This is a genomic window from Acidimicrobiales bacterium, assembly GCA_041394185.1.
GTDB lineage: Bacteria > Actinomycetota > Acidimicrobiia > Acidimicrobiales > Poriferisodalaceae > JAAETH01.
Genome location: JAWKIQ010000005.1, coordinates 57672 through 115342, shown reverse-complemented (window position 1 = coordinate 115342; position 57671 = coordinate 57672). Strand labels below are relative to the sequence as shown.

Genomic DNA, 57671 nt, shown 5'->3' with positions numbered 1-57671 from the left:
CCAGCACCCGGACGCCGACATCTACCTCTCCCTGCCAGGACTCGGTGTCATCCTCGGCGCCCGGGTACTCGCAGAATTCGGGGACGACCCCGAACGCTACGCCGATGCTAAAGCACGCCGGAACTACGCCGGCACCTCACCACTGACCATCGCCTCCGGCAAGAAACGGGCCGTGCTCGCCCGTCACGTCCGCAACCGACGGCTCTATGACGCCATCGACCAATGGGCCTTCTGCAGCATCACCGCCAGCCCAGCCTGCCGCACCTTCTATGACCAACGACGAACCGCCGGCGACCTCCACCACCAAGCCCTACGAGCCCTCGGCAACCGACTCGTCGCCTACCTCCACGGCTGCCTACGAACCCGCACCCACTACAACGAACACACCGCCTGGGCCCACCGCCAACCCATCGACCCACCCCTCGCCGCTTGACAAGCTACGCCCCTGGGGTGTCTAGGTGGGTTGGGTGAACACGATCAGCGACGGCAGATCGATGACGGCTTGGGGAACGGCGCCGAGGCCGGCGTTGTCGTGCAACGTGAGCCAGGTGGCGAGCGTCAGATTCGACAACGACACCGGGACCGCACCGGTGAAGGTGTTGTCGTGCAAGGCCAGGCCCTGCAGGTTGATCAGCAAGCCCAGCTCGGTCGGCAGCGCCCCGCTCAGCTGATTCGAGTGAAGGTCGAGCCAGGTGAGCGTTGTGGCCGAGCCGAGGTTGGTGGGGATCGGGCCGGTGAGGCCGTTGTTGGCCAGCAACAGCTTGTCGATCGCCGGCAGGTTGCCCAACTCGGTGGGTATCGATCCTGTCAGAGCGTTGTTCTGCAGGCCCAGGCGGGTGAGGGTCGGTATCGAACCCCAGGTCGTGGGGATCGAACCGGTGAACCCGTTGTTGGCCAGGTCCAGGATCTGCAGCGAGGTCGAAGACCCCATGTCGACCGGTAGCGAGCCGCTGAGGCGGTTGGTCTCTAGGTCGAAACGGACCAGACCCGCGAGCGAGCCGAAGCCGGCCGGAACGGTGCCGGTGAACTCGTTGTCGTTCAGGCGCAATGTCGTCAGCGGCGCTGCGCTGGCGGTCCAGGCTGGGAACGAGCCCGTGAGCGAGTTGGCAGACAGGTCGAGCACCTGAAGATTGGTCAGGTTCGACAGGGTCGCGGGCAGGGTGCCTGTCAGCGAGTTGCTGGGCAGCGACAGTTCGGTGACGGTGCCGCCCGAGACGGTCACTCCATGCCAGTTGTCCGCCGACGCGTCGGCGAGCCATCCCGTGGCGGTCGACCAGTTGGCGCCGTTGGTGTCGTTGAAGAGGTCTTCCAGTGCCTGGCACTCGGCCAGCGGGATGTCGGCCACGCTCGGGCCGTATGAGTTGCTGGTCGACAGCAACCAGACCGCACCACGATCTGTGCCTCCGTCGTCATCACGGTCGGCGGTGATGGCGAAGTCGAGCAGCCCGTCACCGGTGATGTCGCCCAGTGGGGCCAATGCCCGTCCGAAGTTGTCGCTCGCATCGATGGATGCGAACAGCGACGGTGTGCTGCTGAGAACGCCATTCGCCGCCTTGACCGTGCCGTCGCCGTTGAGGTTGAGGATGTAGACCTCGCCCGAGTCCGCGCCGGTTTCGTCGGTCCTGTACGCGGCCACCGCCAGATCGGGGACTGCGTCGCCGTCGACGTCGCCTATGGCCGCCACCTCTACGCCGAAGTTGTCTCCTGCGGCCAGGATCGCTCCCAGCCCTCCGGAAGTGTTGGAGATCTTCTGTTCTGCCTTGACGGTGCCGTCGGTGTTCATGAGCAGGACGTAGACAGCGCCGGCATCGGCGGCTCCGTCGTCATCGCGATATGCGCCGACAGCGACGTCGCCAACCCCGTCGCCATCGACGTCGCCGAGGCCCACGGCGTCGATACCGAAGTATCCGAGCCCGCTGATTGGCCCGACCAGCCCACCGGCGGTGTTGGAGATCTTCTGTTCTGCTTTGGCGGTGCCGTCGGGGTTGAGGAACAGCACGTAGACGGCACCGGCGTCTGGTGTGCCATCGTCGTCGTCGGTAGCCCCCACGACGATGTCGGGCACCCCATCGCCGTCGAGGTCACCGAGCGCTCCGACACCCAATCCGAAGTGGTCGTTGGCATCGAGCGGTCCTGTAAGGCCGCCGGCGGTAGCCGAGATCTTCTGTTCTGCTTTGACGGTGCCGTCGGTGTTGAGGAACAGCACGTAGACGGCCCCGGCGTCGGTCGCTCCATCGTCGTCGCGGAACGATCCGACAGCCAGATCGGTCACGCCGTCACCGTCGACGTCGCCGATTGCCGCCAGCGCAGTGCCAAACCGGTCGTCGGCGTCGAGCGGACCGGTGAACCCTCCGGAGGTAGCGCTGATCTTCTGCTCGGCCTTGACCGTGCCGTCGGTGTTCAAGAACGCGACGATCAACCCGCCGGCGTCAGCAGCGCCGTCGTCCCGGCGCTCGACACCGATCGCGATGTCGACCACTCCGTCGCCGTCGAGGTCGCCAATCGGCGAAACCGACGCGCCGAACCAGTCGTCGTCGGCGAGCGGCTCGGCCAGCCCACCAGACGTGTCACTGATCTTCTGGAGTACCTGGAACGACTGCAGGGGAGTGCTGAACGGCTGGTCGAGGTAGTCGGGTTGTGCATCGAAGTCGCTGTCGAGGGCGTCCCAGGGGAAGCCGTCGCCGTTGGGGTCGGCGTTTTCGGCGGCGGTCGGCGTGCCATCGCCATCGTCGTCGGTGTCCTGGAAGTCGGGCGTCAGGTCACCGTCGGTGTCGCCGATCTCGACGCTGTCCCAAAGGCCGTCGCCGTCTGTGTCGGTCAGCGCCAGCACGGCCAGCGACAGCTCGGATGTCTCGCCAAAGCTGCCGCCACCGAGGTCGGGTGTGGCGGTGGTGGCGATCCATTCGCCACCGGCTCCCGGAAACGCAGCCGAGTACGAAGCCGAACCGCCCGGGTGGGCGACGACCGCGTCGAACCCCACGTAGGTCTCGGCCTCGCCATAGCCCGACGAGTCTGGCGCGGTGTTGTAGAAGAACTCGATGCGATAGTCGCCGGCCGGCAAGTCGATGTCGTAGTCGATGGTCACGGTGCCGCCCAGATGAACGGCGTTGGTGATGCTGGGATGGTTGGGTACACCGTCGGCGTCTGGGCTGTCGTTCGCTGTGGCCCCATCCGGACCGACATCGATGCCGATACCGAAGTTGTTCCAGACCTCGTTGCCGAGAAGGACCGTGCCCGAGCCGACGCTCGGGTTCACCTCGATGCCGTGAGCCCAGACTCCGCCCTTGCCGTTGTCGGTGACGACGTTTCCGTCGCCGGGGCCGGTGCCTCCGATGACGGTGTTGGACGGCCCGTTCTCGACGAGGATGCCGTTCTGTTGGCCTCCTGCGGCGATCGTCTTGGTGGTATCGGTTCCGATGAAGTTGCCTCGCACCACGGTGCCATCGCTGGGCCCGTCGATCTCGATGCCGGCGACATCGAAGCCAACCACGACGTTGCCGGCGACCAATGTGTTGTCACCGCCAGAACTGATGAACACGCCGTCGCCCCCGTAGGTCAACACGGTCACTCCATCGGAAGCCAGGCCGATCCAGTTGTTCTGGACCGTGTTGCCATCGTCACCTTCGCTGCGCAGGTTCACGCCGTCGCCGCTGCCGCCGACGATGATGTTCCGATGAGCCGAGGTGGGCCCGCCGATCGTGTTCGATGCAGCGCCACCGCTCAGCACGACTGCGTCGAAGTTGGAGGTCAGGCCGGGATCGCCCGCGGTGTTGGTGCCTATGTAGTTGCCTGCGACCAGGTTGGCTGTAGCCGGCCCATCGAGGAAGATGCCGTTGTCGCCGCTGCCGATCACGTTGGCGTCCTCGGGCGTGGTCCCGCCGATCTCGGCGAAGGCGCCCCGCGTGTAGAACGTCGCTGCGATGAGGGCAAACGTGCTGGTGCCGGTCGCGTCGACGCCGATGTGGTTGGCTACCAGGCGATGCCCATCGGACCCTGACGCGATGTCGAGGGCGTTCGAAGCACCGCCGATCGACAGGCCTCTGATGGTGGATCGGTCTGCGTTGGCGCCCAGGTTGATGCCGTCGCCGGTGGTTGCGTCGATCTCGACGACCGGGGTGCCCGCGTAGCCAGGCTGGGTGGTGGCGTCGATGGCGACCGGGTTGACAATCGCTGCGAAACCGGGAGAACCGCCTATCGACCACACTCCACCCGAGTGGCCGGCTTCGGTTACCGGCATGGCGAAGTCGATTGTGTCCAGGTCGGTGTCTGCGTTGGCCTCGGCGACGGCGGCGCGGTAGGTGCACTCGGGGTCGCCGGCCGAGTTGAGCCCACCCGTGTCGCACACACCATCGCCCGGAACCGAATCTGTTGCGGTGCCGGTCGAGTTGACCACCAGGTGATGGCCGACCTCGACGACGGCGGTGAACTCCGATGTCGCTCCGTAGCCGACTCCTGGGTCTTCCGCGAATGTCATCGACACGAGGTCGCCCGCCGATCCGGCGAACGTAATGGGGTGATATTGCACCCCCGCACCGGCGTCGGTGATGGTCTGCGTCGAGTGCCAGACCTCACCCTCGCCGAAGCCCGTCGGGTCGGCACCGCTGGGGTTGGTGTAGATGTCGATGCGCTGGTCGCCGTCGGCGACATCGAGCGCCAGCACGGCCGTCACGGTCGCGTCGCCGTTGTCGTGGATCGACTGGATGAACGCCTGGTTGGGTGCGGTGTCGGTGTCTGGGTGGTCTGGCCTGGTCACGCCGTCGTCGTTGCGGTCGATCCCGAGACCGCCGTTGGAATGGATCGAGTTGATCAGCACGGCGGTTTCGCGTGCCGCTCCGGCTGCGAACGACACCCCGTCGCCGCCGTTGTTGGCGATGATGTTCGCTTCGGCGGGCGATTCGGTGCCGATGATCGTCGTCGCTGCTGCACCCTCGACCGAGATGCCGTGCCCGCCGTTGGGAACCGCGGTCAGTCCGTCGGTACCGACGCCGAAGCGGTTCTCGTAGACGAGGTTGAAGTCACTGCCCGCGTCGGCAACGACCAGTCCCTCGGCGGTGTTACCCGAGATCGTGTTCTGGAGGATGGTGCTGAGGGCGCTGGCGTTCTCGATTCGCACACCCGTGTCGTTCGCGACGCCGTCAATCCTGTCGAGTCGACACCGATGAGGTTGTTGCGAACCGTGTTTGCGTTGCCGGACGAGTTCAGACGAATGCCGGCGCCGGCGTTGCCCGAGATGATGTTGGTCAAGTCGGCCGAAGCACCGCCTATGGTCGTGCCCTGGGCGCCAGAAGCGATGGACACGCCGTCGTCGCCGTTGCCCAGCGCCGCCAGACCATCGACCGCCAGCCCGATCATCGACCCCTCGATTACGACCCCGGCTGCGGTGGCTCCGACTAGCTCGACGCCGTTTCCGCTGTTGGCGCTGAATACCGAGCGATCGCCAGGGGTGGCGCCGCCGACCTGAACGCCGGCGCCTTCGATGCGCAGCCCGGTGCCGTTGGCGTTGACGCCGGTCCCGTCGATGGTGGTTCCGGACCAGACGTCGGCGATCACAGCTCCGGTGGCCGTGGGCGAGGCCAGCACTGCAGCGCCTGCGAAGCCGCCGATGGTCAGGCCGCGAACCGTTGTGTTGGTTCCCGTCAGCGTCAAGCCGGCGACCGGCCCTGCGGCCGATCCGTCGATCTCGATCGTGTGGGTGCCGTTCAGGGCCGCGGGAGCGGTCGCTGTGTTGGGCGTGTGGCCAGCCTGGGTCGCCGCGTCGACGATGACGTCTCCGGCCACAGCGGGCAGCGCGGAGGTGGGCGAGATGGTCCAATAGCCGGGAACCGGTGTGTAGCCCGGGTCCGACGTCGGGATTCCGAATGTGACGGCCTGGGTCCCGGCCAAAGCGTTGGCTTCCTCGACCGCCGCCCTGAGCGTGCACTCGGGGTCGCCCTCGCTGTTGAGTGCGCCGGTGTCGCAGGCCCCGTCGCCGGCCGCGAGGTCGGTCGCGTCACCAGAGGAGTTGACCGGCAAAGCCAGCGTCAGGTCGACGGTGTAGATGGCGCCGCGGTTCGAGCCGCTGCCCTCGTCATACCGTGCACCGGCGACGAAGCCAATGGTGCCGTCGCCGTCGAGATCACCGGTGCTTGCCAGCGCAACACCGAACTGGGCTCCGTCGTCTATCGGTGTGGCCAACCCTCCCTCAGAGGCGCTGATCTTGGTGCGGTGCTTCACCGTTCCGTCGGGGTTGAGGCTCAGAACGTAAACAGCGCCGCGATCAGCACCTCCGTCGTCGTCGCCCATCGCTCCGACGGCGAGGTCTGGAACGCCGTCACCGTCCAGGTCGCCTAGGCCCGCAGCGCCAATGCCGAAGTAATCGGCGCCCTCCAGGGCTGTGGCCAGGCCACCCGCAACCGAGCTGATCTTCTGCTCCGACTTGACCGTGCCGTCGCCGTTCAGCATCAGCACATACAAGCCACCTGCGGCGCTCGCTCCGTCGTCGGCGCCATAGGAACCGACCGCGATGTCGGTGATCCCGTCGAGATCGACATCGCCCAGCGCCGTGACCGCCGAACCGAAGTAGTCGCTGGAGCTCAGCGGTCCTGTGAAGCCGCCCGAGGTTGCCGAGATCTTCTGCTCGTCCTTTACGGTGCCGTCGGGGTTGAGGAACAAGATGTAGACGGCGCCGGCGAAGCCCGCTCCGTCGCTGTCGAACACGGCGCCTACTGCAAGGTCGTTCACGCCGTCGCCATCGTGGTCGCCGATGCCTGCGGCCGAGAAACCGAACCTGTCGGCGGGGTCGAGGGGCCCTGCGATGCCACCGGAGGTTGCCGAGATCTTCTGCTCGTCCTTTACGGTGCCGTCGGGGTTGAGGAACAAGACATAGACGGCGCCCACTCCAGATCCACCATCGTCGTCGGCCAGCGCGCCGACCGCGATGTCGTTGACGCCATCGCCGTCGATGTCGCCCACACCCGCGACGCTGGAGCCGAAGTCGTCGTTGTCGTCGAGCGGGCCAACAAATCCACCCGTGGTCGAGCTGATCTTCTGTTCGGCCTTGACGGTGCCGTCGGGGTTCATGAACAGGATGTAGACCGCTCCACGGTTGGGTCCGCCATCGTCGTCACTGTTGGCGCCGACCACATAGTCGTCTGTGCCGTCGCCGTCGATGTCGCCGATGACAGCGACGCTGTTGCCGAACGCGTCGCCGTTGTCGAACGTCGCCGCCAACCCGCCTTCTGCGTCGGCGACGATCTGGTCAGCGCTAACCAGCCCATAGGTCGGCATCGAAGGCGCGTCCAGGTAATCGGGGGTGCCGTTCCAGTCGCTGTCGAGGGCGTCGCGTGGGTCGCCGTCTGCGTTGGGGTCGGCGCTCTCGGACGCAGTCGGTAGGCCGTCGCCATCGTCGTCTGGGTCCATATAGTCGGGAACGGTGTCGCCGTCGGTGTCAGGCCCCGGGTTGGTCGACGCATCGTTGTCCAGGTCGGTGTTGGCGTCCTCTTCGTTGTCACAGAGCCCGTCAGCATCGCTGTCGGTGCAGGCGGCCGCCGTTGCGGTGAACGTCGCCGAAAACTCAGAGGTCGATCTGTAGGTGGGGCCCGCAGACTCCTCGGTGGCTGTGAGCGAGACCAGGTCACCGACCAGGCCCGGATATACGAGCTGGAACGACTCGGAACCCGATCCGGTGTGGGTAACGGTCGTGGCCGTCTCGAACTGTTCACCTTCGCCGTAGCCACTCGAGTCCGCGCCCGACGGGTTGGTGAACAGTTCTATGCGATAGTCGCCCGCCGGCACGTCAAGGTCGAAGTCGACTGTTACGTTGCCGCCCGATTCGGCCGCCGCGGTGATGACAGGGCGGTTGAGCAGGTCGTTGGGGCCGCTGTCGACGTCGTTGGCGTCGTTGGCCGTGACCCCGTTGCCGTCCTCGATGCCGCCGCCGATGTCGATGGCCAGGCCGCCGTTGCCGAAGATGGTGTTGCCCACGATCGAGTGCGAGCCGCCGGTCACGTACACCGCGTCCAGCACGTTTGCGGTGATGGTGTTGCCCTGGCCGGCCGCTGTGCCTCCCAGGATCGTCTCGGTTGCGGTGGCCAGGATGACCCCGTTGAAGCCGTTGCCCAGGCCCGTCTTGCCGAGCTGGTTGCCCTGGACGACGGTGCCCGTCGCTCCGCCATCGACCGACACAGCCGTCAGTGTGTTGGCGGCGATCGTGTTGCCTGAACCCGAGCCGCCGATCACAACACCGGTCGCGCCCGAGACCAGAACACCGGTGTCGTTGCCCATCGCGACTGTGCCGGTGGGGTCTGTGCCGATGAAGCTGTTCGTCACCGTGCCGGTGGCCCCAGCGTCGAAGTGGACGCCAACGGTCGCGTTGTTGGACGACACGACGTTGTCGACGCTTGCACTTCCGCTGGTGATCGTGATGCCCGCAGCGCCGTTGCCCGCCGCACTGCCGTCGGGCAGGACACCCACCCACGTGGCTTCGATCGTGTGACTGCCGCCCGAGTACATCGCCACGCCGTTCAGAGCGTTGACGATGCTGAGGCCTGCTATCCGCGAATCGGTCGCGTCGATGCCGATACCGCCACCTCCGCCGGTCGCTGTGCCATCGACCACCACCACCGGGTCGACATAGCCGGGCTGGGTCGTCGCGTCGATGTCGACCCCAACGATGTCGGGGTAGTTGGACGCCTGACCGATGACCCAATAGGCCGGCGACCCGCCGACGTAGCCCGCTTCGCTCGTCGGGATGTCGAAGTGGATGGTGTCGATGCCGGCCGACGCGTTGGCCTCCTCGATGGCGGCTCGCAGGGTGCATTGGGGGTCGCCCTGGGTGTTCAGCGCGCCGGTGTCGCACACGCCGTTGCCGGCCGACAGGTCGGACGTCGCCCGTCGAGTTGACTACGACGACACCGGTCGCCGTCAGGTCGAACACATAGAACGCACCCGCGTCGAGCGACCCGTCGTCGTCGTTGACCGCCGAGATGACGACGTTCAACGTGCCGTCGCCATCGAGGTCACCCAGCGATGCGACGTTCGAACCGAAATAGTCGAAGTTCTCGAGCGGCCCGGCGACACCGTTGGATCCCGACCCGAACGCCGCCTCTCCAATGACCGAACCCGAAGCGTCGAGGTTCAGCAGCAGCACCAGCCCGCGGTCGTTGCCGCCCAGATCGGCCTGAGGGGCTCCGACCATGATGTCGGGATTGCCGTCCTGGTCGGCGTCGCCCACACCGGCGATGCTGTATCCGAACCGGTCGCCGTCCAGCAGGCCATATGTGAGGCCGCCGGTGCCGCTGGCAATCATCGACTCGGCTTTCACCGTGCCGTTGGTGTTCAACATCAGCACATAGGCCGCACCCCTGTCGGAGCCGCCCGTGTCGTCGCCGGTGGCGCCGACAAGCACGTCGTACGCCCCGTCGCCGTCGACGTCGCCCACGGGGCCTACCGAATCGCCGAAGAAGTCGGTGTTGGCCAGCGGAGCAACCAAACCGCCTGTGGTGTCGCTGATCTTGGTCTGCGACGCGACCGTTCCGCTGGAGGTCAGGTACAGCACGTAGACGGCGCCGGCGTCCAGGAAGCCGTCGTCGTCGCCCTTGGCTCCCACGGCTATCTCGCTGCGGCCGTCACCATCTAGGTCGCCAATGGCCGCCACCGCGTTGCCGAACTGATCGAAGTCGTCGATCGGCCCGGTCAACCCACCGGTGGTCGAGCTGATCTTCTGTTCGGCCTTGACCGTGCCGTCGGTGTTCATGAACAGCACCCACACGGCGCCTCGTTGCGAACCACCGTCTGTGTCGTACTGCGAACCGACCACCAGGTCTGCGATGCCGTCGCCGTCGATGTCGCCCGGTGCCGCGAGATCGCGACCGAATCCCACGTCGTTGGGCGTCGGCCCGACGAACCCGCCCACGCCCTGGCTGATCTGTTGCTCGGTCTTCACCGTGCCGTCGGCGTTGAGGAACAGGATGTACACCGCACCGCGGTTGAAGCCCGCGCCGTCGTCGTAGTAGGCGCCAACGGCGACATCGACCACACCGTCGCGGTCGAGGTCGCCAATCGGCTGCACGCTGGAGCCGAAGTAGTCCTGAGATGCCAGTGGGCCGGTGAACCCACCAACCGTGGCAGACACCTTCTGCTCGGACACCACCGGCGCCCCCGATGCCAACCCGATGGGTGAGTCCAGGTAATCGGGTTGGGCGTCCAGGTCGCTGTCGACCGCGTCGCTGGGGTTTCCGTCAGCGTTGGGGTCGGCGCTCTCGGACGCAGTCGGTAGGCCGTCGCCATCGTCGTCTGGGTCCAGATAGTCGGGAACGGTGTCGCCGTCGGTGTCTGGCCCCGGGTTGGTGGCGGCGTCATCGTCCAGGTCCAGGTTGGCGTCTTCGTACCGGTTTTCGATGCCGTCGCCGTCGTCGTCGCCAGTGGGCGAGGCCAGCGCCACGATGGGTGGATCCTCGGCCTGCGCCATCGCGGGGGCGGGGAATCCGAGGCTCATCAGAACTGTGGCAAGTGCTGCTGCGAGGGCGCGTCGAACTAGACGCCCCGGGGGCGCCGTGACCCCACGCGGGGGATCGAGGCGAGTGTTTTCAGCCATGTTTCTGTCTGAAAGAGTCGACAGGCCCGTATGGAGGGAAAGCCTGGGTGGCTGAACGGGTAACTTCTTGGCCGATGACCGAAGACGACTTCGAGCCTCATACCGATCAGCTGGTCGAGGCCAACAAGGCCTACGCCGAGCATTTCCACGACAGCGAGTTGCAGGTGCGGCCCACCATGCACATGGCTGTGGTGGCCTGCATGGACTCGCGGATGGACATCTTCCAGATCCTGGGGCTCCACAACGGTCAGGCCCACGTCATCCGCAACGCCGGAGGCATCATCACCGACGATGTGCTGAGGTCGGTGTATCTGTCGCAAAAGGCGATGGGTACCCGCGAGATCGTGCTGCTGCACCACACCAACTGCGGCCTGCAGAACCTCGATGAGGTCAGTCTGCGCCGCGAACTCGAGGAGACCACCGGTGTGCGCCCCGCGTGGACCTTCGACTCGTTCGACAGCCCCTACGACGACGTCAAACAGTCGATTCGGCGCTTGCAGATGAGCCCGTTCATCCTTCACAAGGACCACATCCGCGGTTTTGTGTACGAGGTCGAAACAGGGTTGTTGCACGAGGTCACCGTCGACGGTTGACCCGCCCCGACCGCAGATCGACCCTGGCATGTGGTACCAGGTACCCATGCGCCGCATCGCCCTGGTCCTCATAGCTGCTGCCTGTCTGGCGATTGTGCCACCGGTTGCATCAGGGCCCGCCGGGGCCGCGACGCCAATTGACGTCGTGGCTGTAGCCGCTGTTCCTGACGGCGACGGCTACATCATCGTCGAGAGCGACGGCGTGGTCTGGTCCTATGGCGAAGCCCCAGACCTGGGCGATCTGGCGGGCATCGGCCTGGCCCAACCGATAGTCGGCGCAGCTATCACGCCTACTGGTGGTGGTTATTGGTTGGTTGCTTCTGATGGTGGGGTGTTTGCGTTTGGTGATGCGGGGTTCTTTGGGTCGACGGGTGGGTTGGCTTTGGTTGAGCCGGTGGTGGGGATGGCTGCGACGCCTACTGGTGGTGGTTATTGGTTGGTAGCGTCCGATGGTGGGGTGTTTGCGTTTGGTGATGCGGGGTTCTTTGGGTCGACGGGTGGGTTGGCTTTGGTTGAGCCGGTGGTGGGGATGGCTGCGACGCCTACTGGTGGTGGTTATTGGTTGGTAGCGTCCGATGGTGGGGTGTTTGCGTTTGGTGATGCGGGGTTCTTCGGTTCGACCGGCGCCATCGCTCTTGACCTGCCGGTGATGTCCATGACCCCAACGCCGTCGGGACGCGGCTATCGCCTGTTCGCCCTCGACGGAGGTGAGTTCGACTTCGGCGACGCCACCTTCATCGGTTCGAACGCTGCACGCGGCGTCCGCTTCGCAGCGGCTGCCGTGACCCCCGGCGGAGACGGCCACTGGATGGTCACCGCCAAGGGTCAGCTCCAGCAGAGCGGCCTGGCACCCAGGCTCGGGGCACCTGTAGCGGGCCCGCCCACCGCCGAGGTGCCGCTCGACCAAGCCGACCTGGCGTTCGAGACCCTCGGCATTTTCGACGAGCCCGTCGCCATCCGGTCGAGGCCCGGCGATTCGTCCGGGGTGTACGTCGCCGAGAGGTCGGGCCGCATAGTGAGGTACGACATGGGTTCCGCGGTGCGCACGACCCTGCTCGACATGTCGAACCTCACCGCCACCGACAACGAACGCGGCCTGCTTGGCTTCGACTTCTCGCCAGACGGCACGAAGCTCTACCTCGACCACACCAACCTGGCCGGCAGCGTCGAACTGGCCGAATACGACCTGACCGTTTCACCCCCCACACGTCGGCTGCTGTTGACCATTCCCCAGCCGTTCGCCAACCACAACGGCGGCGACATTCATGTCACCGAAGACGGGCTGGTGTGGGCGTCTTCGGGCGATGGCGGCAGCGGGGGCGATCCGTCGAACAACGCCCAGAACCGATCCAACCTGCTCGGCACCATCTACCGCATCGACCCCACACCCTCGGCGGGGGCGCCCTATTCGGTGCCAGGCACCAACCCATTCGTGGGTGAAGCCGGGGTGCGTGCCGAGATCTGGGCCTACGGGCTGCGCAACCCTTGGAGGTTTGCGTTCGACTCGGCCACCGGCGATCTGTGGATCGCCGATGTCGGCCAGGGTTCGCGAGAGGAGATAAACCTCGAACCCGCTGGTTCGGGCGGTGGACGCAACTATGGCTGGAAGGCGTGGGAGGGCGACGTGAGGTTCTCCGACGTTGCGGCCGCCGATCCGTTCTTCCCCATCTACGCCTACGGACACGACCAGGGCTGCTCGATAACCGGGGAGTGGTGTCGCGAGGCGGGCTTGCAGCGCTAGAGGGCGTGTATCTGTTCTCCGACTATTGCAGCGGCGTGATCTCGGGTTTGCAGATCGTGGGCGGCGATGCGGTATCGGTGGTCGACCTGGGCTTGCGGGCTCCGGGTGCCGTCGCGTTCGGCACCGACCCCAATGGCGACGTGCTGGTCGCCCTGCTGGGCGGCGGTGTCCGCCGCATCATCGATAACTGACCTGGTACGCCGCGATTACCCTGGGCCACCAACGCCGAGCGGGTGCCCGGCGACGTTGTCAGGGGGAGTCGAAGTGAACGCCAAGAGAGTGCCCGTTTCCGCGCCGGGGCGGTCGCCGTGGGGCCATACAGCCACGCGATCGACTCGGACGGCACCGTGTTCTGCTCTGGGCAGACACCGCTGGACCCCGCCACGGGACAGCTGGTCGACGGGGAGTCGGCGCTCAGACGCACCGTTGTTTCGACAACCTGTTCGCCGTGCTGGCCGGCGCCGGCTTGGGCCCCGACGACGTCGTGAAGGTCAACGTCTTCTTGACCGACATGGCGACGTTCGATGAGATGAACGACGCCTACCGCACCCGCTTCGCGGAGCCGTTCCCGGCACGCACCACCATTGGGGTCGCCGCGCTGCCGCTGGGCGCACAAGTAGAGATCGAGCTGATCGCCCGCCGCTGACGACGGACCATGTTGCTGCCAGCTCAGATGCGTGGAATGCGCAAGCGGTCGCCGGTGAAGGTCTGCAGGCGGCGCAGCACCTGATCGATCTGGGCCCGGCTGACGGGTTCGGCCAGCTGGTCGAAGTTTCCCCTCAGGACAACGCCGTCGCCTTCGACCTCGATGTGTTTGATCACTCCGCGCAGCTCGCGGGGCAGGTCGAACCGCACCGATGGCAGCCTGCGCAGGCCCCGTTCGAGACGCCACCTGTCGTTGGAGGCGGCCACCGCCGAGATCATCACATGGTCCACCGCGGGTGCCAACTCGACCTCGAGATAACCCATCGCGGGCCTACCGAGCGATCTCACCCGCGGTTTGGCATCGACGATCTCGAAGCTGACGCCGACATCGGCGTCGCTGACCAATGCGGCGACCACGGCCTCGGCCAGCCTTACCTCGACCTGCACGGGAGCAGCAACGAGCACCATCGGTGTACCGGGTCGCAGATGCACGTTCTGAAGGCCAACCTTGGCCTGCGCGATGCGCACCCCGTGCAGCAACACGTCGTGCGCAGACAAGGTGATGTCGCCGAACTGGCCCACCGCGGGCCCCAGCGAGTGAACCTCGGTGGTGATGTCGTCCAGCACCAGGTCGACCCTGGTCGAACCGACCTCGACCGACAGTTCCTTGCCGACCAGATCTGACCGGGCGGCCGCAACGAGTTCGGCGAACACCTTGGCCGGAGACACACCGAACACGTCGGCCATCTGGATCATCCCGGCGGTCATGGGCTCGGCGATCCCTGGAACGATGTCGCGCCACATCGCCATGCTGTCTCGCAGCCAGTCGCGCGGGTCCTGCTGAGCCACCTTCAGCTCGCGAACCGCGGGCTGTGCGGCTGATCTCTCGGCGTGTCCATGGGGCTCCATTCCACCACAGCGAATACTGTCTGGCAGATGAGGACCTTCGTCGAGCAGGTCGGCCACTATTTCGACAGACCCTCGGTGGGAGTGCCGACGGCGCCGGTCGGTGGGCCCGCCGCCTGGACCGCCAACGATGTAGGCGGTCGCGACGTGTGGAGGCTGCCGCTGTCGTCGCCGGCGTTGGACGAGCTCGAGAGCCACGTGCACGCGGTCGAACAGTTCTCGATGCAGCCAGTTGACGCTGCACAGTTCCCGGCGCTGGCCGAGCAGGTCGAGGGCTGGCGCCACGACCTCGTCGACGGCCGGGGGTTCGTGGTGGTTTCGGGGTTTCCGGTGGATCGCTGGTCAGTTGCGCAGCGCGAGACCGCGTGCTGGATTGTCGGATGTCTCATGGGCGAGCCCGGCGGTCAGAACGCCGACGGCGATCTGTTGGGTCACGTCATCGACCTGGCCGCCGACAACCACGAGAACGAGCGGCTCTATCGCACCAACAAGAACATCGGCTTCCATTGCGACGCCGCCGATGTCGTCGGCCTGCTGACCGTGTCGACCGCACCAACCGGCGGAGACAGTCGGGTGGTCTCGTCGGTGTCGGTCCACGACCGAATGGTCGTCGAGTGCCCCGAGTTGGCCGCGCGCCTGTTCCAGCCGACGATGCTCGACAGCCGCCGCCCGCCCGGATCGCCCACCCGATACAGCGAGGTGGTGCCCTCGGCCTTCGACGGCCAGCGGCTTCGTACCTTCATGCACCTCGAGTACTTCCGCTCGGTCGAGCGCTTCGACGACATCGAACTGGACGATGTCACCAGGTGCGCCCTCGACACGTGGGAGTCGATTGCCGAGGAACCGGGGATGCATGTCGCAATGCGTCTCGAGGTCGGCGATCTGCAACTGGTCAACAACCACGCCATCGTCCACGCCCGCACCGGCTACGTCGACGACCCCGACAACCCCAGGCACCTGTTGAGGCTGTGGCTGTCACTGGGTGGCTAGTCTCTGCCGGGGGCTCATGACCAACTACGAGACATTCGATGTGCACGTCAGTGGCACGCGGTCGCAGGGATACACGGCGCGGGTTATCGCGTCGCCCGTTGGCGAGTACTCGCATACGTTCGAGCTGCCCTTCTCGGAGTTGGCGCTCGAGTCGTTCATCGTCGACATGAGCCGAAACGACGCCGACGGAGTCGAGCGGGCGGTGCGCGCCGAGTCGTTCGGCAGCGAACTGTTCGAAACCTTGTTCGACGGCGAGATGCGGGGCATGTTCAGGGCGTCGCTCAACACGGTGGCAGCGTCTGGATCGGGTCTGCGCTTGCGTCTGCGGCTGGCCGAGGCCCCAGACCTGGCCGACGTGCCATGGGAGTACTTGCACGACCGCCGTGCCGGCAGCTTCCTGGCGCTGTCGACAGCTTCGCCTGTGGTGCGCTACCTCGAGCTTCCCCACCCGCCGAAGCCCATCAGCGTCACGGCTCCGCTGCGCGCACTGGTCGTGGTGTCGAGCCCTTCGGGGTTCGAGGCGCTCGACACCGAAGCCGAGTGGGCCAGGCTGCTAGAGGCCACGACCGAACTGCGCAGCCAGGGGCGCATCGAGCTGGTCAGGTCCGAGACCGCCACGCTGGAGGCCCTGCAGGGCGCCCTTCAGCAGGGCCAGTATCACGTGTTCCATTTCATCGGGCATGGCGACTTCGAGCGGGCCGAGGGCCGGGGCGCTTTGTTGTTCGAAACCGAATTGGGCGAACCCAGGGCGGTCAACTCTGACGAGTTGGCGGTGTTGATGAGCAACCACCGCCCCCTGCAGTTGGCGATTCTCAACGCATGTGAGGGAGCGCGGAGCTCGTCGACCGACCCGTTCTCGGGCCTGGCCCAGGGTCTCATCCAGCGGGGCCTGCCCGCGGCCATCGCCATGCAGTTCGAGATCTCCGACGCCGCAGCTGTCGACTTCGCCCGCGAGTTGTACAGGTCGATGAGCTCGGGCGAGCCCATCGACGAAGCCGTCACGTCGGCACGAATCTCGCTGTACTCGGGGGGCAACGCAACCGAGTGGGCAACCCCAGTGCTGTTCATGCGTTCGCCCACGGGTCAGTTGTTCGAGGTTCTGGACGACACCGTCCCAGAGCCAGCTGCTGCGGCCGACACCACCGAACAAGACGAGCGCTACGAACGCGAACACCCCGGCACGCCACCCCTGTGGTCTCGTCGCGTCGTTCAAATGGCAGTCGTGTTTGCAGCAGCCGTTGCCGGCTGGGTTTTGTTCGCCGCTCTTTCGGGCGATGACGGCCCGCCGACGACGACCACCAGCTCCTCGTCGACCACGACCTCGGCGACAACCACCACAGCGTCACCTAGCACCTCCTCAACCACCGCGTCGTCAACCAGCACGTCGTCAACCACCACCACTGCTGCCGAGCCCGAGTTCGTGGTTGGCGGATCGTACGAGATGCCGGGGTTGATAGGTCTCGACTCGATACAAGCTGCCGCCACCAAGCTCGGCCTGGCGTGCGGCAGCGACATCTTGTTCCCCGAGCCGGCATGGGATCCCAACAACCCGGTCGCCGACGGGACGATCATCCACCAGATCCCGGCCGCAGGCTCGGTCATCGAGCTGCTCGACGGCTACTGCTCGCCGCAGGGCTTCTCGCAGACCATCACGATCTTCTACTCCGACCCCGAATACTGCAGCGCAGAAGAGGATCGCGTCGGATTGGGCTGGTGCCCCAAGCAACCACAGACCGCCCAGATGCCCACCCTGGTCGGCATGGTCAACGCAGACGCGGCCATCGCTGCACTGGTGGCGGCCTGCGGAAGCGAGCAGGTCACCGTCTTCAGCAGCTGGGACCCGCTCAGCGGGCTCCCGCCCGACGCAGTCATCTCTCAGAACCCGCCTGCTGGTACGCCGATAACCCGCGGAGATCCTTGCGTCCCCGTGCGAGACGACCTCGGAATCGGCATCTCGATCGTGGTGCAGTGCAAGACCAGCGACGAGTGCCTGCTGCCGCCCCCGTGATCGCGTGTTTCTGGCTACTCAGCCGGTGAGGATCTGTGCGAGCAGTTCGGTGGTGCGCGGCGCCGAGAAGTAGCCGCTGTGGTGCACCCCTTCGTCGAACTCGAAGCGGAAGCGATTGGCTACGTCCAGCGGAGCCGCCTCGACGCTGGGAGCCGGCACCACCATGTCGTTGGGCTCGCCCCCGAACACCGAGTCGAGAGCCTCGTTGCGTAGCCATGCGGCGAGCCCCGCAGACTCGGGCCGATAGTTGGCAGCCAGCGCGTAATACGTCGACTCGGGCAATTCGGCCCTGCCAAATCCCCTGATGAACTGGCCCTTCGGGTCCATCGACGACAGTCCGTCGAGCCCGTCCAGGATGCCGTGTCCCAGCATCTTCACAACGGCCAGCACGGCATCGATCGCCTCGCCCAGGGGTCCCAACGGCATCAGGGTCAACAGCGTGGTGTAGCGGTCCAGCAGGTTGGGCAGGTGATCGGGGGTGACGATGTCGGTGCCTCGGTTGGGGGTGCCCGCCATCACCAGCTTGCCGACCGCAACCCTCGACCGGTTGGCGTCGAATCCTGGATGCTCGCCGCACAACACCCGCCCCAACAGCCCGCCTCGGCTGTGGGCGACGATGTCCAGGTCGTAGCCGACATCGCCTGGTAGGCGCTCGAACAGGGCGGCAGCGTTCGCTATTGGGTCGACCGACATCGTCGGGTGATCGAACGCAAACACCCGACCCTCGTAGACCTGGTGAAGCCGGGCCAGCAACGCGGGATCAATGGTGCCGAAACCCGAGTGGGCCTGGCTGAAGGTGCCATGAACGAACAGCAGTGCCCGGCCCGAACCCAGCCGGCGCAGATCGTCCGAAGACAGCTCGGCATCGGTGTTGGTCGAATGGTTCTCGGGCGTGAAGGGCCTGAGCCGATAGGGCCGGCGCGCCCGCTCCCACAGCCCGGCCGACTTGGCCCCCAGGGCCCCCACCACCGGGTCGGACACCGAATAGACAAACGTCCTCACCAGTCGCATGCCCACGCCGAGGATTCCTCGGGTCGTGGCGCCCGGTTCGGGGACCGTCGGGTCGGGCGACCTCAGCACAAAGCGCTGCGTGCCGGTCGGCGAGCCCGGGTCGGGGTAATGCCAGGTGGCGACGCCGCTGTCGTCGACGGCCAGCACGACCTGGCCAACATCAGGGCCCAGGTCGTTCATCTCCAGTTCGACTGCCGCCTCGCCGCTGCTGCTGCGCAGGCGAGACGTCGACATGGCCGGCGAAGCCTCGGTGGCCAGGCTCAGCACGATCGAATCGAGTTCGGTGATCGACTCGTTATCCAGGGCAGCGGCCAAGGTTGCGGGAAACGCCGCCGGCGCCGATGACCTGACGGTTGACCCTGCGGCATGGACCTCGGCTGTGCCGACGAAACCGGGCGCGCGCAGGCGGTACTTGGGGCCCAGATCCAGCTGCTGGTGGCCACCGTCCAATCGGGTCGTCACTGCTGTGCTCCGCTGGTGGACCTGACACCGTTCAACGCAAGGTCGGGGTGCCCGTAGAAGACGTATGCGAGGTAGGTCGAGGGTGGCGCCTGGACCTCGTCGGTGGCGACGAATCGGGTGCGGATTGTGCGCAGTATCTCGGCGGGCCTGTTCTCGCTGGCAAGTCCGGAGTAGAAGTCGGTGGCCACCTCGTGGGCAACCGTGTCGTCCACCGCCCACAGCGGCCCGATGAACCCGCTGTAGCCGGCCCGCAGAAACGATCCCGCGAAGCCCCCGTACTGGTTCAGCTGCGACTGGCCCGCACCGACCCGGCATGCGTTCAAGAACACCAGCGGACGATATTCGCGGCCCGCAGCCGAGGCCTCGATCGCGAAGTGCAGCAACTCCTTGCCGTTGTTCATGTACAGCGCGTTCATGCCCAGCGGAGTCACATTGCCGTGGCAGGCGAAGTGCAGAATCTGAAACGGGTCGCGAAGCCGGGCGCCCAACACGATGTCGACCTCGTCGGCCGTGGCGCTGACGTAGGTCGCACCCAGCTGGTCGCGCAGGTACTGGCCTTCTTCCTCGGCCAGAGGCAGGCGGGCCAGACCCGAGGTGGGCTGATACTCGCCCACCACAGTCGCAATGCGGTCGATGTCAACCGTCAACTGATCAGCCATCGGGGTGCAGTGGACGTCGTCCAGAATCCACCGACCGACCCGTGCTTGGGCCGCCAGCAGCGGGGGAGCGTCGGGGGCGACTGGGGTTGCGCCGATGTCGGCGAGCTCCCACGGAACGAACGACTCGGACGTCAACAACAGCACGCTGGGGGCCTCGCCACGCTGGGCCTGCGCCGCAGACAGGCACGCCGAAACGCTCGTCCAGAACTGCGGATCGTCGACCGTGCGGGCGATTACCTTGGAGATGCCGGCGATGGTTTCGTCGATGAAGACCTCGCCGTCCTGAGAAGGGATCGTCTTCATGATCACCTCGGCGAAAGCGGCGGCATCCGACCCCAGATCTATGCCGGCGGTGACCGACCCGGCCTCGAGGTGACGCGATCTAAGGCACGCCACGAACCTGCCAGTTCCTACCTCTGCCGACGCGGTGATGATGATGGTCAGGTCGGGCTCTGGCAGGGTCGACGCGATCGACATCGAGCACGGAGGCGCCTCTGCGCCCAGCCAGCTTCCTGAGTCCATGGTCAACGTCTCATCGCCGCCGACATCGACCGAAACGCGGTGACGCACTCGACCCACCGGAAGTCCATCGTGCAGGAACAGGAAGTCGATCTCGCCGGTCGACTCGGCCCAGGCGTGGGGCACTTCCGACCTGGCAGGGTTGGTCACCATCTCGACACAGACGATGGAAACGGGCTCGGTGGCAGGGTCGAACACGAGCGTGTGCCTGGCACCGCCCTTGGCGCTGAACTCGTCAGACATCACCAGGATCTCGAGCTCTACCGAACCCTCGGTTGCCAAATCCAGCCGGGCACCTGTGGCGTCGTCGGCGTAAACGGAAACACCTACCTCGACCACGAATGCGGTGTCCGGCTGCACGCTCGCGGGCCCATCGGTGAACGGATACAGCCCTGTTTCTGGGTCGTCCGCAGCCGGTGCACCCCGCCTTGCACCCACGCTCACGGCCGAACCGCCGATGTTCGAGCCAGGCAGGCGGCGGGCCATCAAAGGCTCGGGCACAGGCTCGCCCGCGGCCAGATAACCCAATATTCGCCTGCCCTCCACGAACAGCAGACCCTGCGGGGGAGCTTCGGTGAACAAGGTGTTGGGGCCTGTGATCGCAACCGAGGGCATGCCCGCCAGGCCGAGCGCATCGGCAACGGAGGTGCCGGCCGGGGCAGTCCGCACCGCTTGGCTAACCACGCTTCGCTCGAGCACACACCAACGCGCCCCGCCCGGAGTCGGCTCTTTGATGGCGATCAGGCGAGCAGCGATCTCGTCGATCCAGCGGGCAACGTCGCCTGTCAGAGACCTCGGACTCACCGCAACGATCGACGCGTCGAGCATGGTTACCCCCTGCCCCGAACCGTGCTCAGCCGAGCACGTCTGTTTTGTCTGGTCCGTGCTCAGCCGAGCACGTCTGTTTTGTCTGGTCCGTGCTCAGCCGAGCACGTCTTTGGAAATTATGGTCTTCATGATCTCCGAGGTACCCCCATAAATGCGGGCGATTCGGGCATCGGCATATGCCCGACCGATCGGGTACTCGTTCATGTAGCCGTACCCGCCGAACAACTGCAAGCACCTGTCGACCACGCGGCCCTGCAACTCCGACGCCCACAGCTTGGCCCTGGCCGCGTCGGCCGGGCTCAACGTGCCCTCGTTCAACTTGGTGATCGACTGTTCGATGAACGGCCGGGTGACGGCGATCTCGGTCGACACCTCGGCCAGCACGAACTTGGTGTTCTGGAAGCCGGCGATCGCCTGCCCGAACGCCTGGCGTTCCTTCACATAGTCGACCGTCCAACCCAGTGCCGCCTCGGCGGTGGCCAGGCCGCTGACACCAATCGAAAGGCGCTCCTGGGCCAGATTGAACTGGAGATACTCGAGCGCCTTGCCCTCCTCACCCAGCAGGTTCGCCGCCGGAACCCTCACATCGTCGAAGAACAGTTCGGCGGTGTCGCCCGAGTGCTGGCCGATCTTGTCGAGGTTGCGGCCCCGCTCGAACCCCGGCATACCCCGCTCCAGGACCAGCAGCGACAGACCGCCCCGACCCTCGCCCGTGCGGCACACGGTGATCACCAGGTCGCTGTTGATGCCGTTGGTGATGAAGGTCTTGGCCCCATTGACGATGTATTCGTCGCCGTCTCGAACGGCGGTGGTTGCGATCGACGCCAGATCCGACCCGGTGCCGGGTTCGGTCATGGCGATGGCGGTGATCAGCTCGCCCGATGCGATGCCGGGCAACCACCTGGCCGCCTGCTCGTCGGTGCAGTATTCGACGAAATACGGCGTGGTGATGTCGTTGTGCAGCGTGAAACCACCGGGCCCCGCACCGGCCTGGGCGTACGCCAACTCCTCGTCGATGATGGCGTTGAACCTGAAGTCGTCGACACCGCCGCCGCCGTACTGCTCGGGGATCGCCATGCCCAGAAAGCCGTGGCTGCCGGCCTCTGCGAACAGGGTGCGGTCCATGATCTGGGCCTTCTCGAACTCGTCGATACGAGGCACGATGCGGTCGTTCAGGAAGCTGCGGAAGCTCTGTCGGAACAGATCGTGCTCTTCTTCGAAGATCGACATGGTTTGGGGCACTCCTCTTTCGAACCGCAACTCAAGTTACTGCGGCCCATCCGGGGTCTCGGCATCCTCGCCCCGCACCCACTCCGAATCTGGGGTCAGATGTGGGTCACGGGTGGTCGAATTCGCACCCCAGATCGGGAAGGGGAGCGTCACTTCGAATCTGGGGTCAGATGTGGGTCACCGCTGGTCGAAATCGCACCCCAGATTCGGAAGGGGACCCAGAATCGGCGGTCGAGACCCGTGGGCGCGCCTAGATACCCGACTCTGTGGCGGGGTCGCCTGCGATGCGAACGTGTTTCATCACCCGGCGTTGGGTGATGTCGTAAGGGCGGGCCCGGTGCAGCACGCAGCGGTTGTCCCACAGCACCACGTCGCCGGGCTTCCAGCGGTGCGAGATCACCCGTGGTGCCTGGCACGCCTCGTCTAGCAGAGCATCAAGAAGTCGCTCGCTGTCGGCCGGATCCATCCCCGGGATGTCGTGGGCGTGGCGTCCGGTGAACAGGGCAGGTCGGCCGGTAACCGGATGGGTCTTGACCAGTGGGCGAAGTGGAGCGGCGTCTACCTCGTATCCGTAGGCGCCTGAATACTCGCCACCAAACCCGGCCCGGCGCTGCGAATAGCGGATCGAGTGGTGGGCGGCCAGGTCGGCGATGCGGGTGCGGGTGTCTGAGTCGAGCGCCTCGTAGGCGGCTCGCATGTCGGCCCACTCGGTCTCGCCACCCTCAGCAGGGACCTCGATGGCCTGCAGCACCGCTCCCAGCGACGACACCGGCTGGTATGTGCTGTCGGTGTGCCAGCCCTCGTTGCCCAGCAGGGTGTGCATGACCGGATGGTCGGGCCCGCGCATCGAACCATCGGGTTCGACGTTGCTGATGGGAACGATCTCGCGTCCGGCGGCCAGGTGTTCGATCGGGCCGAATCGCTTGGCGAAGTCGACCTGATCGTCAGAGCTCAGGTGTTGGCCGGGAAAGATCAGCACCGCATGGTCCAGGAACGCCTGCTCGATGGCCTGCCATTCCCGGTTGCTGAGTGCCGCCAGCGATACATCGGTGACGGTCGCCCCCAGCGTGGCTTCGCACGCTTCGATCCGCATGGCGACACCGTACCCGGTGCCCAGCACCTGGTACCTAGCTGCGCTCGTGCTTGAGGCGCTTCAGGGTTCGGGCCCGCTCGCCGGCGTTCAGCACCGTCTTGCGCAGGCGCACGAAGTTGGGGGTGACCTCGACACATTCGTCGGCAGCGATGAACTCGAGCGCTTGCTCGAGGGTCAGCTTGCGAGGCGGGGTCAGGCGCACTGTGTCGTCGCTCGACTGGGTGCGGATGTTGGTGAGCTTCTTCTCGCGGCACACGTTGACGTCCATGTCTTCGTTGCGCGGGTTCTCGCCCACGATCATGCCCTCGTACACGTCGGTGCCAGGGCCGACGAAGAACGCCATGCGCTCCTGCAGCTGGGTGACCGCGTAGGGAGTGATCGGGCCGGTGCGGTCGGCATCGATGCTGCACACGACGCGGGTGCGAAGCTCGCCCATCCAGGGCTCATAGCCCTCGAACACGTGGTGCAACAGGCCGGTGCCACGGGTTTCGGTGAGGAACTCGGTGCGGAAGCCGATCAGCCCGCGGGCTGCGACCACATAGTCGAGACGAACCCAGCCGGTGCCGTGGTTGGTCATGTTCTCCATGCGGGCCTTGCGCTCGCCCAGCAACTGCGTGACCGCACCGACGTGTTCTTCGGGAACGTCGATGGTGAGGCGCTCGGTCGGCTCGTGCAGGGTGCCGTTGATCTCCTTGGTGACCACCAACGGCTTTCCGACGGTCAGCTCGAACCCCTCACGGCGCATCATCTCGACCAGAATCGCCAGCTGAAGCTCGCCTCGGCCCTGTACCTCCCACGCGTCGGGCCGGTCGGTCGGGAACACCCGCAACGAGACGTTGCCGACCAGCTCCTTTTCGAGCCTGGCCTTGACCAGGCGGGCGGTCAGCTTGTCGCCGTCCTTGCCCGCCAGCGGTGATGTGTTGACGCCGATGGTGACCGACAGGGTGGGTTCGTCGACCGCTATGACCGGCATCGGTCGAGGGTCTGCTGGGTCGGCAAGGGTCTCGCCGATGGTGACCTCCTCGATGCCAGACACCGCGATGATCTCGCCGGGACCGGCCTCCTCGACCTCGACCCGGTCGAGGTTCTCGGTCACGTACAGGCTGCCGATCTTGGCGTTCTGCACCGTCCCATCGGCCCGGCACCACGCAACCTGCTGGCCCCGCCGAATCCTGCCGTGCTGAACCCGGCACAAGGCGATGCGGCCGACGTATGGCGACGCGTCGAGGTTGGTGACCCACGCCTGCAACGGGTGGTCTGGATCGAAACGGGGCGCCGGCACCGTGCTCAGCAGGGTGTCGAAGAGCGGACGCAGGTCGGTGCCCGGTTCGTCGAGGTCGAGGGTGGCGGTACCCGCCTTGGCGTTGGTGTAGATGATGGGGAAGTCGATCTGATCCTCGTGGGCGTCGAGGTCGAGGAACAGTTCGTAGGTGTCGTCGATGACTTCCTTGATGCGCGCATCGGGACGGTCGATCTTGTTGATCACCAGCACCACGGGCAGGTTGAGGGCCAGCGCTTTGCGAAGCACGAAGCGGGTCTGGGGGAGCGGACCCTCGCTGGCATCGACCAGCAAGACGATGCCGTCGACCATTGTCAGCGCCCGCTCGACCTCGCCGCCGAAGTCGGCGTGCCCCGGCGTGTCCATGATGTTGATCTTGTGGTCGCCCAAGCGGATGGCCGTGTTCTTGGCCAGGATCGTGATGCCCTTCTCACGCTCGAGATCCATCGAGTCCATGACCCGTTCGTTGATGTCGGCGTTTTCGCGAAAGGCACCCGACTGCCACAACATGGCATCGACGAGGGTGGTCTTTCCGTGGTCTACGTGGGCGACGATCGCGACATTGCGAAGGTCTTCTCTAATGCTCAAAACTGCCTCCGGGCGGAACAGGCAACTCTACCGGCGTAGGTTCGAATAGTGCCGCTGGGCCTTGCCTTATGCTGTTGCGGTGGCAGACATCTTCGAAGTCAGTTCTCTAGCGCTCGACCGCTTGCACGAACTCGACCCGGTCCTATCGACCTTCGAGGGCGACTACGCGAACGCCTCAGAGTGGACCGACTTCTCGCCCGCGGGAACGGCCGCCGTCCGCGACTTCTGGCAGGCCCTGCGAACCGACGCCCTCGACGCAACCGCCGATGGTCGCTTCGGCACACTGGCACAGCGAGTCCTGGTCGACGAGTGCGACGTGCGCCTGGCCGACATCGACCGGCGCTGGAGTGTGCGAGACCTCAACAACATCGTGTCGCCGTGGCAGTACATACGCGAAGTGTTCTCCCAGGCACCAACCTCTAGCGTCGCCGACTGGGAAGCGATCTGCACTCCCTCGAGACCATGGACAAGGCGCTGGGCGGCTATCTCGATCGTTGAACGCGGGCATCGAGACTGGCGAGGTGCCCGCCCGCCGCCAGGTCGAGATCGCCATCGAACAGGGACGGCAGGCTGCGGGCCCTGATTCGTCGTTCGGGCCGATGCTCGACACCTTCGGCGAGGCAGTTGCCGACGACAGCGATCTGGCCCCACTGCGCCCCCGTGTGGTGGCCGCGATCGAAAGCGCCAAGCACGCCTACGCCCAAGCCACCGACTGGCTCGAGGCTCACCTGCTGCCCGCCGCCAACCCCCGCGACGCAGTGGGACACGACGCCTACGTCGCCGCTACCCGCATCTGGTTGGGCGCCGATATCGATCCGATCGCCACCTACGAATGGGGGTGGGAAGAGCTGGCGCGCCTCGGCGAAGACCTTCGTGCCGCGTGCGCCCGCATAGACCCCGACGCAACCGTCGACCAGGTCCTCGAGCGTCTGGGCACCGACCCGTCGATGTGTGCGGCCGACGCTCAGGAGTTCCTGGCGCTGATGCAGCAACGCCAAGAGCAGGCCCTCAGCGAACTCGACGGCACCCACTTCGTCGTGGACCCGCGCATCCGCACCCTCGAGGTCAAGGCTGCCCCGCCCGGCGGGGCCGCGGCTCCGCACTATTCGGCGCCCTCGGAAGACTTCTCGCGACCCGGACGGGTCTGGTACCCGATGGAGGGGCGCACGACCTTCCCGCTCTTCGAGGAGGTCACCACCGCGTACCACGAAGGCTTCCCCGGCCATCACCTACAGGCCGGCACCGCGTTGGCTCTCGGTGACCAGTTGTCGCGGTTCCATCGCATGTCGATCTGGCACCCGGGGTCCGGCGAGGGGTGGGCGCTCTACGCCGAGCGGCTGATGGGCGAGCTGGGCTACCTCGACAAGCCCGAGTACGAGGTCGGATTGATCATGTCCCAGACGCTGAGGGCGTGCCGGATCGTCATCGACATCGGCTGCCACCTCGAGCTGACCATCCCCGATGGTTCGCCCGTCGGCGCCGGCCAGACCTGGAGCTACGAGCTCGGTGTCGAGATGATGATGAAGGTCGCACACCAGACCAGGCACATGTCCGAGTCCGAGATGGTGCGTTATCTGGGCTGGCCCGGGCAGGCGATCTCGTATCGGGTCGGCGAGCAGGTCATCTTGGACCTGCGCGACGAGTGGGTGGCCAAGAACGGTGCCGACGACCTGCCGCGCTTTCACAACGAACTGTTGTCGATAGGTTCGGTCGGCCTCGACTTGACCCGCGACCTGGTTCGCCAGGTCATGTAGGTGCGCCAGATGACCGAGGCCGACGCCGTTGCGTCATCGCCTGGCCCGATAACCCGAACCTCGTTGGTGGCCGACCTGTCGGCCCTCGGTGTTCGAGTCGGGTCGGTGCTGATGGTTCACTCGTCACTGTCGTCGTTGGGCTGGGTCGTCGGCGGAGCCCAGACCGTGGTGCAGGCGCTGCTGGACGTGGTGGGGCCAGAAGGCACCATCGTGATGCCCACCCAGACCGGGCAGCTGACCGATCCGGCCTTGTGGTCGAATCCGCCCATCCCCGACGAATGGGTCGACGAGGTCAGGGCCAACATGCCCGTGTTCGACCCTGCGCTGACCCCCACCAGGGCCATGGGGCAGATCGTCGAGGTCTTCCGCCATGTCGCAGGTGTGGTTCGCAGCCCGCATCCGACGGTGTCGTTCGCCGCGTGCGGGCCCAGGGCACACCAGGTGTGTTCAGAACACCCGTTGACGAATCAATTCGGCGAGTCATCGCCCTTGGCGCGCATGTACGAGCTCGATGCAACGGTGCTGTTGCTGGGGGTCGGTCACGGTAACAACACTTCACTTCACCTGGCCGAAACGCGAGCGGAGTGGCCCTCGAAGTCGCTCAGCGCCGACTGCGCGAAGGTCATGGTCGACGGTGTGGCGACATGGGTCGACTTCGACGAGCTGCGGCCCGATGAGTCCGACTTCGACGCCATAGGCGACGCGTTCGCTGCGACCGGGCGTCAGATCGAGGGGCGCGTAGGTCAGGCCACCGCGCTGCTGATGCGCCAGCGCGACATCGTCGACTTCGGCGTCGGGTGGATCAGCGCGAACCGCCGCTGACCGCACCCAGCGCGACGGCTACGGCTACGGCACCCACTGCTCGACGATGCGGATGATCTGCCCGTCGGCGGTGTCGATCCACACGCCCAGCTGAAACTCCTGGGTTGAGCGCCATTCGAGCCACGTGGCGATGTCGGTTTCGTTGAACTCGGTGGGGTCGCCCGACGGATACCACAGTGCGGTGGCCCCGGGTCCCGGGTTCATCACCCGAATCGTGCTGACGCTGTTGCGGACGTAGTAGTCGTTGGGTGGCGGCGACTCTTCGCCGTCTTCGGCGCTGGCCTGAACGGCGGCGGCGCCGGTGAACCAGCACGCCAAGTCGAAGTTGATGGCCTGGTCGGACGACCCGTCCGCGACGAATCCGAACCAGCGCCCGTCGCCGAGCGGCCCTTCGCCCGGCGCGCAGCCGCGCCCATCGGCCCGTTCGGCGAGTGCCAGGCTGATCGACCCCGAACGGTCGAACTCGGTGCATTCGCTCTGCAGAACATTGAACATGCGCTCGCAGCTGCCGTCGAGTTCGTAGCGGACACGGTCGACGTCGCCGAACTGGAACACGGTCGCGTTCAGCTGCGCCAGCAGGGCGGCCGACGAGCAACTGGCAGAAGACAGCGAAACCCAGCCACCATGGTCGGTTAGGTCGACGACCACATAGCCGCTCTCGTCATGGGTGACCCTGACCAACGAATCGGCGGTGGCGGCCGAGAAGTTCGACCCGGCGCCCTCGGCGATCTCGTCTGGGGTGGGGCCCGCGACCAGGTGGGTCAAGGCGGCCTCCAGGGCGGTCATCTCGGCCAGCTCGGGTCTGGCCCATTCCTCGACTGTCGAGCAGTCGGCACCGTCGCCGGTTGTGAAGTAGACGGCCACGGCGCCACCGTCGAGGGGGACCGTGTCGGTGGGGTCGACCAGGGTGGTCGTGCTGTCGGCGCCATCGGTGGATGACGTCGCGGCGGAAGTGGTCGAGCTGGGTTGGGTGGTTGTCGTCTCGATGGTGGTCGAGGTCGAATCGACGGTGACCACCGAGTCGGTGTCAGAGCACGCCGCCAATACCACCAGGAGGGCGACGACAGCGACGAGATTCCTCATGTCGCGAACAATACGCCCACCGTCGGCTCAGGTCAGAGCACCGCCCAACACAGCGCGTCCGCTAGTCGAGAGCGCCGGAAAGTACAGCGCGTCCGCTAGTCGAGAGCGCCGGAGAGTACAGCGCGTCCGCTAGTCGAGAGCGCCGGAAAGTACAGCGCGTCCGCTAGTCGAGAGCGCCGGAGAGTACAGCGCGTCCGCTAGTCGAGAGCGCCGGAAAGTACAGCGCGTCCGCTAGTCGAGAGCGCCGGAAAGTACAGCGCGCCCGCTAGTCGAGAGCGCCGGAAAGTACAGCGCGTCCCGCTAGTCGAGAGCGCCGGAAAGTACAGCGCGTCCGCTAGTCGAGAGCGCCGGAAAGTACAGCGCGTCCGCTAGTCGAGAGCGCCGGAAAGTACAGCGCGTCCGCTAGTGGAGAGCGCCGGAAAGTACAGCGCGTCCGCTAGTGGAGAGCGCCGGAAAGTACAGCGCGTCCGCTAGTCGAGAGCGCCGGAAAGTACAGCGCGGATCATGTCGTCGAAGCTGCGTTCGCGGTCGTCTATCGACATGTGCTCGCCGCGCATGATGTGGTCGCTGACGGTGCACACGGCCAGCGCCGCGGCCCCGTTCTCGATGGCGACGCCGTAAAGGCCCGCGGCCTCCATCTCGACGGCCATGAACCCCCACCGCGCCAGCATGTCGAACGTCGAGTCGCCCGCGGGGTCATAGAAGAAGTCGCTGGTGAACAGCCGGCCGACCTTGGCGCTGATGCCCCTGGCCTCGGCCGACTCGACACACGAGCGCAGCAGGTTCCAGTCGGCAGCGGCGGCGAAGTCGCGCCCCTGCACCCTGGCCCGGTTGACGATCGAGTCGGTGCCCGCCGCCATGCCGAACACGACGTCGCCCAGGTCCAGGCCGTCGACGATGGCTCCGCAGGAGCCGACCCGCACGATCTTCTTTACGCCGAACTCGCGAATCAGCTCGGTTGCATAGATCGACAACGAGGGCACGCCCATGCCCGAGCCCTGAACCGACACCGGTTTGCCCTCGTACGTTCCGGTGAAGCCCAGCATGTTGCGAACGTCGTTGACCTGTCGAACGTCGTCCAGGTAGGTGTCGGCGATGAACTTGGCCCGCAGCGGGTCTCCGGGCATCAAGACGACCTCGGCATAGTCGCCGGCCTCGGCGCGAATGTGTGGAGTTGCCATGGCGACAGCCTGTCACAACTGGCGCGGTCGCTAGGCGACGAAGCTCTCGAGGAAGGACTTCGTGGCCGCTCGGTCTTGGGGGTCTTGCGTCGCTATACCCACTCGCAGATCGGTGGCGCCAGATTCGACGTATTGGCCCAGCCGGTCGCCGACCTCGTCGGGTGACCCGATCAGCACCAGGTCTACGGCGTCGTCGACGCCCTCGATGTCGAGCATTCGTCGGTACGAGGGCAGCGATCCGTACATGGCCGATCCGGGCCTGGCGGCTTCGATGGCCCCATCTCGATCGGAGGTGACGCAGATGTTGACCAGGGCCACGATGCGCGGATCGGGCCGGCCGGCCTCGGCCGCAGCTTCGCGTATCAGCGGCGCGATGTGTGACGCGATGGTCTTGGGGCCGCACTGGCCGACGCTGGTGCCCGCGGCGTGCGCTCCGGCGAAGGCAAGCATTCGTGGGCCCAGCGCTGCCAGCAACAGGGGCGGCGGGTCGGCCTCGACCGTGAGTGTCCCGTTGGCGACGATGTGATCGCCGCCGTGCTGGACCGAGCCGGTCTCGAACAGGGCGTTCAGGCAGTGCACGAACTCGGCGGTGCGGGCGAAGGGCCGGTCGAAGCTCTCGCCGTACATGCCTTCTGCCACGATCTTGTGCGATGGCCCGATGCCCAGGGTGAACCGGTTGCCCGTGGCCGACGCCGCGGTGGCCGCCGACGCCGCCAGGGCCAACGGGTGCCGCCCGGTCAGGGGCACTACCGACGTGCCCATTTCGGTCAAACCGGCTGCGCGTTCGCCTATCGCTGCACACGCCACGATGGGGTCGACGCCCGACATCTGCGAGATCCAGAACGAGTCGAATCCTGCCGCCTCGGCCCACAAGGCCTCGGCGAGAGCCTGCTGAACGCTGGTGACGGCCGTACCGGCTCCGTAGCCCCATCTGACGGTTGAAGAAGTCATGGGTGAATCATGGCCTAACTGCGTGCGTGACCTAGGTCACGCGTGTAGGTTCGGATTCGTAGCTGCGAGCACCCCGGGGAGATCAATGCAGATCGAGATGACCATAAACGGCGTCGTCCACAGCGGCGACGTCGAACCCAGGACACTGTTGGTGCATCACATCCGAGATTCGGTGGGATTGACCGGCACCAACATCGGATGCGACACCTCGTCGTGTGGTGCCTGCACCGTGCACGTCGATGGCCAGTCGGTGAAGAGTTGCACCATGCTGGCGGTGCAGGCCAACGGGGCCTCGATCACCACCATCGAGGGGATGGCTTCGCCAGACGGAACCCTTCACCCAATGCAGCAGGCCTTCATGGAGAACCATGGCCTTCAGTGCGGTTACTGCACCCCGGGCATGGTCATGGCGGCCACATCGTTGCTCGACGAGAACCCAAACCCGACCGAGGCCGAGGTGCGCGAAGGGCTCGAGGGCAACCTGTGTCGCTGCACCGGCTACCACAACATCGTGAAGGCCGTTCTGGCCGCAGCTGAGGGGAGCTGACATGGCGGTAATGGGAACGCGGATGCTCCGCAAGGAAGATCCCAAGCTGTTGACAGGCGAGGCCAAATACGTCGACGACATCCACGCCCCTGGCGAGCTGTGGATGGGCATGGTGCGATCGACGGTGGCCAACGCCCGCATAGCGTCCATCGATGTCAGCGGCGCACTGGAACAGCCCGGTGTGGTCGGTGCATACACCGGCGCCGATCTGTCGGAGGGTTATTGGCTGGCTCCGCTGCCGTGTGCATGGCCTGTCACCGCCGACATGTTGAACCCGCCGCACTTCCCGGTGGCGATCGAGAACGCCCGCTATGTAGGCGACATCGTCGCCGTGGTGCTGGCCAACTCTCGCTACGCCGCGGCCGATGCGGTCGAACACGTGGTGGTCGAATACGACGAGTTGCCCGCCGTGGCCACCGTCGAGGCAGCCGTGGCCGGCGAGGCCCTGGCCCACCCAGATTTGGGCACCAACAAGGCATACACGTGGGCTCTCGACCCCGACCCAGACGCCACCCAGGCCGCTCTCGACGCGTCGGCCCACCGGGTGTCGGCTCGCTTCGTCCAACAGCGTCTGATCCCCTCGGCCATGGAGCCGCGCGGTGTGTTGGCCGTGCCGTCACCCTATGGCGGCGACATCACGTTGTACTCGGCGACCCAGGTGCCACACATCTTGAAGGTGATGGTGGCCGCAACCACCGGCATACCCGAGCACAACGTTCGCATCGTGGCCCCATCGGTGGGCGGCGGGTTCGGCGCCAAGCTCAACATCAACGCCGACGAGATACTGGCCGTCGCCTTGGCCAACCGATTGAAGCGTCCGGTGCGTTGGACCGAGAGCCGCAGCGAGGCAGCACTGTCGACCACGCAGGGTCGCGGCCAGGTTCAGCACATCGAGATCGGCTCCGACGCCGACGGCAAGCTCACCGCGGTCAAGGTGCACATCGAGGCCGACATGGGCGCCTACATGCAGCTCATCACGCCCGGCACCCCGCTGCTGGGCTCGTTCCTTTACACCGGTGTGTACGCGTGCCCGAACTTCAGCTTCGTGTGCGATGGCTACTTCACCAACCTCACACCAACCGACGCCTACCGCGGGGCGGGCAGGCCCGAGGCCAGCTACGCCATCGAGCGCGGCATGGACATGTTGGCGGCCGAGGTGGGAATCTCGCCAGACGAGATCCGCAGGCGCAACTTCGCCGGCGGCGGCGAGTTCTTCGAGAACTGGGAGTGCCCCTCTGGCCTGGTCTTCGACTCTGGCCACTACGGTCCCAACCTCGAACGGGCTCTCGAGTTGGCGCAGATCACCCAGCTGCGTGAAGAGCAGGCCCGCCGTCGCGAAGCAGGCGACACCAAGCAGCTCGGCATCGGCATGTGCACCTATGTCGAGATCTGCGGTCTGGCTCCCAGCCGGGCACTCGGTGGTCTCAACTACGCAGCAGGCGGTTGGGAGCATGCCACTGTGCGCATGCTGCCAACCGGCAAGGTCGAGGTCGTGTCGGGCTCAACTCCGCACGGCCAGGGACACGAGACCTCGTGGTCGATGCTGGTCGCAGACAAGATGGGCATCGACCCGGCCGACGTTCACGTGTTGCACTCCGACACATCGATCAGCCCGCTGGGTCTCGACACATACGGGTCGCGCTCGTTGGCGGTCGGCGGTGTGGCCATAGCCATGGCAACCGACAAGGTGATCGCCAAGGCCAAGGCCATCGTCGCCCACCAGCTCGAGGCCAGCCCCGAAGACATCGTGCTCGAGGACGGCAACCTGATGGTGGCCGGTTCGCCCGAGACCGCAACGCCCATCCAGTCGGTCGGTTTCGCCGCCTTCTCTGCCCACGACCTACCAGATGGCATGGAGCCCAACCTGCAAGAGCAGGTCAGCTTCGACCCGCCCAACTTTGCGTTCCCGTTCGGCACCCACGTTGCCGTGGTCGAGGTCGACACGGTCACCGGCGGCGTCGAACTGGTCGACTACATCGCAGTCGACGACTGCGGCAACCAGGTCAACCCGCTGATCGTCGAAGGTCAGGTGCACGGCGGCATCGTCCAAGGTGTGGCCCAGGCACTGTGGGAGCAGGCCAACTACGACGAGCACGGCAATCCGCTGAACCCGTCGTTCATGGACTACCTGGTGCCTTCGCCGGCCGAGGTTCCGTCGATGAAACTCGACTCGACCGTCACCGCGTCGACGTCGAACCCCCTCGGCGTCAAGGGTGTCGGCGAGGCCGGCACCATCGGCTCGGCCGCAGCTGCAATCAACGCCATCGTCGACGCACTGTCGCCCTACGGCATCAAGGACATCGAGATGCCGGCCACACCGCAGCGGTTGTGGCGAATGATCAACTCAGCCAACCAAGGAGCTTCGGCATGATCCCCGCAGCATTCGACTATGCAGTGGCCGAATCGGCCGAACACGCCATCTCGCTGCTGGGCGAGCACGGCGACGAAGCCAAGCTGATGGCAGGCGGTCACAGCCTGATTCCGATGATGAAGTTCAGGTTGGCCACGCCCACGATGGTGGTCGACGTAGGTCGCCTCGACGATCTGCGTTATATCAACGTGGGTTCTGACACCATCAGCATCGGTGCCCTCACGCGCCACACCGAGCTCGAGCACTCGGCGGCGCTTCGACAGGCGTGCCCGATGCTGGCCCATGTCGCGTCGAAGGTCGGCGACCCTCAGGTTCGGCACAAGGGCACGCTGGGTGGCACCTTGGCCCACTCCGACCCCGCGTCTGACCTGCCGGCAGCGGTTCTGGCCCTGGGCGGCACCATCGTGGCAACCGCCCCCGGGGGCTCGCGAGAGATCGCGGCAACCGACTTCTTCACCGGGTATTTCGAGTCGGTGTTGGCCGCCGACGAGATGATCACCGAGGTGAAGGTGCCGGTTTCGACAGGCGGTTGGAACTATCAGAAGTTCAACCGTCGGGCCCAAGACTGGGCCATCGTCGGGGTTGCGGTCGCCGAGGGTGGCAAGGGCGTCGCTCTGGTCAACATGGGCTCGACTCCGCTGCGGGCCTCGGCCGTCGAACAGGCCCTGGCATCGGGGGCGTCGATCTCGGAGGCTGCGGCGCTTGCAGCCGAAGGCACATCGGCCCCCTCAGACCTCAACGCCGACCCCGACTATCGCGAGCACCTGGCTCGCATCCTCACCGAGCGGGCCCTATCCGCCGCCTCCTCCTCCTGATCCGAAGTGTCTGTCTGCAGCGCCCCTATCGGGGCGCTGCGACAGGGCGCCTCGGGGTGAATCGGGTGCTGAGGCCGGCTCGTCAGCCGAGTTCGACAATCGTGTCGGCCATCTCGACCACCGCGGGACGGTGGCTGACCATCAACATCGCCGGGCGATAGGTACTGCGTAACCGCTGCCACAACATCAGCTCGGTTTCGACGTCGAGTGCGCTGGACATGTCGTCGACGATCAGCAGCTGGGGACGGCGCACCAGCGCCCTGGCCGCGGCGGTGCGTTGAGCTTGTCCGCCCGACAAACGCATGCCGCGCGGCCCCACGACGGTGTCGACCCCATCGCCCATCGACGCGACGTCTGACTCCATGCACGCTGTCCACAGCGCCTGGTCGAGTTCGTCGTCTGGCATACCCAGCAAGACGGTGTCGGCCAGTGCCTCGCTGAACAGTCGCGGAACCTGGGGCAGATAGGCCGTGCGGGGCGGCACCAGGAAGGTCGCGGGGTCTATCGCCTCGCCGTTCCAGTAGACCGATCCCGTCGACTCGACGAGGCCGAGCACGGCTCGCAGCAGCATCGACTTGCCCGAACCGACGGGCCCGCTGACGACAACCAGTTCGCCGGTGCGGATCTCGAAGCTGACGGGCGGCACGACTCGCCCCGACTCGGCGTCGTGCACTGCCGACAGCCGGTCGACGCTCAACACTTCCAGTGGCTCTACCTCGGGCCGTCCGTGAACCAGAGGTGGGGGACCGTGACGCAGGTTGGTGGCTGTCTTGATGACAACCGGCGGCCGGGTTCGGTCGTGGGACAGCTCGGCCAGACGGTCGACCGACACCTCGGCTTGGCGGTAATAGGTGGATACGCGGCCGGCCCAGCGGGACAGGTTTGCGATTGTGGTCACGTAGCCGACGAACAGCGCCAGGTCGCCCGCCGAGAGATCGCCGGCCGTTGCCGCCGACGCCACGGCTATCAACACCGCGCCGACAGCGACCTCGCCGGTTCCGAGGCCGAGCGACCGCACGAACTCTGCGCCGACCGTGTCGCGCAGCGCCACCGACGCACGGCGGTCGTTCAGGTCGCCGAACCTCTGCGACACCGCCTGCTCGGCCCCGGCCGTCTTTACGGCCAGGATCGCACCGAAGGTATCTCCGATGAAGCTGGTGACCGACGCGGTGGCCCCGCGCTCGGCCTGACGCCACTCCTTGAGCTTGGGACCCATCGCGGTAGCGATGGCCATGGCTATCGCCACCGGAATGGCCACGGCCACCGCCGCCCAACCGCTGATGCTGGCCATGACGACCACCGCGATCAGCGAGGACACGACGGCTCCGGAAACATCGAGCGACACGTCGAGCACCATCGCAACGTCCTGTACATCGTCGCGGAACCGGCTGACCGCCTCGCCTGGCGAGCCGGGCAGGCGCTTGGAAACCGGCCCGCCACCGGTCACCAGCGAACGGAACAGGTTGACCCGGGGCAGTGTCTGCCACCCGACCCACATGCCGTGCCATTGCACCGCAGCTGCCACCAGCAACAGCCAACGGCCGGCCTCCACCACAATCACACCGGCAACCAGGGCCCATGGCACCGACACCAGGCCGGCACTGAGTTGGTCGATTATCTGTTTGACCAGCCAGCCGGTGACCAGCGGGGCGATGAAGAACATGACCCATCCGACCCAGCCGAACGCGTACGACAGGGGATCGGCGCGCAGTATCCGCCAACAAAAGGCGAGAGTGCTGATCTGTGATTCGTCATTGCCGGCCGTGCCCGTCATGTGAGGGCCTCGTCGACATCGATGCCACCCGCTGCCATCTGCCTGAGGCGCGAATAGGTCGATGTCGGGTCGTCGGCCAAGGCTTGGCGTTGACCCCACTCGACCAGGCGCCCTTCGGACAGGACCGCGATGTGGTCCATGTGCTCGAGCGTGTCGAGCCGGTGGGCGATGACGATGGCGGTGCGCCCGGCCAACAACTCGGCGGTGGCCTGGGCGATGTGGCGCTCGGTCTCTGGGTCGAGGCGGCTCGATGCTTCGTCGAGCAGCACAACCGATGGGTCGGTCAGGAATGCGCGAGCGAAGGCCAGCAGTTGAGCCTCGCCGGCCGACAACCCCGAGGGCCCGTCGAGCTTGGTGTCGAGACCGTCTGGCAGTGCGGCCAGCCACCGGTCGAGGCCCACCCGGTTCAGGATCGACTCCAGGGTGGCGTCGTCGGCCGGCCTCGAGCCCAGGAGTGTCAGGTTGTCGCGCACCGACGCGCGCAACACGTCGACGTCTTGGGTCACCACGGCAACGTGCCTACGCAATGCCGATCTCTCGAATCGGCGCACGTCGATGCCCGCGATCGAGACCGACCCTCGGGTCGTTTCCCACAGCCGCAGCAACAGCCGTCCGAGTGTGGTTTTGCCCGATCCCGAACGCCCCACCACGCCCAGGTGGGTGCCGGCGGGAATCACCAGGTCGAGGTCGCGCAACACCGGGTCCTCAGATGACTCGTAGGCGAAGGTGACACCGTCGAAGCGGACTTCGGCTGCGCCCTCGCCCACAGCGTCGTGGCCCAGGGGGCCGTCGTCGAGCGCGCTGCGAGTATTCAGTATCTGGTTGGCTCGACGGGCCCCGGCGAAGGCTTTCTGGAACTCCTTCAACTGCTCCGCGATGAGCTCGAGTGGCATGCGCATCAGCTCGCTGTAGCGATACAGCGCCACAACCTGCCCGACGGTGACCAGGCCGTTGCGTTCGAGGGCGAAGCCCACGACCAGGGTTGCAGCCGAGCCGACGCCGAACGTGATTGCCGCGGCGGCGTATGCCCCGTCGCCGAGCAGCGACGCTCGCCGTGCCGCCCGCCACGACATTGCAGAATGCGACATGAGCCTGCCGACTGCGTACTCGCCCGCGCCGTTGGCCCTCAGATCCTCGAGCCCGCCGAGGCGCTCCTCGAGGTCTCCGTACAGCCGTGCGTTGACCTCGCGTTCGGCTTCACGTGCCGGCACGGCGGCCAAGCGGAGGCGGAACAACAGGTAAGCGCCCGACACGGTGGTCAGGGTCAGCACCAGGCCCGCCCGCAGGTCGATCGAGAACGCCACCACCAGCATCGCCACGGTCAGTACGGCGTTGCCGACCACCTGAACCAGCACGTTGGTGAAGAACGTGACCATCGCAGTGACGTCGCCGTCGATCCGCTCGATCAGAAGGCCCGGGCTGTGTCGCGAGTGCCACGCCATGTCGAGATGTGCCGAGTGATCGGCGAGCCGTTTTCGGAGGCGGTTGCCGGCGCGCCACGACAGATGGACCGAGCGCCAGGTGACCACCATCAACAGAGCCTGGGCCACCAGCGCCAGAACCACGTACAGCGACGCCAGAGACACCAGCGATGAAGCATCTGCGCGCTCGATTGCCAGGTCGACGAATCGTGCCAGCATCAGTGGCAGCGCCAGGCGTATCGCCAGCATGGCCGTCAGCACCACGGCCACGACCAGGAAGCCGAGGCGCTCGGGCCTGATCGTTTCGGCGAGAAGGTCCGCCTCGGCTCCTCGTCTTCTGGCCATGACGTCAGAGTAAGTGGCAGCCTCGTTTCGTCTTTGGCCATTTTCGCTGTTCACGAGCCAAGTGCGGCCCCGATCCGGTCCAAGTGCCCTGTCCCGGCGCCCCGCTAGGGGCGCCAGGGACAGACACTTCGGCACGGGGCGGTGGAGGGGTCTTTCGGCCCTTCGCACACGGCGCCGCGAGGGTTTCAATCGGTGAACGAACCCCCGGGGAGAAGGTAGGGGACACATGAGTGTCGACAAGGTCCGCAACGTCGTTCTGGTTGGCCATTCCGGCAACGGAAAGACGAGCCTGCTGGAAGCAATGCTGCTGAGGGCCGGATTGATCAATCGCCTCGGACGCGTCGAGGACGGCAGCACCGTGGGCGACTACGACGTCGACGAGAAGTCGCACGGGCACTCGCTTGCGCTCTCCACAGCCCAGATCGAATGGAACGGCTACACCGTCAACGTCCTCGACACGCCAGGTCATGCCGACTACAAGGGCGACGCCCTCATGGGACTCAGCGCCGCCGATCTGGCGGTGTTCGTCATCGACGGCGTCAGCGGGGTCCAGTCGCAGGATCGGGTTCTGTGGCGTCACGCCGAGCAGATGAAGATCCCCAGAATGCTGTTCGTGAACAAGCTCGACCGGGCCCGCTCGTCGTTCGAGCGCACGCTCGGCGAGATCCGGGAGGCGTTCGGCGCCCACGCCGACCCTGTCGAATACCCCATCGGCGCAGAGTCGAGCTTCCACGGCATCACCGACCTCATCACCGATGAGGCGTTCGTGTACGACACCGGCAAGGCTGCCAAGGCACCCATCCCCGAAGACCTGGTCGCAAAGGAACACGAAGAGCACGAGCACCTGGTCGAGGAGGTCGTCGAGCTCGACGACGAGTCGCTGAACGAATACCTCGAGGGCCACGAACCCTCGGCCGAGAAGCTCGAGCAACTCCTGCACGAGGCTCTCGATGCCGGCAGTGTTTTCCCCGTGTTGTGCGGCTCGGCCACCGGGCCGATCGGCGCCGACCATCTGCTGGACATCATCTGCAAGGTGGGCCCCGCCCCTGGCGACCTGGGACCGGTGCTGGCCGAGGCGGGCGACGATGCTGTGGCCCTCGAAGCCGATCCGTCGGCGGCCGCGGTTGCGTTCGTGTTCAAGACCCGCGTCGACGACTTCCTGGGAACGTTGTCGTTTGTGCGGGTGCTGTCGGGAACCATCAGGTTGAACGACGAGCTGGTCAACTCCCGCACGGGCGGCACCGAGAGGATCCGCCAGCTGGTGGTGCTGAACGGTGCGGATCATCGCTCGGTCCCGTCGGTTTCGGCCGGGCAGGTCGCCGCCTTCGCCAAGCTCGACGACACCGCAACCGGCGACACTCTGGCCGCCGGGCAGGCTGTGATCGCTCCGATGCCTGCACTTCCGACCCCCGTTTACAGCGTGGTGATCAGGGCTGCGCAGCCGTCGAACGAGGACCGGCTGGCGTCGATGCTGAAGCGTCTCGAATCCGAAGACCCCACCCTGGCCACCGGGTTCGATCCGACCACCAGGCAGACGACCTTGTCGGGTGCGGGCGAGACCCACATCCAGGTGGCCATCGACCGTATCGAGCGTGCGGGTGTGGAGGTCCTGACCGAACCCACCAGCGTCGCCTACCGCGAGACGCTTGCCGGTTCCGTCGAGGTCGAGGGCAAGTTCAAGAAACAGAGCGGCGGCCACGGCCAGTTCGGTGTGGCAAACGTGCGATTCGCTCCGCTCGAGCGCGGCGCAGGGTTCGTGTTCGAGAGCGAAGTCCACGGCGGGGCGATCCCGAAGAACCTGATTCCGGCGGTCGGCGCCGGCATCGAAGAGGCCATGGGGCGCGGCGGCAAGCACGGCTTCCCCCTTGTCGACATCGCAGCCGTTTGTGTCGACGGCAAGTACCACTCGGTCGACTCTTCGGAGATGTCGTTCAAGATGGCCGGGTCGTTGGCGTTGCGAGCAGCGATCGACTCGGTCGGGACCGTCGTGCTGGAACCGGTCAGCGAGCTGACGGTGGACGTGCCCAGCGAACACCAGGGCGAGGTGCTCGGCGACCTGAACTCGCGGCGAGGACAGGTGATGGGTTCTGTACCCGACGGCGACATGGTTTCGATCCAGGCCGTGGTGCCCACCGCGGAGGTGCAGCGCTACGCGATCGACCTCCGGTCGATGACCGGCGGCACCGGAGCCTTCTCGATGACGCACCACGGCTACCAGCCCGTGGCCGAAGCACTGATCAGCCGAGCCGCCACGCAGTGATCACTGCCGGCTCCTTTGCCGAGCCGGTCCGCTGCCGACAAAGCGGGTGTGCTGAAGCTGCGCTCGTTGACACTCGCCGCACGCCCGAGGTTGGCCGGTCTGGTCTGGACCGGTGACGATCAAATAGACCTGGGCACCCTGTCACTGGGCGACGCGGTCACCCTCCGAGGGCCAGGCCGAGCCACCCATCAGATGAGGTTGGGCGCTGCGTCGACCACTGGCGAAGTGGCCGAGTGGCGCTTCGTCGAGGTCGACGCTCGTGGAGACCTTCCCATCGAGGTGGCGGTTGCCGACACAAATGGCGAGGTTCACCACACCGCCGTTTCGCCCTGCCTTACCGTCTGGGCTTGGCCCGATGCTGCGGGCTCGACGCGCTTCGACAGCCGGGTCGAGTTGGCCTGCGTGGACGGCACCGACCCGTTGTGGTTGTCGGAGTGGCTTGCGAAGGTCTGCGGGCTGCTGGACTGGAACCAGCAGATAGCGGCCAGCAGCGACGTCTATGCCACGGCGATGCCAGACGAGCTGTACTACGAGCACGTGCGCCGCAATTTCGTCGACCGGCTCGCAGCACCACGAGCAGCTGCTTATGCGACCGGTACCAGCGTCGACCATGAGGATCGACGGTGATGGTGTTGGCGTGTGGTTTCTGGTGGTGCCGGTGAGATGGATGAGATAGTCGCCGACTTCTTGAGCGAGTCGAGAGAGGCGCTCGACGCCATCGACGACGACGTGCTGGCCCTGGAGCGGGGCGCGGCTGATGCTTCGGCCATCGAGCGGGTCTTTCGCAGCGTCCACACGGTGAAGGGCACCTGTGGGTTCTTCGGGTTCGGGCAACTCGAGCAGCTGAGCCACGCGGGCGAGAATCTCCTGACCGCAGCACGCGATGGCCAACACGAACTCGGTGCGGACTCGATCGACGTGCTGCTGAAGCTGATCGACCGAGTGCGTTCGGCGTTCGTGATCATCGAACAGACCGAGTCGGATGACACCCTCGCCATCGACGATCTGACAGATGCGATCCATCAGGTGCTGACCCGGCCCCGCATCGGCGACGTGTTGGTCGAGGCCGGAGCGGCCGACCGAACCGACGTCGAAATCGCCGCCACCGAACAACAGCTGGGTGACCAGCGGCCGATCGGCCAGATCTTGTCCGACCAAGGCAAGGCCGACATCGAGCAGGTCGAGAGCGCGGCTGCGACCCAGGTCCGCTCGGGTGGTGGGGCGACCCTGAGGGTCGACGTCGCACTACTGGACCAGCTCATGAACCTGGTGGGCGAGTTGGTGTTGGTGCGCAACCAGATTCTCGCCAACGACGACGCCGGTGAAGGCGCTCAGTCCGACGGCGCAGCCCAGCGGCTGAACCTGATCACCAGCGAGCTGCAAGAAGGCGTGATGAAGACCCGCATGCAGCCGATCAGCGCTGTGTGGCGCAAGCTCCCACGCATCGTCCGGGACCTGTCGAAGCAACTCGGCAAGCAGGTCAAGGTCGAGATGATCGGCGAGGGTACAGAGCTGGACAAGACGATCATCGAGGCCCTCAGCGACCCGATGGTTCATGTGATCAGAAATACCGTCGATCACGGCATCGAGGCGCCGGAAACCCGTTTGGCCGCCGGTAAGTCGGCCGAGGGCGTGCTGACGATGAGGGCATGGCACGAAGGTGGCCAGGTCAACATCGAGGTCAGCGACGATGGCGGCGGCGTGAACCTGGACCGGGTCAGGGCGGTGGCGACCGAACGCGGGTTGGTCGATGCCGAACGGGCTGCGATGCTCAGCGACAACGAGGTCGCCAACCTGATCTTTCTGCCGGGGTTCTCGACGGCCAAGACAGTGTCGAACGTGTCTGGTCGCGGCGTGGGCATGGACGTGGTCAAGACCAGCATCGAGAAGATCGGCGGCTCGGTCGAGGTTCGCACCAGGACCGGCCAGGGAACCGCATTCAGGTTCAAGATTCCGCTGACCCTGGCCATAGTGCCGGCGTTGGCGATCGGCTGCGCCGGCAACTGTTTCGTCATCCCACAGCTGAGCCTGATCGAGCTGGTTCGCCTCGACGGCTCGAGCAGATCGGGGCGGATCGAGTCGGTGCATGGCTCGCCCGTGTATCGCCTGCGAGATCGCCTCCTGCCGATCGTGCATCTGCGCGAACAGCTGGGGCTGCCACCGCTGGCCGAACAGGGTGTTACCAACATCGTCGTCCTGCAGGCCGACGAGCACGAGTTCGGTCTGGTGGTCGACGAGATCAGCGAGACCCAGGAGATCGTCGTAAAGCCGCTAGGGCGACTGCTGCAGGACATCCCTCACTATTCGGGAGCAACGATTCTGGGCGATGGAAGCATCGCCATGATCATTGACGTCATGGGTCTGGCCCAGGCCGCCCATGTGATCACCCGCGAGATCGAACCCGATGTCGCCACACGTTCGGGCACGGCCGACAATGCCGATTCGTCGCAGACGCAGGCGTCGGGCCAGGGCGAGACACTGTTGTTGTTGGACGTGGGCGAAGACCGTCGCGTCGCGATCTCGTTGTCCGATGTTGCACGGCTCGAGCGCTTCGGCTCACACCAGGTCGAGCAGGTCGGTTACCAGGACGTCGTGCAGTACCGGGGCGAGCTTCTGGACATCATCGACGTCGGCACCGCGCTCGGCATGGCCGACTGGCGAATGCGTGGTGAGTCGCAGATCGAGGTGGTCGTCTATCGCCATCACGGTCGCGAAGTCGGACTGGTGGTGTGCGGAATCCTCGACATCGTCTCGCGTGCCACCTTCGGCGAGCACGACGGGATGGATGTCATCGACGGCCGCGTCACCGAACAACTCGATGTTGCCGAATTGGTCTCGCGGTCGATGCCGATGGCTGCGACCGGAGGAGGCTGGTGATGGATACGACCCTCGAAGCCGCGGCCGGCGTGGCGTCACAAGCCAGGCGCATGTGCACGTTCAGGGTGGCCGATCTGTGGCTGGGCGTTCAGGTGGACGACGTGCAAGAGGTACTGCGCAACCGCGGTATCACGACGGTTCCCCTCGCTCATGCAGCCGTGCGTGGGCTTTTGAATCTTCGCGGTCAGATCACAACGACGATCGACCTGAAGCGTCGCCTGGAATTGGCCGGCGACGGTTCTGAGCAAGGCGGCGCACACCTCGTTGTCCGCCACATGGGCGAGTCGATAAGCCTGCTGGTCGACGCGATCGACGACGTGATCGACGTCGACCCTTCCACGTTCGAACCCCCGCCCGAGACCGCCACGGTCCAGGTGCGAGAGCTGATCTCGGGCGCATACAAGCTTGAGGGCGCACTGCTGTTGGCGCTCGATATCGATGCCGTTCTACGGATCGGAGCAACCCTATGAGCCCGTGGTTCGAAGAGCCTCAGACCAGACTCGATCCTGGCGTTGCGCTCGTGGTCGACGACTCGCGGGCGATGCGCTTGCTGTTGGCCCGCAGCCTCAACCGCTGTGGGTTCCGGGCATTGGAGGCCGGCGACGGTTTCGCGGCCATGGACCTGCTCGACTCGCTTGGCGCCGTCAGTCTGTTGCTAGTGGACTGGACGATGCCGACGATGAGCGGGGTAGAGCTCATCCGGCGCATCCGTGAAGATCGCCGATTCGCCGACGTGCCGGTGCTGATGGTGTCGTCGGAGACAGCGCCCGATCGCATGGGAGAGGCGCTCGAGGCGGGCGCCGACGACTATCTGATGAAGCCGTTCGACGCAGCGATGTTGGCCTCAAAGCTCGAGCTGCTCGGCTTCGAGATCGCCGACCCAGAGGCCATGGTGGAGGCTTGAGGTGAAGCTTTCGCTGGCCGACCAGCAGTTCATCCGCGAGCTGGTCGAAGCTCGAACCGGCATCAGGATCGACCCGACCAAGACCTACCTCGTCGATCAGCGCATCGGCGATCTCAGGCTCGAACTGGGTTTGGCGTCTCCTCAGGAGGTGGTCGAGACCGTTCGCCGCAACGAGTTCGGTCCCGTAGCCGAGCGCGTCATCGACCATCTGTCGACTCACGAGACGAGCTGGATGCGGGACCTGACGCCCTTTAGGGCAATGGCGCAAACGATCTTGCCCGAGCTGGCCGAGGCTCGACGCGACAAGGTGCGTATCTGGTCGGCTGGCTGCAGCACCGGCCAGGAGGCATACAGCGTCGCCCTGACCATCGCAGAACACGTGCCCGGCCTCGCCCACCGAGTCGAGATCGTCGGCACCGACGTGTCGAGGGCCACGGTCGCCAAGGCCGAGGCGTCGGTCTATACCCAGACCGAGGTCAATCGCGGCCTTCCGGCCGAGATGCTGACCAAGTACTTCGAGCGTTCTGGCATCGAGTGGCGTCCCAACCCGGCGATCCGCCAGATGGTCAGGTTCACCCATCACAACCTGTTGACGCCGGCGGGTGCGCTGGGGCGCTTCGACCTGGTGTTGTTGCGCAACGTCATCTTCTATTTCGAGCCGCCCGTGATCAGGCAGGTGCTTGGCCACGTCGGCAGGGCGATTGTGCCCAACGGCCTGCTGCTACTGGGATCTGCCGAGGTCAGGTACGGATTCGAGAGCGGGCTTTCTCCCGAGCGGATCGGCAACGCCACCTTCCTGCGCAAGTCGCCTGTGGCGAGACCCGCGATCGGAGCGGAGGTCAGGTGATCACCAACGACACACTTCGCGAGATCGTGTCCCAGGTGTGGGAGGTGCAGCTGGGTCTCGAGTTCAACCCGGTCGACACCCCAGAGCGCGACACAACCCAGGTCTATTCGATGCGCGTGCGCATCAACGGCAGCTGGAACGGCGAGATACGGGCATGCGCCGGCCGCAAGGGCGCTGCCGTGATCGCCAAGGCGGTGTTCGGGTTGGACCTCGACGATCTGTCCGAACGCGACATAGCCGACGGTATAGGCGAACTGGCGAACATCGTCGGTGGCAACGCCAGGGCTCTGCTGGACGGCCGAACCTTCATCGGGCTTCCAGAACTGATCGAGCGGTGCAGCGGATGTGAGCCGCAGTCTCAAAACGCGATCGTGGCGGTCGATGTTGGAGGAGATGTGGTGGTTTTCTCCTCGAGGCTCCGCCCCGGCGAACAAGACGCTCCTCACCGGAGCGGTGAAGATCTCGTGACAACAACCGAGAGCAGTTGAAAGAGGATCAGAAAAGATGATCGACAAGCTCAGCATCAAGAAAGTAATCGTGGGCAGCTTCGCAATAGCGCTTGTTGTTGTCACGGCCACCGGTCTCTACGTTCGTTCGACCGTCAACGGTCTCGACGAAGCGCACGTTCAGCAGCAGCAGCTCGAGGCCTTGAAGAAGGACCTGCTGGTCATTCAAGAAGAGATGACGGGCCAGCGAGCCATTCAGGCCGAGCTGGCGATCACCGGCGACGTTGCCCTCGCAGAACAGTTCGAGGAATCGGCGGGCAGGGCATTCGCTCAATGGGATCTGGCGCTCGAGCGCCCCATGGCCGAAGAACTCGAGCTGGCCGACGCCGTCGAGCGCATCATGGAGATCGACGTTGTTCACGATGCCACGTTCGGTGATGTGCTGGTTCCGGCAGCCGAAGCTGGCGACCAGGAAGCGATGTTGGCCGCAGCGCCGACCCTCCAGGGTATTTCGCTTCAATTCAAGGCCGAGATCGACTCGCTGTTGGACGACGTCGAGGGTTTCTCGGCCCAGTTCGACGCTGCTAGCGAATCGGCTCGCAGTGACGTGATGCAGGCGCTGTTGCTGGCCTCGCTGGCTTCGATCGCCGTGATCATAGGCCTGGGAGCGACCACGATGTTCGTGTTGCGCCGCCGGTTCAGCGGCGAGATCGCCGCTTTGGACGAGGCGTCGGTTGACCTGCGCAAGGCGGGTGAAGAGCTGGTCGACCAGTCGGACGCCACCCGAGAAGAGCTTCTGTTCATCGCCGCCTCCAGCGAGTCGGCAGCCGGCAACATCGGACAGCTCACCAGCTCGATCGACGACATGACCGGTGCTATCCGCAACATCGCCACCAGCTCGGCCGAGGTCTCCTCGGTTGCCAGCGATGCCGTCGACTGGACACGGGTCACCAACGAGACCGTCGCGAAGCTTGGCGATTCTTCTGCCGAGATAGGTGAGGTTCTCGAGGTCATCACGTCCATCGCCGAGCAGACCAACCTGCTGGCGCTGAACGCCACCATCGAAGCCGCCAGGGCCGGCGAGGCGGGCAAGGGTTTTGCCGTGGTGGCCAACGAGGTCAAGGAACTGGCCAAGCAGACCAGCGCCGCGACCGAGCGTATCTCGGCTCGTATCGGTGCGATTCAGACCGACACCGCCGAATCGGTGAAGGCCATCGACCGCATCTCGCAGGTCATCGAGAAGATCTCGGACCTGCAGCAGTCGGTTTCGGCTGCGGTCGAAGAGCAGCACATCACCACCGGCGAGATCGGCTCGATCGTCGCCTTGGTCGTCGACGAGGTCGAGAGCCTGTCGCACCGGGTCAAGGATGCATCCGGCGTCGCCGAGCGTGCGGCCATGACCGCAGGCGGCACCAGGGCCCGCACCGATGCCGTTTCGGCCGTGGCGGCCAACATGCGTAGCTTCGTCGGCATAAAGCACCTGAACTCGGGCGAGCGCCGTGCCGATGATGAGGTATCAGTCAACGCCTGACGGTGTGAGAGCAGGTCGCAGTCGCCTTGAAGGTCGCAGCAGCAATCGCATCCGAGCCATGCCGTGAGGCGGTTCGAGCGTTCGTCGACAAGACCCCTGGTCTCGAGCTGATCGACTCGGACAGCCAAGCCCGTCCGTTGTTGTCGAGAATCGGCAAGCGGGCGGACATCCTGGTGACCGACGTCGTCGTGGCTTCTGGCCGCGACTCGCAGCTGGTCATCGAGACGGCGGTTTCCGGCGTGGCGCGTGTGGTTGTCATGGCCACCGTCGCCCCGCCGAACGCTCGGAACCTGCGGCGGGCTGGCATCGCCGTGCACAGGGTGTTCGACGAGCAGTCAAGAGATCGCGAACTGCGCATCATGTTTCGGGTCCCGCCCGACCGCAAAGCGCTGGGCGAGAGGATGCAGCCAAAGCCTGTCGCTTCTTCTCGCGACCGCCCAGAACGCGCGAAGAACCCTTCGATCGTGGTGGTTGGAGCGTCGACCGGTGGGCCCGAGGCCCTCGTCACGTTTCTAGCCGCACTGCCCGAGCGCATGCCCGTGCCCGTCGCCATAGCGCAGCACGTCGCCGATACACCTGGTGCCGCCAACCAGCTGGCGCGTGTCCTGACCAACGGTTCGGGTCGCCAGGTGGTGGTGGCCGGGCCGGGGATCGTCGCTCGTCCCGGGCCGGTGGTCATGGCGCCCGAGGGCAAACACATGCGGATCGACAATGCTGCTGGTCGGGTCTCGCTGACCGTCACCGAGCCCCGCCAGGGGTGTAGGCCCTCGGTCGACGAGTTGTTCGAATCGACCGCCAGGAACTACGGCAATCGGGCCATTGCAGTGATGCTCACCGGCATGGGCACGGACGGGCTCGAGGGATCGCGGATGCTGTACGAGGCCGGTTCGCTGGTGATAGCCCAAGACCAGAAGTCGAGTGCGGTCTGGGGTATGCCGGGCGCCGTCGTGCGCGCCGGCCTGGCCGACGAGGTCTTGGCTCTGGGCAAGATCGGGCGCTTCGTCGGCGATCGAGTGGGCCGGGCTTCGCGCGTTTGAAATACCTGTGCAGATTCGAACCCAAGCGCATCGCGATTGCTAACAATTCGGCGCTGACGTTCCGATGGATTCCCGTGCACCACTCATACGCGGAGGTCGAACAGTGAACGTGCTCATCATCGACGACAGCTCGGTCATGCGAAAGCTCGTCCGACGCGGTCTGAGGCAGGCCGGCTTCGGAGGCCTGGAGGTCGAAGAGGCCGAAGATGGCCTGGCTGGTCTGGAACAGCTGCGCACCGGGCGCTACGACGTGGCCCTGGTCGACTGGAACATGCCGAACATGACCGGCATCGAGATGCTCGAGGTGGCCAAGGCCGAGAACCTCGACGTCAAGATCGGCTTCGTCACCTCGGAGTCGACCGACGCCATGCGCGCCAGGGCTTCCACCGCTGGTGCCGCATTCTTTGTGACCAAACCGTTCACCCCCGAGTCGCTTCAAGATGCGCTCGGCTCGACCCTCGGATGATCTGACATGGACTATCCCGCTCCTCACGAAATCCAGAAGTGGCTGGCCGACCTGGCCGCCGGGCAAGACATCGTCGTCAGCCTCAGCACCGACATCGACACCGGTGTGATCGCCGGCAACGTGTACGAGTTCATCGACGATCACGATGCGGTTCAGTGCGTCGTGGCAACCGAACGTTCGCTCGCCAACGGCCTGGGTGCAGCGCTTGCGATGATGCCCGCGTCGAGGGCCAGCGACGAGCAGGACGAAGAGCTGAGCGAGTTCTATCGCGAGGTCATCAACGTTGTCTCAGGGTTGATCAACAACATCAACCCCGTCCACATTCGCCTGGTCCCCGGATCTGACGGCCATGCCGAATGGCCCGGGTACGAAAGCGCCGTCTATGCGGTGAAGGTGGGCTCCTACGGCGAAGGAAAGATCGCTTTCGCCACCGTCTGACGACCGACTTGCAAGTGCACCAGACCGTCATGCCCCGCCCACTGGGCGGGGCATTTTCGCGTCATCGCTCGGGCAGGTCGTAGCGGGTGTTCCATTCGCTCAGCACCGTGGGCACGTCGACGAATTCGTAACCCAGGTCGAGCATTCCGTCGAGCACCTCGGCCAACATGTCGGGCCCGAAGAACGGGTGATAGAAGAACGCCGCCAGATTGTCCTCGACCACCATCTGCAGTCTGGCGTTGGCCACGATCTCCGACGGCAGCGTCGCCGGATGCTGGTTGAACGGCGCAGGTTCGACGTTGCCGAGGTTCTCGGGCAGCACCAGTTCTGCGTAGGTGTCGACCACGGGGTACGGGAACCATTGGTTCAGCCAGCCGTTGCCCCCCGGCAGTTCGGCGGCGTTGCTGAGGTAGTACAGCGACCGTTCGAAACGGGCGTCGAACATCGGGGCCAGAGCCTGGTAGTCGGCCTGGGCCGCCGCGTAGTGGGGGAACTCGAACACGGTTGGCTCGTCGAAGCCGGCTTCGAGCATCTCGATCATGGCCGACTGGATGCGCAGGCGTGTCGACTCAACCATCTCGTCGGGGAAGGGCCCGTCCTCGACCACGTAGTCGTTTTCGTCGAGATGGGCCGAGAAGAACTCGTAGTCGGCGCCAGATGTTCCGTCGTAGGGGTTGGGCGTAGAGCCGCGCTGGTGGGTGTAGCCGTGCAGTATGACGGTGCCGCCCCGTGACTGCGCATACCTGATGGCCTCCACGACGTCGGGCGAATCGGCCAGACGCAACTCCATGCCGTAGTCCCAGACCTCGGCAGGGTCACGCCACACCGGGTACACGGCCATCGAGAACGGTATGTCTCGCTGCGCCAGTACATCGGCGATTGCCATCAGCATCTCGGGGTTCTCGGCCGGGCCGATGTCTTCCAGACGAACCATCGCCCGGTGCCTCGTGAGCCGGTCGGGGTCGAACAGATCCTGCATCTGGTCGGCCAACACCAGGTAAGACATGTTGTCGTCGTGGTACGCGAAGGGTGCATCGGCCAAGGCGAGGATCCTCGGCGTACGAACCGCCCACGGTGTGGTCGTGCCGTCTGCCAGTACCGCTGTGGCCACGACCTGGGCCGAGGCGCCGGCCGGTTTGAGGGTGGCCAACACTTCGGTGGCATCGGAGGGCAGGGTCAGCTCGACGCCCCGGTACACGACCGTTGTGGGCGACTCGACGACAGGTGCCTCGACGGCCAGCTGCTGATCGGCGCTGAGCTGGGGATGCCTGACGAACAGCTGGTCCAGCCCTGGACCCATCCAGATCAGCGGAACATCGCTGGAAGCTATGTCGTCCAAGAGTGAATCCGGGAATCGCTGGCCAACGACCGACGACACAACCGCCAGCGCGTCGAACTCGTCGAGCTGCCCTGGCTGGTAGGCGCCGGCAGCGATGCGCGTCGAAGGACCGAAGGCTCCCAAGAGGTTGGCGGTCATTATCGCCTCGCCCTCGCCCACGTAGCCGAACTCGCCGGCCTCGCTGTACACAACCAGCGTCGCCGGACCGTCTGGAAAGGAGGCATGGCGGTTGTCGGGCAGCTGGTAGCTATCGCCAACGGGCACCGTGGTGGTAGTGGTCTCTTCGAACGACGCGACCGCGATGCGTGTGGGCTCGGCAGAGCGGGTGGGCTGCGAATCGATCGTGCGCAATCCCAGCGCTGCGATGGCGGCTGCCAAGACCACGACTATGGCCGTCGATCGTTTCATCGACGCTCGCAGTCGAACTCGTCGGTTGGCTCGCCCAACAGCGAGGCAACGATGCGGCGCGACGCGTGTCCGTCGCCATAGGGGCTGGCGCCGATACTCATCGCCGCGTGGGCGTTTGTGTCGTCGAGCAACAGGCTGACCTGTTCGACGATGGTGGCCGTGTCGGTGCCCACCAGCCGCGCCGCCCCGGCCGCGATGGCCTCGGGCCGCTCGGTCACCTCGCGCATCACCAGCACGGGCGTGCCCAGTGCCGGCGCCTCTTCCTGTATGCCACCCGAGTCGGTGAGTGCCACAGTGGCGCGCTCCAGCAAAGCGACCATCTCGGTGTGATCGACCGGGTCGACCAGCAACACGTTGTCGAGACCGCCCAACAGCTCGGTCGCGACCGCTCCGACATTTGGGTTGGGGTGGACCGGGTACACGACGCACAGGTCGGGCCGCGTCGCCGCCAACCTCGCTACCGCGCCGAGCGCGTCGCGGAGAGGCTTGCCGAAGCTCTCGCGCCGATGTGCCGTCACCAGCAACAGCTGTGAAGTCTCGGGAACCCGGGCCACCACCGAGTTCGGCCCAAGGTCGTTCATCCTCTGGATTTCCAGAGCGTCGATCACGGTGTTGCCCGACAGCACGATCTGGGCCGGATCGATTCCTTCGCGAAGCAAAGCATCGCGGGCCCCGACGGTTGGTGCGAAGTGACGGTCGGCGACGTGACCGGCAACGATTCGGTTGATCTCTTCTGGCCACGGCTGTTTGCGGTCGCCCGACCGCAAACCGGCCTCGACGTGGCCTACAGCAACCTCGTTCCACGCGGCGCACAGGGCAGCTGCGGCCACGGTGGTGGTGTCGCCCTGCACCAGCACCCAGTCGGGCTTCGAGACAGCGATCACCTCGTCCATGGCCTTGATGACTCGATGCGCCACTCCGGCGACGGTCTGCCCGGGCGTCATCAGGTCCAGATCGATGTGCGGTTCGACGTCGAACCTCTGCAGCACCTGGCGCACCAGCTCGCGGTGTTGGCCGGTGAGGCAGACGACGTGGTCGACCCCGCGTTTGGCCAACTCGAGAGCCACCGGCGCCATCTTGATGGCCTCGGGTCGGGTTCCGATGACGACCATCACCTTCATCGTCCAAACTCCTGGATCAGGTCGTGCGGGCCGACGAACTCGAACCCCCGTGCGATCAGCGTGTCGACGACCTCCAGCAGGGGAGCGGGGTCCAGGTAGGGGTGGAAGAACATCGACGACACCGAGTCGCTAACCACCGCGACTCGCTCTGCGTTGTCGATCAGGTCTGCGGCGCTGCGGGAGTCGTTGTTGTTGTATCCGACCTCTATGTAGTTACCCATGTTCTCGGGCAACACCAGCTCGCCGTAGAAGTCGACGACGGGGAACGGCAGCCACTGGTCGTCGTGAACCGAACTCAACGGCTGGCCCGACAACAAGCCGCCGAAGTACATCGTGCGTTCGTACCGGGCGTCGAACGCGTCGGCGATCGTCTGGTAGCCGACCCAGTGCGCTGCATAGTGAGGGAACTCGAAGATGGTCGGCGCGTCCAACCCGGCAGCGGCGAACTCGGCAAACCCCCAGGCGATGCGGTCGGTTATCCAGGCTTCGTCGGCTTGAGCCGGAGGCCCGTCGTAGACAACGTCGTCGTTGGCATCGATGTGGGTCACGTAGAACTCGAAGTCCTCGCCAGACACCCCGTCGTAAGGGTTGGGCGCCTCACCCAACTGGTGGGTTATGCCGTGCATCAAGAGGGTTCCGCCCGATGCTTCGATGTGTTGCAGAGCCTCGACCACCTCGGGACGATCGGCCAGGCGTATACCCGTGCCGTTGTCGTAGTGGCCCAGCGGATCCATCCAGACGGGATAGACGGCAACCGAGAACGGCACCCCGCGCTCGGCCAGCGCGTCGGCGATGTCGACCAGAGCCTCTGGGTCGGCCCATGGGCCGACGTCTTCGAGCCGCACCATCGCACGGTGGCGTTCTGGCCTATCCGGGTCGGCCACGGCCAGTATCCGATCGGCCAGCACCAACCCACGATCGGCCTCGGTGGTGTACGAAAAGGGCACCTCGGCCAACCATGTCAGGTTGTCTCTGACCACGGCATAAGGCATCTCCGACCCGTCGGCCGAGCTGACCGTGGCCAGAACCTCGGTGGCCGCGCCGACCTCGAGGCCAACCAGATCGCCGGCCCGGGCGTCGCGCGGCAGGTCGACGTTCTTGTACCTCACCGCCGACGGTGCAGCCACGGCGGCGGTCGACGCCCAGCCGAGCGAGTCGAAGAAGTCGGGGGCCAGCGCCTCGATCTGGTCGAGATTGTCACCCAGCCACAGCGTCGGGTGGCCGTTGGCGATCGACCGGACCAGCGCCACCGACACCGGCGCCTTCGGATCTGAGTTCACATAGATCGCCAGGTCGGAAGCGGCCACGTCGTCCGCTGTCACATAGGCGGCGTCCAGATACCGGACCTGGGCCACGTTGCCGGCCAGGTTCCCTGCCATCACTGCGTACAACTCGGCGGTCGCGTTGTCGTCTGCAGCATCCCAGGCAACTAGAACCTCGAGGTCGGGCGCTGCGACAGTGCGGCCCGAGGGCAAAGGCTCTCGTACGGTCGAAAAGGGGCTACCGACGGGCACTGCGGCCCTACCGGGCAACGGCTGAGCGAAAGCGGCCCTGCCGAACAACACAGCAAGCACCACAGCGGCCACCAGCATCAACATCGCAACCGGCGACCCGTTCGACCTGCTCGATTTGGCGGATGCGCTCACGCGATCCGCTCTGTCCGATTTGGCGGATGCGCTCACGCGATCCGCCGTGTCTCATCGTCGTCTTCTGGGGTCGACTCGCCGTAGCCGCTCTCGCGATCGCGGAACACCACCACATTGGACTTTGATCCGAACATCGGGCCCGGGCCAATCTCGTCGCTGTCGTCTGCTGGGGCCTCCTGGGTGCGTACCGTCTTGGCCCAACCAGCCCGTCCCAGCGCGTGGCGATACACCGCTCGCCACCCCGCGAAGAACCAGACCCACGTGAACAACCCGTATGCGTGAGCCGCTACCAGACCCTTCCAAAAGCCGATCTCAGGCTCTGTGCGCCAATAGGCGGTGGCGATCAGCGGTGTGGCCAGGAACCCGGCCAGGTACCACCAGGGCACTATGGGTCCGGCCGTCATTGCAGCGGCACTGGCCGACGGTTCCAGAGCGAAGCTCCTGAACATCGCGGCGGCCGCAGCCAGGATAGGAATCGATATCAACAACATCGCGGCCGGGAACAGCAGGTGGATAGTCAGGTCGACCTTGGCCCGCAGGCGTTGCCCCGAGCGCCAGATGGCGGGCAGCGACGACCAACACTGCAGATGGCCCTGGAACCACCGGGTTCGTTGCCTCAGCAGGCGTCGACCGTCGTGCAGCCCCTGCTGGTGGACGGCGACGGTTTCGTCGAACACCGACCGCCAGCCGTTGATGCCCATCCTCAGACCCAGGTCGAGGTCTTCGGTCAGGCAGTCGCTCCAGGGTGCAGCGCCCAGTTCTCGCAACGCCACCAGCCGGGTGAACTGTCCGTTGCCGCCCAGGCCCGTGCTGCCGATGTAGTTGCGGCCACCCTGGAAGATTCGGGCATAACCCGCGAACTCGACGTCTTGCATCCGGGCCAGCCAAGACCTGAACCGGTTAGAGATGCGCACCGCAATCTGCACGGCTCCGATTTGGGGATCGCTGAACCATGCCTTCACCGCGTCGAGGGTTGCCCCGTCGACCTCGCTGTCTGCGTCGAACACGGCGACCACGACCGACTGGGGGTCGATTCCCTCGGCGCTGACGGCAGCGTTCACGGCCCCGTATCCGGCGTTGAGCGCGTCGCCCTTGCCGGTGCGAGCGTTGGGCGCGTGGCGCCGATACAGAAACACCCTCGGATGGCCGAGCGACTCGACCATCTCGGCGGTGCCGTCGGTGGACGCGTCGTCGATCACCAGCACCCTGACGTCTGGTCCCAGCGACACCAGCGACCTCACGGTCTGCACGACCACCAGGCCCTCGTCGAGGCACGGAACCAGGCACACCACCGTGACCGGTGCGCGCTGATCGGGCCTTCGCGGCGCCCTGGGCCTGAATACCAGAGCCATGGCGATGGCATATATGGGTCCCACCAGGCCGACCGCCAGAACGGCCAACCACGCCGGCGAAGTCATAGCTCGGCCTGCCGCGCGTGTCTCCGATACAGCACCGCGTAGCCCGAGATCACGACGATCGGGGCCAACAGCCAGGTAGGAACAGATTCGGCGAACGAGAAGCTGGGAGCCCACTGCATGGCGAGGATGCCCGCAGAGGCGAAGAAGCTGGCGGAGTACATGGGTGCGGCGACCTCCGTGGCGCGACACTAGTCACCACGTTCGGTCGGTGTAAATAGCCCCTTCAGCCACTGAGAGTGTCTGAAAACCAGTTGTAGATAACCAACTCGGCCACTTTTGCCCGCGGCGTGTAGTCGGTTGCCTGGTCGTCTCCAGCGTCGGACAGGTCGTCCCATGCCCACACCAGCAAGCCGGCGAAGTGTTGCGAACCGGACCACGCGGCGCGGGTCGCCTCGAACGCCGCAGCCTGCTCTGCCTGATCGGCTTCGAGGTCACTCTGCCAATCCCATGGGGCCACCACGGCACCGTGCACGCTTCGATAGCCGACCTCTGTCAGCAGGATCTCGCGGTCCCATGAGCGCGCCATCGCCTCGAGCGCTTGCACATGCGGCTGCCAGCCGGCCACCAGCAAGTCCACATCGTCGGTAGGGCGATCGGCGAGGGGCCAATAGGCGCTGACCCCGATGAAGTCGAGGTCATCCCAGAACCCGATGGTGTCGAGGTCGGTGTAGTTGGCCGAGTACGTCAGCGTTCCGGCGAACTCGTCGCGAAGCTGGGCGATGAGCGCTCGCCAGTTCTGCTCGTGTCGTTCCAGCGAGATCAGCTCGGTGCCCACGATGATCATTCCGGCCCCGCTGCGATCACCCACCTGGGCCACCTCACCCATGAGCGTCGCGTAACAGTCGAACCACTGCTCGACATCGTCGGGTTCGATTTCGCCTCGATAGGTGTCGTCCGGCAGGTCGACCATCGGCTTGATAGCGACCTCGAGCCCAGCGCTGCGCGCCAGCGCTGCGACCCGCTCGATGCCCTCGAGCGAAACGGTCTGGGGTCCGGGCGCCGGGCACGAAGAGCCGAGCTCGTCCTGGTACCAGGTGATCGTCAGCGATATCCAGTTGGCTCCGATGTCTGCGATCTGGGCGACGTGTACGGCATTCTCGGGCCGGTCGTATCCGTCGGCGGCCCACACCGGGTAGCTGATGCCCATCACCGGCTGTGGCGATGGCTGTGGCAGTGCCTGCTGCTGTTGCTCGCCCGAACAAGCCGTCAGCACCATCATCGACACGCACATCAGAATCCAGCGGCCGAGGCCGTTTCGTCGGCTTGGCGCTTTGCCCGTCGGCCTCACACGACCTCTGCACGGCGTGGTGGATCGGCCCCGACGCGCTGAACCGTAACCGCCGCCACCCGTCCGGCGAAGTCGAGGATGTCGCGCCATGTGTCGAGGTCTACTCCGGCCGCTGCGTCGCGGGTGGCGACGCCCAGCTCGTGCAGCCGGGTCAGATACCCGCCGCAGAACGAGTCACCCGCCCCCACCGTGTCGACCACATCGACACGCTGCGACGCGGCGGTGGTGTTGCCTGCCGGGGTGTATGCGGTGGCCCCTTGCGCTGTGGTCACTATCAGGCAGCACACGCCGCGGTCGAACAGGTCGCGTGCGATCGCATCGTGGCCGGTGCCGGGCCAGATCCAGTCGAGGTCGGCGTCCGACGCTCGCATCACAGCCACATGGGGCAACCACCGGCGAAACCAGGTGCTCCAGTCCGATCGGCCGCCCGAGCCGATTATCTGCGGCCGAACGTTGGGGTCCAGCGAAACGAGCCCCTGATGCGTCGCTGCCACCTCTGCCAGAACCGCTGCGCCAGGCCGCCGGAACAGGCCCAGCGTGCCACCGTGCAGGATGTGGGGGCCGGGCCCGACCGCGCCCATGTCGGGCCGGTCGAGGGCTGTGTCTGCCGTGCCCTGCCCCTGGAAGGTGAACACCGGCGGGTCACCCTCGACGATGGCCAGGCAGGTCGGCTCGGGCCCACGCTGCGTGAGCGTGGTGTCGACCCCCGAGTCGACGAGGTGCTGCCAGATGATCTCCCCGTACGAGTCCGTCGACACCTTGCCCAGAAACGCCGCCGGGGCGCCGAGCCTGGCCGCAGCCACGGCCGTGTTCATCGGGCCACCACCAGGATGGGCCGTGCCAGACCTGGCAATGTCGATAAGGGCTTCACCTGCACAGATGATCATCGGCGTCACAGTAGTTTCCCGGGTCTGGCTTGCGCCCATAGGTATTTGACCGTACATTCGTGATTTGCTCGTGCCGGGAGATGCTGCATGACGAAACTGGGGTTCCTGCTCGACAGCGACGGCTGCATTGGCTGCCATGCCTGCACCGTCGCATGTAAGAGCGAGCACGATGTTCCGCTGGGGGTCAACAGAACCTGGCTCAAGTATGTGGAAACCGGCGAGTTCCCCAGCACGGCCAGGCATTTCACGGTCATGCGTTGCAATCATTGCGATGACGCACCATGCATGACCATCTGCCCGACGTCGGCTCTGCATCGCACCGACAACGGCGTGGTCGACTTCGACACCGCTCTGTGCATCGGGTGCAAGGGCTGCATGAACGCCTGCCCTTACGACGCCATCTACATCAACCCCGAGACCAATGTCGCCAACAAGTGCAACTTCTGCAACCACCGGGTCGAGGTGGGTCTCGAGCCGGCGTGTGTGGTCGTGTGTCCGACCCACTCGATCAAGGTCATCGACTTCGACGACGTCGACAACGAAGCCCGCAAGATCATCGGCCGTGAGGA

Annotated in this window: 46 protein-coding genes and 1 pseudogene (2 of these 47 cut by a window edge); 27 read left to right on the top strand and 20 right to left on the bottom strand. The window is 65.7% G+C overall.

Going from position 1 to position 57671, the window contains the following annotated elements:
* A pseudogene (locus tag R2770_20615) lies at window positions 1-433 on the top strand (transposase); it begins 482 nt to the left of the window's first position.
* A 21-nt stretch (window positions 434-454) separates the two neighbouring features.
* On the opposite strand, the gene R2770_20610 reads toward R2770_20615, so the two are convergent.
* The gene (locus R2770_20610; protein MEZ5282868.1) at window positions 455-5080 is read right to left on the bottom strand and encodes an FG-GAP-like repeat-containing protein; all 4626 of its coding nucleotides are present in this window, start codon (window positions 5078-5080) and stop codon (window positions 455-457) included.
* Window positions 4966-8838, bottom strand: coding sequence for an FG-GAP-like repeat-containing protein (locus R2770_20605; GenBank protein ID MEZ5282867.1), 3873 nt, complete (start codon window positions 8836-8838; stop codon window positions 4966-4968). The genes R2770_20610 and R2770_20605 overlap by 115 nt, the downstream gene beginning before the upstream one ends.
* On the opposite strand from R2770_20605, the gene R2770_20600 reads away from it, so the two are divergent.
* From R2770_20600 to R2770_20575, 6 genes are all read left to right on the top strand, one after another.
* Entirely contained in the window at window positions 8828-9616 is a 789-nt protein-coding gene (locus tag R2770_20600) for a hypothetical protein (protein ID MEZ5282866.1), read from the top strand. The two genes, R2770_20605 and R2770_20600, sit on opposite strands and share 11 nt — an antisense overlap.
* Before the next feature lie 141 nt (window positions 9617-9757).
* Entirely contained in the window at window positions 9758-10159 is a 402-nt protein-coding gene (locus R2770_20595; GenBank protein MEZ5282865.1) for a hypothetical protein, read from the top strand.
* Window positions 10160-10647: 488 nt separating this feature from the next.
* Entirely contained in the window at window positions 10648-11166 is a 519-nt protein-coding gene (locus R2770_20590) for a carbonic anhydrase (protein MEZ5282864.1), read from the top strand.
* Between the two features lie 46 nt (window positions 11167-11212).
* Window positions 11213-12907, top strand: a complete 1695-nt coding sequence (locus R2770_20585; GenBank protein ID MEZ5282863.1) for a PQQ-dependent sugar dehydrogenase — start codon at window positions 11213-11215, stop codon at window positions 12905-12907.
* Window positions 12880-13098 carry a hypothetical protein gene (locus R2770_20580; protein MEZ5282862.1) on the top strand — a complete coding sequence of 73 codons (219 nt, stop codon included), beginning with the start codon at window positions 12880-12882 and terminating at the stop codon, window positions 13096-13098. The genes R2770_20585 and R2770_20580 overlap by 28 nt, the downstream gene beginning before the upstream one ends.
* Window positions 13099-13223: 125 nt before the next feature.
* On the top strand, window positions 13224-13553 hold the full coding sequence (locus R2770_20575) for a Rid family hydrolase (GenBank protein ID MEZ5282861.1): 330 nt from the start codon (window positions 13224-13226) through the stop codon (window positions 13551-13553).
* A 23-nt stretch (window positions 13554-13576) separates the two neighbouring features.
* On the opposite strand, the gene R2770_20570 is transcribed toward R2770_20575, so the two are convergent.
* Window positions 13577-14461: a hypothetical protein gene (locus R2770_20570; GenBank protein MEZ5282860.1), complete on the bottom strand. Its 885-nt coding sequence runs from the start codon at window positions 14459-14461 to the stop codon at window positions 13577-13579.
* Window positions 14462-14488: 27 nt separating this feature from the next.
* On the opposite strand from R2770_20570, the gene R2770_20565 reads away from it, so the two are divergent.
* A complete protein-coding gene (locus R2770_20565) occupies window positions 14489-15448 on the top strand; it encodes a TauD/TfdA family dioxygenase (GenBank protein MEZ5282859.1) in 960 nt (319 codons plus the stop codon).
* A 16-nt stretch (window positions 15449-15464) separates the two neighbouring features.
* A complete protein-coding gene (locus R2770_20560) occupies window positions 15465-17456 on the top strand; it encodes a CHAT domain-containing protein (protein MEZ5282858.1) in 1992 nt (663 codons plus the stop codon).
* A gap of 18 nt (window positions 17457-17474) precedes the next feature.
* On the opposite strand, the gene R2770_20555 is transcribed toward R2770_20560, so the two are convergent.
* The 5 genes from R2770_20555 to typA form a co-directional block, all read right to left on the bottom strand.
* Window positions 17475-18929, bottom strand: a complete 1455-nt coding sequence (locus tag R2770_20555) for an alpha/beta hydrolase (protein ID MEZ5282857.1) — start codon at window positions 18927-18929, stop codon at window positions 17475-17477.
* Window positions 18926-20935, bottom strand: coding sequence for a CHAT domain-containing protein (locus R2770_20550; protein MEZ5282856.1), 2010 nt, complete (start codon window positions 20933-20935; stop codon window positions 18926-18928). Before R2770_20550 ends, R2770_20555 begins: the two co-directional genes overlap by 4 nt.
* 93 nt (window positions 20936-21028) lie before the next feature.
* Complete coding sequence (locus R2770_20545) at window positions 21029-22165, bottom strand: acyl-CoA dehydrogenase family protein (protein ID MEZ5282855.1); 1137 nt, start codon at window positions 22163-22165, stop codon at window positions 21029-21031.
* 250 nt (window positions 22166-22415) lie between these two features.
* Complete coding sequence (locus R2770_20540; GenBank protein ID MEZ5282854.1) at window positions 22416-23258, bottom strand: TauD/TfdA family dioxygenase; 843 nt, start codon at window positions 23256-23258, stop codon at window positions 22416-22418.
* A 34-nt stretch (window positions 23259-23292) separates the two neighbouring features.
* Window positions 23293-25125, bottom strand: a complete 1833-nt coding sequence (gene typA / locus R2770_20535) for a translational GTPase TypA (GenBank protein MEZ5282853.1) — start codon at window positions 25123-25125, stop codon at window positions 23293-23295.
* A 79-nt stretch (window positions 25126-25204) separates the two neighbouring features.
* Here typA and R2770_20530 point away from each other — a divergent pair, with 79 nt between their 5' ends.
* From R2770_20530 to R2770_20520, 3 genes are read left to right on the top strand one after another with little or no spacing between them, the layout of a single operon-like run.
* The gene (locus tag R2770_20530; protein ID MEZ5282852.1) at window positions 25205-25708 is read left to right on the top strand and encodes a DUF885 family protein; all 504 of its coding nucleotides are present in this window, start codon (window positions 25205-25207) and stop codon (window positions 25706-25708) included.
* Complete coding sequence (locus tag R2770_20525) at window positions 25647-26879, top strand: DUF885 domain-containing protein (protein MEZ5282851.1); 1233 nt, start codon at window positions 25647-25649, stop codon at window positions 26877-26879. Before R2770_20530 ends, R2770_20525 begins: the two co-directional genes overlap by 62 nt.
* 9 nt (window positions 26880-26888) lie before the next feature.
* Window positions 26889-27701, top strand: coding sequence for an AAC(3) family N-acetyltransferase (locus tag R2770_20520; protein MEZ5282850.1), 813 nt, complete (start codon window positions 26889-26891; stop codon window positions 27699-27701).
* 24 nt (window positions 27702-27725) lie between these two features.
* On the opposite strand, the gene R2770_20515 is transcribed toward R2770_20520, so the two are convergent.
* The 3 genes from R2770_20515 to R2770_20505 form a co-directional block, all read right to left on the bottom strand.
* Window positions 27726-28784 carry a GerMN domain-containing protein gene (locus R2770_20515; GenBank protein MEZ5282849.1) on the bottom strand — a complete coding sequence of 353 codons (1059 nt, stop codon included), beginning with the start codon at window positions 28782-28784 and terminating at the stop codon, window positions 27726-27728.
* A 470-nt stretch (window positions 28785-29254) separates the two neighbouring features.
* Window positions 29255-29965: a purine-nucleoside phosphorylase gene (gene deoD / locus R2770_20510; GenBank protein ID MEZ5282848.1), complete on the bottom strand. Its 711-nt coding sequence runs from the start codon at window positions 29963-29965 to the stop codon at window positions 29255-29257.
* A gap of 30 nt (window positions 29966-29995) precedes the next feature.
* A complete protein-coding gene (locus tag R2770_20505) occupies window positions 29996-30916 on the bottom strand; it encodes a TIGR03564 family F420-dependent LLM class oxidoreductase (GenBank protein ID MEZ5282847.1) in 921 nt (306 codons plus the stop codon).
* Window positions 30917-31001: 85 nt separating this feature from the next.
* Between R2770_20505 and R2770_20500 the strand changes: the two genes are divergently transcribed.
* Genes R2770_20500 through R2770_20490 form a run of 3 tightly spaced genes read left to right on the top strand, consistent with a single transcriptional unit; the run spans window position 31002 to window position 34649 of the window.
* Window positions 31002-31463 carry a (2Fe-2S)-binding protein gene (locus R2770_20500; protein MEZ5282846.1) on the top strand — a complete coding sequence of 154 codons (462 nt, stop codon included), beginning with the start codon at window positions 31002-31004 and terminating at the stop codon, window positions 31461-31463.
* A gap of 1 nt (window position 31464) precedes the next feature.
* Complete coding sequence (locus R2770_20495) at window positions 31465-33834, top strand: xanthine dehydrogenase family protein molybdopterin-binding subunit (protein MEZ5282845.1); 2370 nt, start codon at window positions 31465-31467, stop codon at window positions 33832-33834.
* The gene (locus R2770_20490) at window positions 33831-34649 is read left to right on the top strand and encodes a xanthine dehydrogenase family protein subunit M (protein ID MEZ5282844.1); all 819 of its coding nucleotides are present in this window, start codon (window positions 33831-33833) and stop codon (window positions 34647-34649) included. Before R2770_20495 ends, R2770_20490 begins: the two co-directional genes overlap by 4 nt.
* 82 nt (window positions 34650-34731) lie before the next feature.
* Here the strand turns inward: R2770_20490 and R2770_20485 are convergent, their stop codons facing one another.
* Both R2770_20485 and R2770_20480 read right to left on the bottom strand, forming a co-directional pair.
* Window positions 34732-36423: an ABC transporter ATP-binding protein gene (locus tag R2770_20485; GenBank protein ID MEZ5282843.1), complete on the bottom strand. Its 1692-nt coding sequence runs from the start codon at window positions 36421-36423 to the stop codon at window positions 34732-34734.
* Window positions 36420-38189, bottom strand: a complete 1770-nt coding sequence (locus tag R2770_20480; protein ID MEZ5282842.1) for an ABC transporter ATP-binding protein — start codon at window positions 38187-38189, stop codon at window positions 36420-36422. Before R2770_20480 ends, R2770_20485 begins: the two co-directional genes overlap by 4 nt.
* Window positions 38190-38415: 226 nt before the next feature.
* Here R2770_20480 and R2770_20475 point away from each other — a divergent pair, with 226 nt between their 5' ends.
* The 11 genes from R2770_20475 to R2770_20425 all read left to right on the top strand — a co-directional run bounded on the left by R2770_20475 (window position 38416) and on the right by R2770_20425 (window position 48995).
* Window positions 38416-40449 carry an elongation factor G gene (locus tag R2770_20475; GenBank protein ID MEZ5282841.1) on the top strand — a complete coding sequence of 678 codons (2034 nt, stop codon included), beginning with the start codon at window positions 38416-38418 and terminating at the stop codon, window positions 40447-40449.
* Between the two features lie 48 nt (window positions 40450-40497).
* Entirely contained in the window at window positions 40498-41076 is a 579-nt protein-coding gene (locus R2770_20470) for a hypothetical protein (GenBank protein MEZ5282840.1), read from the top strand.
* A 36-nt stretch (window positions 41077-41112) separates the two neighbouring features.
* On the top strand, window positions 41113-43326 hold the full coding sequence (locus tag R2770_20465) for a chemotaxis protein CheA (protein MEZ5282839.1): 2214 nt from the start codon (window positions 41113-41115) through the stop codon (window positions 43324-43326).
* Entirely contained in the window at window positions 43326-43796 is a 471-nt protein-coding gene (locus R2770_20460; protein ID MEZ5282838.1) for a chemotaxis protein CheW, read from the top strand. The genes R2770_20465 and R2770_20460 overlap by 1 nt, the downstream gene beginning before the upstream one ends.
* Window positions 43793-44230 carry a response regulator gene (locus tag R2770_20455; GenBank protein ID MEZ5282837.1) on the top strand — a complete coding sequence of 146 codons (438 nt, stop codon included), beginning with the start codon at window positions 43793-43795 and terminating at the stop codon, window positions 44228-44230. The genes R2770_20460 and R2770_20455 overlap by 4 nt, the downstream gene beginning before the upstream one ends.
* A gap of 1 nt (window position 44231) precedes the next feature.
* On the top strand, window positions 44232-45077 hold the full coding sequence (locus R2770_20450) for a protein-glutamate O-methyltransferase CheR (protein ID MEZ5282836.1): 846 nt from the start codon (window positions 44232-44234) through the stop codon (window positions 45075-45077).
* Complete coding sequence (locus R2770_20445) at window positions 45074-45565, top strand: chemotaxis protein CheX (GenBank protein ID MEZ5282835.1); 492 nt, start codon at window positions 45074-45076, stop codon at window positions 45563-45565. Before R2770_20450 ends, R2770_20445 begins: the two co-directional genes overlap by 4 nt.
* A 16-nt stretch (window positions 45566-45581) precedes the next feature.
* Window positions 45582-47054 (top strand): methyl-accepting chemotaxis protein, encoded by a 1473-nt coding sequence (locus R2770_20440; GenBank protein ID MEZ5282834.1) that lies wholly within the window; start codon window positions 45582-45584, stop codon window positions 47052-47054.
* A gap of 26 nt (window positions 47055-47080) precedes the next feature.
* On the top strand, window positions 47081-48091 hold the full coding sequence (locus R2770_20435) for a CheB methylesterase domain-containing protein (protein ID MEZ5282833.1): 1011 nt from the start codon (window positions 47081-47083) through the stop codon (window positions 48089-48091).
* 103 nt (window positions 48092-48194) lie between these two features.
* On the top strand, window positions 48195-48557 hold the full coding sequence (locus tag R2770_20430) for a response regulator (protein MEZ5282832.1): 363 nt from the start codon (window positions 48195-48197) through the stop codon (window positions 48555-48557).
* Between the two features lie 6 nt (window positions 48558-48563).
* The gene (locus R2770_20425) at window positions 48564-48995 is read left to right on the top strand and encodes a hypothetical protein (protein ID MEZ5282831.1); all 432 of its coding nucleotides are present in this window, start codon (window positions 48564-48566) and stop codon (window positions 48993-48995) included.
* A gap of 61 nt (window positions 48996-49056) precedes the next feature.
* Here R2770_20425 and R2770_20420 read toward each other — a convergent pair whose 3' ends face one another.
* The 7 genes from R2770_20420 to R2770_20390 all read right to left on the bottom strand — a co-directional run bounded on the left by R2770_20420 (window position 49057) and on the right by R2770_20390 (window position 57102).
* Complete coding sequence (locus R2770_20420) at window positions 49057-50742, bottom strand: DUF2334 domain-containing protein (protein ID MEZ5282830.1); 1686 nt, start codon at window positions 50740-50742, stop codon at window positions 49057-49059.
* Window positions 50739-51863 carry a UDP-N-acetylglucosamine 2-epimerase (non-hydrolyzing) gene (wecB, locus tag R2770_20415; GenBank protein MEZ5282829.1) on the bottom strand — a complete coding sequence of 375 codons (1125 nt, stop codon included), beginning with the start codon at window positions 51861-51863 and terminating at the stop codon, window positions 50739-50741. The genes R2770_20420 and wecB overlap by 4 nt, the downstream gene beginning before the upstream one ends.
* Window positions 51860-53509, bottom strand: coding sequence for a DUF2334 domain-containing protein (locus tag R2770_20410; GenBank protein ID MEZ5282828.1), 1650 nt, complete (start codon window positions 53507-53509; stop codon window positions 51860-51862). The genes wecB and R2770_20410 overlap by 4 nt, the downstream gene beginning before the upstream one ends.
* A 32-nt stretch (window positions 53510-53541) precedes the next feature.
* Window positions 53542-54927 carry a glycosyltransferase family 2 protein gene (locus R2770_20405; GenBank protein ID MEZ5282827.1) on the bottom strand — a complete coding sequence of 462 codons (1386 nt, stop codon included), beginning with the start codon at window positions 54925-54927 and terminating at the stop codon, window positions 53542-53544.
* Entirely contained in the window at window positions 54924-55088 is a 165-nt protein-coding gene (locus R2770_20400) for a hypothetical protein (GenBank protein MEZ5282826.1), read from the bottom strand. The genes R2770_20405 and R2770_20400 overlap by 4 nt, the downstream gene beginning before the upstream one ends.
* Before the next feature lie 62 nt (window positions 55089-55150).
* The gene (locus R2770_20395) at window positions 55151-56152 is read right to left on the bottom strand and encodes a hypothetical protein (GenBank protein MEZ5282825.1); all 1002 of its coding nucleotides are present in this window, start codon (window positions 56150-56152) and stop codon (window positions 55151-55153) included.
* Between the two features lie 59 nt (window positions 56153-56211).
* Entirely contained in the window at window positions 56212-57102 is an 891-nt protein-coding gene (locus R2770_20390) for a PfkB family carbohydrate kinase (protein MEZ5282824.1), read from the bottom strand.
* An 87-nt stretch (window positions 57103-57189) separates the two neighbouring features.
* On the opposite strand from R2770_20390, the gene R2770_20385 reads away from it, so the two are divergent.
* A protein-coding gene (locus R2770_20385; protein MEZ5282823.1) for a 4Fe-4S dicluster domain-containing protein crosses the window boundary here: on the top strand, window positions 57190-57671 show its beginning. The gene runs 1036 nt beyond the window's last position; 482 of the gene's 1518 nt are visible here — the first part of the coding sequence; it begins with the start codon at window positions 57190-57192; the stop codon falls past the right edge of the window.

What these genes read in the sequence shown, in the direction of transcription:
- R2770_20590 (MEZ5282864.1), top strand. Translation starts at nt 10,648, where the DNA reads ATGACCGAAGACGACTTCGAGCCTCATACCGATCAGCTGGTCGAGGCC.
- R2770_20585 (MEZ5282863.1), top strand. Translation starts at nt 11,213, where the DNA reads ATGCGCCGCATCGCCCTGGTCCTCATAGCTGCTGCCTGTCTGGCGATT.
- R2770_20570 (MEZ5282860.1), bottom strand. Translation starts at nt 14,461, where the DNA reads ATGGAGCCCCATGGACACGCCGAGAGATCAGCCGCACAGCCCGCGGTT.
- R2770_20565 (MEZ5282859.1), top strand. Translation starts at nt 14,489, where the DNA reads ATGAGGACCTTCGTCGAGCAGGTCGGCCACTATTTCGACAGACCCTCG.
- R2770_20560 (MEZ5282858.1), top strand. Translation starts at nt 15,465, where the DNA reads ATGACCAACTACGAGACATTCGATGTGCACGTCAGTGGCACGCGGTCG.
- R2770_20550 (MEZ5282856.1), bottom strand. Translation starts at nt 20,935, where the DNA reads ATGCTCGACGCGTCGATCGTTGCGGTGAGTCCGAGGTCTCTGACAGGC.
- R2770_20545 (MEZ5282855.1), bottom strand. Translation starts at nt 22,165, where the DNA reads ATGTCGATCTTCGAAGAAGAGCACGATCTGTTCCGACAGAGCTTCCGC.
- R2770_20540 (MEZ5282854.1), bottom strand. Translation starts at nt 23,258, where the DNA reads ATGCGGATCGAAGCGTGCGAAGCCACGCTGGGGGCGACCGTCACCGAT.
- R2770_20520 (MEZ5282850.1), top strand. Translation starts at nt 26,889, where the DNA reads ATGACCGAGGCCGACGCCGTTGCGTCATCGCCTGGCCCGATAACCCGA.
- R2770_20515 (MEZ5282849.1), bottom strand. Translation starts at nt 28,784, where the DNA reads ATGAGGAATCTCGTCGCTGTCGTCGCCCTCCTGGTGGTATTGGCGGCG.
- deoD (MEZ5282848.1), bottom strand. Translation starts at nt 29,965, where the DNA reads ATGGCAACTCCACACATTCGCGCCGAGGCCGGCGACTATGCCGAGGTC.
- R2770_20505 (MEZ5282847.1), bottom strand. Translation starts at nt 30,916, where the DNA reads ATGACTTCTTCAACCGTCAGATGGGGCTACGGAGCCGGTACGGCCGTC.
- R2770_20500 (MEZ5282846.1), top strand. Translation starts at nt 31,002, where the DNA reads ATGCAGATCGAGATGACCATAAACGGCGTCGTCCACAGCGGCGACGTC.
- R2770_20495 (MEZ5282845.1), top strand. Translation starts at nt 31,465, where the DNA reads ATGGCGGTAATGGGAACGCGGATGCTCCGCAAGGAAGATCCCAAGCTG.
- R2770_20490 (MEZ5282844.1), top strand. Translation starts at nt 33,831, where the DNA reads ATGATCCCCGCAGCATTCGACTATGCAGTGGCCGAATCGGCCGAACAC.
- R2770_20485 (MEZ5282843.1), bottom strand. Translation starts at nt 36,423, where the DNA reads ATGACGGGCACGGCCGGCAATGACGAATCACAGATCAGCACTCTCGCC.
- R2770_20480 (MEZ5282842.1), bottom strand. Translation starts at nt 38,189, where the DNA reads ATGGCCAGAAGACGAGGAGCCGAGGCGGACCTTCTCGCCGAAACGATC.
- R2770_20475 (MEZ5282841.1), top strand. Translation starts at nt 38,416, where the DNA reads ATGAGTGTCGACAAGGTCCGCAACGTCGTTCTGGTTGGCCATTCCGGC.
- R2770_20465 (MEZ5282839.1), top strand. Translation starts at nt 41,113, where the DNA reads ATGGATGAGATAGTCGCCGACTTCTTGAGCGAGTCGAGAGAGGCGCTC.
- R2770_20460 (MEZ5282838.1), top strand. Translation starts at nt 43,326, where the DNA reads ATGGATACGACCCTCGAAGCCGCGGCCGGCGTGGCGTCACAAGCCAGG.
- R2770_20455 (MEZ5282837.1), top strand. Translation starts at nt 43,793, where the DNA reads ATGAGCCCGTGGTTCGAAGAGCCTCAGACCAGACTCGATCCTGGCGTT.
- R2770_20440 (MEZ5282834.1), top strand. Translation starts at nt 45,582, where the DNA reads ATGATCGACAAGCTCAGCATCAAGAAAGTAATCGTGGGCAGCTTCGCA.
- R2770_20425 (MEZ5282831.1), top strand. Translation starts at nt 48,564, where the DNA reads ATGGACTATCCCGCTCCTCACGAAATCCAGAAGTGGCTGGCCGACCTG.
- R2770_20420 (MEZ5282830.1), bottom strand. Translation starts at nt 50,742, where the DNA reads ATGAAACGATCGACGGCCATAGTCGTGGTCTTGGCAGCCGCCATCGCA.
- wecB (MEZ5282829.1), bottom strand. Translation starts at nt 51,863, where the DNA reads ATGAAGGTGATGGTCGTCATCGGAACCCGACCCGAGGCCATCAAGATG.
- R2770_20405 (MEZ5282827.1), bottom strand. Translation starts at nt 54,927, where the DNA reads ATGACTTCGCCGGCGTGGTTGGCCGTTCTGGCGGTCGGCCTGGTGGGA.
- R2770_20400 (MEZ5282826.1), bottom strand. Translation starts at nt 55,088, where the DNA reads ATGTACTCCGCCAGCTTCTTCGCCTCTGCGGGCATCCTCGCCATGCAG.
- R2770_20390 (MEZ5282824.1), bottom strand. Translation starts at nt 57,102, where the DNA reads ATGATCATCTGTGCAGGTGAAGCCCTTATCGACATTGCCAGGTCTGGC.